This is a genomic window from Agrobacterium sp. 719_389 (assembly GCF_900188475.1).
Classification (GTDB): domain Bacteria; phylum Pseudomonadota; class Alphaproteobacteria; order Rhizobiales; family Rhizobiaceae; genus Agrobacterium; species Agrobacterium radiobacter.
Window position 1 is genome coordinate 57,672 of sequence record NZ_FYEM01000010.1, and the last position, 57,199, is coordinate 114,870.

Annotated in this window: 54 protein-coding genes and 1 tRNA gene (2 of these 55 only partly in view); 26 read left to right on the plus strand and 29 right to left on the minus strand. The window is 60.4% G+C overall.

Going from position 1 to position 57,199, the window contains the following annotated elements; genetic code table 11:
* From mmsB to CFB10_RS18420, 7 genes are all read right to left on the minus strand, one after another.
* Positions 1-723, minus strand: the 5' portion of a protein-coding gene (gene mmsB, locus CFB10_RS18390) for a 3-hydroxyisobutyrate dehydrogenase (protein WP_020009977.1). It extends 162 nt beyond the left edge of the window; only the first 723 of its 885 coding nucleotides appear in the window; its start codon is at positions 721-723; the stop codon falls past the left edge of the window.
* A 13-nt stretch (positions 724-736) separates the two neighbouring features.
* Positions 737-2,332 (minus strand): GMC family oxidoreductase, encoded by a 1,596-nt coding sequence (locus CFB10_RS18395; protein WP_020009978.1) that lies wholly within the window; start codon positions 2,330-2,332, stop codon positions 737-739.
* Between the two features lie 75 nt (positions 2,333-2,407).
* A complete protein-coding gene (locus CFB10_RS18400) occupies positions 2,408-3,415 on the minus strand; it encodes a branched-chain amino acid ABC transporter permease (protein WP_026363561.1) in 1,008 nt (335 codons plus the stop codon).
* 1 nt (position 3,416) lies between these two features.
* Positions 3,417-4,304 carry a branched-chain amino acid ABC transporter permease gene (locus CFB10_RS18405; RefSeq protein ID WP_026363562.1) on the minus strand — a complete coding sequence of 296 codons (888 nt, stop codon included), beginning with the start codon at positions 4,302-4,304 and terminating at the stop codon, positions 3,417-3,419.
* 2 nt (positions 4,305-4,306) lie between these two features.
* Positions 4,307-5,008 (minus strand): ABC transporter ATP-binding protein, encoded by a 702-nt coding sequence (locus tag CFB10_RS18410; protein ID WP_020009981.1) that lies wholly within the window; start codon positions 5,006-5,008, stop codon positions 4,307-4,309.
* 1 nt (position 5,009) lies between these two features.
* Positions 5,010-5,795 carry an ABC transporter ATP-binding protein gene (locus tag CFB10_RS18415; protein WP_020009982.1) on the minus strand — a complete coding sequence of 262 codons (786 nt, stop codon included), beginning with the start codon at positions 5,793-5,795 and terminating at the stop codon, positions 5,010-5,012.
* 13 nt (positions 5,796-5,808) lie between these two features.
* Positions 5,809-7,017: an ABC transporter substrate-binding protein gene (locus CFB10_RS18420; protein WP_020009983.1), complete on the minus strand. Its 1,209-nt coding sequence runs from the start codon at positions 7,015-7,017 to the stop codon at positions 5,809-5,811.
* Between the two features lie 232 nt (positions 7,018-7,249).
* Between CFB10_RS18420 and CFB10_RS18425 the strand changes: the two genes are divergently transcribed.
* Entirely contained in the window at positions 7,250-8,167 is a 918-nt protein-coding gene (locus CFB10_RS18425) for a LysR family transcriptional regulator (protein ID WP_020009984.1), read from the plus strand.
* Between the two features lie 136 nt (positions 8,168-8,303).
* The gene (locus CFB10_RS18430; protein WP_003522491.1) at positions 8,304-9,326 is read left to right on the plus strand and encodes an LLM class flavin-dependent oxidoreductase; all 1,023 of its coding nucleotides are present in this window, start codon (positions 8,304-8,306) and stop codon (positions 9,324-9,326) included.
* A gap of 50 nt (positions 9,327-9,376) precedes the next feature.
* Here the strand turns inward: CFB10_RS18430 and CFB10_RS18435 are convergent, their stop codons facing one another.
* Complete coding sequence (locus CFB10_RS18435) at positions 9,377-10,495, minus strand: mandelate racemase/muconate lactonizing enzyme family protein (protein WP_020009985.1); 1,119 nt, start codon at positions 10,493-10,495, stop codon at positions 9,377-9,379.
* Between the two features lie 229 nt (positions 10,496-10,724).
* Between CFB10_RS18435 and CFB10_RS18440 the strand changes: the two genes are divergently transcribed.
* Entirely contained in the window at positions 10,725-11,399 is a 675-nt protein-coding gene (locus CFB10_RS18440) for a GntR family transcriptional regulator (protein ID WP_026363563.1), read from the plus strand.
* A 107-nt stretch (positions 11,400-11,506) separates the two neighbouring features.
* Positions 11,507-12,976, plus strand: coding sequence for a mannitol dehydrogenase family protein (locus CFB10_RS18445; RefSeq protein WP_020009987.1), 1,470 nt, complete (start codon positions 11,507-11,509; stop codon positions 12,974-12,976).
* Between the two features lie 51 nt (positions 12,977-13,027).
* Here the strand turns inward: CFB10_RS18445 and CFB10_RS18450 are convergent, their stop codons facing one another.
* From CFB10_RS18450 to CFB10_RS18490, 8 genes are all read right to left on the minus strand, one after another.
* Entirely contained in the window at positions 13,028-13,873 is an 846-nt protein-coding gene (locus CFB10_RS18450; protein WP_003508678.1) for an ATP-binding cassette domain-containing protein, read from the minus strand.
* Positions 13,870-14,709, minus strand: coding sequence for an ABC transporter ATP-binding protein (locus tag CFB10_RS18455; RefSeq protein WP_020009988.1), 840 nt, complete (start codon positions 14,707-14,709; stop codon positions 13,870-13,872). The genes CFB10_RS18450 and CFB10_RS18455 overlap by 4 nt, the downstream gene beginning before the upstream one ends.
* Before the next feature lie 3 nt (positions 14,710-14,712).
* Positions 14,713-15,627: an ABC transporter permease subunit gene (locus tag CFB10_RS18460; protein WP_003508674.1), complete on the minus strand. Its 915-nt coding sequence runs from the start codon at positions 15,625-15,627 to the stop codon at positions 14,713-14,715.
* Positions 15,624-16,631: an ABC transporter permease subunit gene (locus CFB10_RS18465; RefSeq protein ID WP_003508673.1), complete on the minus strand. Its 1,008-nt coding sequence runs from the start codon at positions 16,629-16,631 to the stop codon at positions 15,624-15,626. The genes CFB10_RS18460 and CFB10_RS18465 overlap by 4 nt, the downstream gene beginning before the upstream one ends.
* A gap of 61 nt (positions 16,632-16,692) precedes the next feature.
* Complete coding sequence (locus tag CFB10_RS18470) at positions 16,693-18,297, minus strand: ABC transporter substrate-binding protein (RefSeq protein ID WP_026363564.1); 1,605 nt, start codon at positions 18,295-18,297, stop codon at positions 16,693-16,695.
* Positions 18,298-18,413: 116 nt separating this feature from the next.
* On the minus strand, positions 18,414-19,601 hold the full coding sequence (locus CFB10_RS18475; protein ID WP_020009990.1) for a Xaa-Pro peptidase family protein: 1,188 nt from the start codon (positions 19,599-19,601) through the stop codon (positions 18,414-18,416).
* 553 nt (positions 19,602-20,154) lie between these two features.
* On the minus strand, positions 20,155-20,904 hold the full coding sequence (locus CFB10_RS18485; RefSeq protein WP_020009991.1) for an SDR family oxidoreductase: 750 nt from the start codon (positions 20,902-20,904) through the stop codon (positions 20,155-20,157).
* Complete coding sequence (locus CFB10_RS18490; protein ID WP_020009992.1) at positions 20,901-21,515, minus strand: nucleoside 2-deoxyribosyltransferase; 615 nt, start codon at positions 21,513-21,515, stop codon at positions 20,901-20,903. Before CFB10_RS18490 ends, CFB10_RS18485 begins: the two co-directional genes overlap by 4 nt.
* Before the next feature lie 163 nt (positions 21,516-21,678).
* Between CFB10_RS18490 and CFB10_RS18495 the strand changes: the two genes are divergently transcribed.
* The 4 genes from CFB10_RS18495 (at position 21,679) to CFB10_RS18510 (ending at position 25,783) form a co-directional block, all read left to right on the plus strand.
* Positions 21,679-22,305, plus strand: a complete 627-nt coding sequence (locus tag CFB10_RS18495) for a ribonuclease D (RefSeq protein WP_020009993.1) — start codon at positions 21,679-21,681, stop codon at positions 22,303-22,305.
* A gap of 83 nt (positions 22,306-22,388) precedes the next feature.
* Positions 22,389-23,618 carry a hypothetical protein gene (locus CFB10_RS18500; protein WP_020009994.1) on the plus strand — a complete coding sequence of 410 codons (1,230 nt, stop codon included), beginning with the start codon at positions 22,389-22,391 and terminating at the stop codon, positions 23,616-23,618.
* Positions 23,619-23,666: 48 nt separating this feature from the next.
* Positions 23,667-23,975: a hypothetical protein gene (locus tag CFB10_RS18505; protein WP_020009995.1), complete on the plus strand. Its 309-nt coding sequence runs from the start codon at positions 23,667-23,669 to the stop codon at positions 23,973-23,975.
* Between the two features lie 260 nt (positions 23,976-24,235).
* The gene (locus CFB10_RS18510; RefSeq protein ID WP_020009996.1) at positions 24,236-25,783 is read left to right on the plus strand and encodes a hypothetical protein; all 1,548 of its coding nucleotides are present in this window, start codon (positions 24,236-24,238) and stop codon (positions 25,781-25,783) included.
* 239 nt (positions 25,784-26,022) lie between these two features.
* Here CFB10_RS18510 and rpsA read toward each other — a convergent pair whose 3' ends face one another.
* On the minus strand, positions 26,023-27,723 hold the full coding sequence (gene rpsA, locus CFB10_RS18515; protein WP_020009998.1) for a 30S ribosomal protein S1: 1,701 nt from the start codon (positions 27,721-27,723) through the stop codon (positions 26,023-26,025).
* A 150-nt stretch (positions 27,724-27,873) separates the two neighbouring features.
* Positions 27,874-28,554 carry a (d)CMP kinase gene (cmk, locus tag CFB10_RS18520; protein WP_020009999.1) on the minus strand — a complete coding sequence of 227 codons (681 nt, stop codon included), beginning with the start codon at positions 28,552-28,554 and terminating at the stop codon, positions 27,874-27,876.
* Positions 28,555-28,753: 199 nt separating this feature from the next.
* Here cmk and CFB10_RS18525 point away from each other — a divergent pair, with 199 nt between their 5' ends.
* Together CFB10_RS18525 and CFB10_RS18530 are read left to right on the plus strand one after the other, a co-directional pair.
* Positions 28,754-29,140: a TIGR02300 family protein gene (locus CFB10_RS18525; RefSeq protein WP_003508651.1), complete on the plus strand. Its 387-nt coding sequence runs from the start codon at positions 28,754-28,756 to the stop codon at positions 29,138-29,140.
* A gap of 152 nt (positions 29,141-29,292) precedes the next feature.
* A tRNA-Ala gene (locus CFB10_RS18530) sits at positions 29,293-29,368 on the plus strand.
* A 73-nt stretch (positions 29,369-29,441) separates the two neighbouring features.
* On the opposite strand, the gene CFB10_RS18535 is transcribed toward CFB10_RS18530, so the two are convergent.
* Together CFB10_RS18535 and CFB10_RS18540 are read right to left on the minus strand one after the other, a co-directional pair.
* Positions 29,442-29,942 (minus strand): hypothetical protein, encoded by a 501-nt coding sequence (locus CFB10_RS18535; protein ID WP_020010000.1) that lies wholly within the window; start codon positions 29,940-29,942, stop codon positions 29,442-29,444.
* 60 nt (positions 29,943-30,002) lie between these two features.
* A complete protein-coding gene (locus tag CFB10_RS18540) occupies positions 30,003-30,377 on the minus strand; it encodes a PAS domain-containing protein (RefSeq protein ID WP_020010001.1) in 375 nt (124 codons plus the stop codon).
* Positions 30,378-30,584: 207 nt separating this feature from the next.
* Here CFB10_RS18540 and CFB10_RS18545 point away from each other — a divergent pair, with 207 nt between their 5' ends.
* From CFB10_RS18545 to CFB10_RS18575, 7 genes are all read left to right on the plus strand, one after another.
* Positions 30,585-31,487: a membrane protein gene (locus tag CFB10_RS18545; RefSeq protein WP_020010002.1), complete on the plus strand. Its 903-nt coding sequence runs from the start codon at positions 30,585-30,587 to the stop codon at positions 31,485-31,487.
* Positions 31,488-31,556: 69 nt separating this feature from the next.
* Complete coding sequence (gene nadA, locus CFB10_RS18550) at positions 31,557-32,528, plus strand: quinolinate synthase NadA (protein WP_020010003.1); 972 nt, start codon at positions 31,557-31,559, stop codon at positions 32,526-32,528.
* Positions 32,525-34,096, plus strand: a complete 1,572-nt coding sequence (locus CFB10_RS18555) for an L-aspartate oxidase (protein WP_020010004.1) — start codon at positions 32,525-32,527, stop codon at positions 34,094-34,096. Before nadA ends, CFB10_RS18555 begins: the two co-directional genes overlap by 4 nt.
* Position 34,097: 1 nt before the next feature.
* Entirely contained in the window at positions 34,098-34,955 is an 858-nt protein-coding gene (gene nadC, locus CFB10_RS18560; RefSeq protein WP_026363565.1) for a carboxylating nicotinate-nucleotide diphosphorylase, read from the plus strand.
* Positions 34,956-35,099: 144 nt separating this feature from the next.
* Positions 35,100-35,351 (plus strand): GlsB/YeaQ/YmgE family stress response membrane protein, encoded by a 252-nt coding sequence (locus CFB10_RS18565; RefSeq protein WP_003508605.1) that lies wholly within the window; start codon positions 35,100-35,102, stop codon positions 35,349-35,351.
* A gap of 12 nt (positions 35,352-35,363) precedes the next feature.
* Positions 35,364-35,780: a DUF3597 domain-containing protein gene (locus CFB10_RS18570; RefSeq protein WP_020010006.1), complete on the plus strand. Its 417-nt coding sequence runs from the start codon at positions 35,364-35,366 to the stop codon at positions 35,778-35,780.
* 22 nt (positions 35,781-35,802) lie between these two features.
* Positions 35,803-35,991, plus strand: a complete 189-nt coding sequence (locus CFB10_RS18575; protein WP_020010007.1) for a hypothetical protein — start codon at positions 35,803-35,805, stop codon at positions 35,989-35,991.
* Positions 35,992-36,079: 88 nt separating this feature from the next.
* On the opposite strand, the gene cydX is transcribed toward CFB10_RS18575, so the two are convergent.
* The 7 genes from cydX to CFB10_RS18610 all read right to left on the minus strand — a co-directional run bounded on the left by cydX (position 36,080) and on the right by CFB10_RS18610 (position 44,497).
* Entirely contained in the window at positions 36,080-36,202 is a 123-nt protein-coding gene (cydX, locus tag CFB10_RS18580; protein ID WP_003508602.1) for a cytochrome bd-I oxidase subunit CydX, read from the minus strand.
* Between the two features lie 25 nt (positions 36,203-36,227).
* Positions 36,228-37,385 (minus strand): cytochrome d ubiquinol oxidase subunit II, encoded by a 1,158-nt coding sequence (cydB, locus tag CFB10_RS18585; protein WP_020010008.1) that lies wholly within the window; start codon positions 37,383-37,385, stop codon positions 36,228-36,230.
* A gap of 6 nt (positions 37,386-37,391) precedes the next feature.
* Complete coding sequence (locus CFB10_RS18590; RefSeq protein WP_020010009.1) at positions 37,392-38,969, minus strand: cytochrome ubiquinol oxidase subunit I; 1,578 nt, start codon at positions 38,967-38,969, stop codon at positions 37,392-37,394.
* A 67-nt stretch (positions 38,970-39,036) separates the two neighbouring features.
* Entirely contained in the window at positions 39,037-40,728 is a 1,692-nt protein-coding gene (cydC, locus tag CFB10_RS18595) for a thiol reductant ABC exporter subunit CydC (protein ID WP_020010010.1), read from the minus strand.
* Positions 40,725-42,512 carry a thiol reductant ABC exporter subunit CydD gene (cydD, locus tag CFB10_RS18600; protein ID WP_026363567.1) on the minus strand — a complete coding sequence of 596 codons (1,788 nt, stop codon included), beginning with the start codon at positions 42,510-42,512 and terminating at the stop codon, positions 40,725-40,727. The genes cydC and cydD overlap by 4 nt, the downstream gene beginning before the upstream one ends.
* Before the next feature lie 17 nt (positions 42,513-42,529).
* The gene (locus CFB10_RS18605) at positions 42,530-43,108 is read right to left on the minus strand and encodes a GbsR/MarR family transcriptional regulator (protein WP_020010012.1); all 579 of its coding nucleotides are present in this window, start codon (positions 43,106-43,108) and stop codon (positions 42,530-42,532) included.
* 357 nt (positions 43,109-43,465) lie between these two features.
* On the minus strand, positions 43,466-44,497 hold the full coding sequence (locus CFB10_RS18610) for an L-idonate 5-dehydrogenase (RefSeq protein WP_020010014.1): 1,032 nt from the start codon (positions 44,495-44,497) through the stop codon (positions 43,466-43,468).
* A 219-nt stretch (positions 44,498-44,716) separates the two neighbouring features.
* Here CFB10_RS18610 and CFB10_RS18615 point away from each other — a divergent pair, with 219 nt between their 5' ends.
* From CFB10_RS18615 to CFB10_RS18625, 3 genes are all read left to right on the plus strand, one after another.
* A complete protein-coding gene (locus CFB10_RS18615) occupies positions 44,717-45,472 on the plus strand; it encodes an SDR family oxidoreductase (protein WP_003508589.1) in 756 nt (251 codons plus the stop codon).
* 88 nt (positions 45,473-45,560) lie between these two features.
* Positions 45,561-46,454, plus strand: a complete 894-nt coding sequence (locus CFB10_RS18620; protein WP_020010016.1) for an NAD(P)-dependent oxidoreductase — start codon at positions 45,561-45,563, stop codon at positions 46,452-46,454.
* Positions 46,455-46,604: 150 nt separating this feature from the next.
* On the plus strand, positions 46,605-47,588 hold the full coding sequence (locus CFB10_RS18625) for an aldose 1-epimerase (protein ID WP_026363568.1): 984 nt from the start codon (positions 46,605-46,607) through the stop codon (positions 47,586-47,588).
* 18 nt (positions 47,589-47,606) lie between these two features.
* Here the strand turns inward: CFB10_RS18625 and CFB10_RS18630 are convergent, their stop codons facing one another.
* Positions 47,607-48,068 (minus strand): Lrp/AsnC family transcriptional regulator, encoded by a 462-nt coding sequence (locus CFB10_RS18630; protein ID WP_020010018.1) that lies wholly within the window; start codon positions 48,066-48,068, stop codon positions 47,607-47,609.
* A gap of 167 nt (positions 48,069-48,235) precedes the next feature.
* Here CFB10_RS18630 and CFB10_RS18635 point away from each other — a divergent pair, with 167 nt between their 5' ends.
* Both CFB10_RS18635 and CFB10_RS18640 read left to right on the plus strand, forming a co-directional pair.
* Positions 48,236-48,949 carry an aspartate/glutamate racemase family protein gene (locus CFB10_RS18635; protein WP_020010019.1) on the plus strand — a complete coding sequence of 238 codons (714 nt, stop codon included), beginning with the start codon at positions 48,236-48,238 and terminating at the stop codon, positions 48,947-48,949.
* Positions 48,950-49,720 carry a class II glutamine amidotransferase gene (locus CFB10_RS18640; RefSeq protein ID WP_020010020.1) on the plus strand — a complete coding sequence of 257 codons (771 nt, stop codon included), beginning with the start codon at positions 48,950-48,952 and terminating at the stop codon, positions 49,718-49,720.
* A 111-nt stretch (positions 49,721-49,831) separates the two neighbouring features.
* Here the strand turns inward: CFB10_RS18640 and CFB10_RS18645 are convergent, their stop codons facing one another.
* Positions 49,832-50,176 (minus strand): hypothetical protein, encoded by a 345-nt coding sequence (locus CFB10_RS18645; protein ID WP_244559876.1) that lies wholly within the window; start codon positions 50,174-50,176, stop codon positions 49,832-49,834.
* Between the two features lie 36 nt (positions 50,177-50,212).
* On the opposite strand from CFB10_RS18645, the gene CFB10_RS18650 reads away from it, so the two are divergent.
* The 4 genes in view from CFB10_RS18650 to glgA are tightly spaced (at most 21 nt apart) and all read left to right on the plus strand, a layout consistent with a single transcriptional unit that may run on beyond the window.
* A complete protein-coding gene (locus tag CFB10_RS18650; protein ID WP_081629497.1) occupies positions 50,213-52,675 on the plus strand; it encodes a glycogen/starch/alpha-glucan phosphorylase in 2,463 nt (820 codons plus the stop codon).
* Positions 52,675-54,882 carry a 1,4-alpha-glucan branching protein GlgB gene (gene glgB / locus CFB10_RS18655; RefSeq protein WP_020010022.1) on the plus strand — a complete coding sequence of 736 codons (2,208 nt, stop codon included), beginning with the start codon at positions 52,675-52,677 and terminating at the stop codon, positions 54,880-54,882. The genes CFB10_RS18650 and glgB overlap by 1 nt, the downstream gene beginning before the upstream one ends.
* 21 nt (positions 54,883-54,903) lie before the next feature.
* The gene (glgC, locus tag CFB10_RS18660; RefSeq protein WP_003508574.1) at positions 54,904-56,166 is read left to right on the plus strand and encodes a glucose-1-phosphate adenylyltransferase; all 1,263 of its coding nucleotides are present in this window, start codon (positions 54,904-54,906) and stop codon (positions 56,164-56,166) included.
* 5 nt (positions 56,167-56,171) lie between these two features.
* Positions 56,172-57,199, plus strand: partial view of a glycogen synthase GlgA gene (gene glgA / locus CFB10_RS18665; protein WP_020010024.1) — the 5' portion only. The gene runs 415 nt beyond the window's last position; 1,028 of the gene's 1,443 nt are visible here — the first part of the coding sequence; it begins with the start codon at positions 56,172-56,174; the stop codon falls past the right edge of the window.

A 57,199-nucleotide genomic window follows, 5' to 3' on the forward strand; every position in this document is an offset into this window, starting at 1 on the left:
CATCAGGGCCGCCGCAAATCCGGGCTGGTAATCCTTGTTGGCGGGCGATGTCGGCACCGGGCCCGGCACCGGGCAATAGGTGGTGAGCGACCAGCATTGCCCGGAAGAGGTGGAGGCGACATCGAACAGCGCCTGATGCGAAAGCCCGAGTTTTTCGCCGAGCACGAAGGCTTCCGAAACGGCGATCATGGAAATGCCGAGGATCATGTTGTTGCAGATCTTGGCCGCCTGGCCGTTGCCGCCCTTGCCGCAATGCACGATCTTCTTGCCCATCGCCTCCAGCACCGGCTTTGCCGCAGAGAAAGCCTCCGCCTCGCCGCCGCACATGAAGGTCAGGGTGCCTGCCGCAGCCCCGCCCGTTCCGCCGGAAACGGGCGCATCCACCGAGGGGCAACCGGCGGAAGCAGCCAGTTCATGCGCCTTCAGCGCGCTTTCCATGTCCACCGTCGAGCAATCGATGAGAAGCGTTCCAGCAGGGATTTTCCGAACCAGATCGCCATAGACCGAAACGACATGTTCGCCCTTCGGCAGCATGGTGATGATCACGTCAGCCGCTTCGATGGCTTCGGCGGAATCCGCCGCTACGGGAACGCCCGCCTCTCTCGCCGCCGCGCGGCAGGCTTCGGAAAGATCGTGACCCCTGACGGCATATCCGGCCTTGACGAGATTGGCGGCCATGGGCAGGCCCATATGTCCCAGCCCGATAAAAGCGACGGTCTTCATCGGAGCGCTCCTTTCAGCGATTATCCGCAAGGATCATGTCGGCGGCCTTTTCGGCAATCATGATCGTCGGGGAATTGGTATTTCCGGATGTGATGCGCGGCATCACCGATGCGTCGGCGACACGCAGCCCGGCGAGCCGGCGGAATTTCAGCCGCGCATCGACCACGCTTTCCATATCCGACCCCATGCGCAGCGTGCCGACGGGGTGGAAGATGGTAGTGCCGATATCGCCCGCCGCCTTTGCAAGATCATTGTCGTTTTCGAAGGAGGGACCCGGCTTGTATTCCTGCGGCTTGAAGCGCGCGAAGGCCGGCTGGGCGACGATGCGGCGCGTCAGCCGCATGGCGTCGATGGCCACCTGGCGGTCGCCTTCGGTGGAAAGATAGTTCGGGCGGATTTCAGGCTGCATGGCGAAATCCGGTCCTTTCACATGCACTGAGCCGCGGCTTTCCGGCCGCAAATTGCAGACGCTTGCGGTAATGGCCGGAAAAGTGTGAACCGGATCGCCGAACTTGTCGAGCGAAACCGGCTGGACGTGATATTCCAGATCGGCGGTTTCCTTCTCGGGTGAAGAACGGGTGAAGACACCGAGCTGGCTCGGCGCCATCGACATCGGCCCGGAGCGCGTCAGCGCATATTCGAGACCGATCCTCGCCTTGCCGAACAGGGTGGAGGCCCTTTCATTCAGCGTCAGGACGCCGGAGACCTTATAGACCATGCGCAGCTGCAGATGGTCCTGCAGGTTCTCGCCCACGCCCTGAACCTCCGCTATTGTGTCGATACCGGCCGCCTGCAGCACATCGCCACGGCCGACGCCGGAAAGCTCCAGAATATGCGGCGAGCCGATGGCACCGGCAGACAGCACCGTCTCGCGCCGCGCCCGCATCTTTTTCAAGACGCCGTCATGATGGAATTCGACACCCGTAACGCGGCCTTCCTCGATGATGAGGCGCTTGACATGGGCCTTGGTCAGAACCGTCAGGTTCTTGCGGCCAAGCGCCGGTTTCAGGAAGGCTTTCGCCGTGTTCCAGCGCCAGCCGGCCCGCTGGTTGACGTCGAAATAACCGGCGCCTTCATTGTCGCCCCGGTTGAAATCATCGGTCGCGGGAATGCCGGCTTCGCCCGCCGCCTTCTGGAAAGCGTCCAGTACATCCCAGCGCACGCGGGCTTTTTCCACGCGCCATTCGCCGCCGGCGGAATGCATCTCGTTCTTGCCGCGATAAAAGTCTTCCGACTTCAGGAAATAGGGCAGGATATCGTTCCACCCCCAGCCCTCGCAGCCGAGCTGCCGCCACATATCGTAATCGCGCGCCTGGCCGCGCATATAGATCATGCCGTTGATGGAGGAGCAGCCGCCAAGCACCTTGCCGCGCGGATAGATCAGCGAGCGGCCGTTGAGCCCCGGCTCTTCCGCCGTCTTGAAACACCAGTCGGTGCGCGGATTGTTGATGCAATAGAGATAACCGACCGGAATGTGGATCCAGTGGTAATTGTCGTTGCCGCCCGCTTCGAGAAGCAGCACGCGGTTGTTCGGATCTTTCGAAAGGCGGTTGGCGAGAACGCATCCTGCACTCCCCGCTCCGATGACGATATAGTCATATTCGCCCATGCTCTTCTCCATACGCCGCCCTAGCCGCACCGTCCCGGACGCGGAGGAGGCCTTTTCCAGTGTTTTCAAAAATGTCTAGCTGCGGTGCTGAAAGCCGAGTTTTCTCCCGAACCGCGACGCGTAAAATTCGCCGATCAGACCGCGCCGGAACACCAAAACGCAGGCCATGAACACGAGGCCGGTGATGATGGTGACCGGGAAATCCGATGTCGCGAGATAATTCTGTAGCGTGACAACGAGACCCGCACCGAAGATCGGGCCAATCATGGTGCCGATGCCGCCGAGCAGCGTCATCAGGATCACTTCACCGGACATCTGCCAGGTCACATCCGTCAGCGTCGCAAACTGGAAGACCAGCGCCTTCAGGCCGCCCGCAAGCCCCGCCAGCGTCGCCGACATGACGAAAGCACCGAGCTTGTAGCGCTGCACGCTGTAGCCCAGCGAAATGGCGCGCTGTTCGTTTTCGCGGATGGATTTCAGGATCATGCCGAAGGGCGAGTTGACGAAACGCCAGATGACAAGAAGCGCGAGCACAAAGGCGGCCAGCACCGTATAATAGATGTTGAGCGGCGCATTGAGATCGAGAAGGCCGAAGAGATGGCCGCGCGGCACACCCTGCAAACCATCCTCACCATGGGTGAAGGGCGCCTGAAGGCAGAAGAAATAAAACATCTGCGACAGCGCCAGCGTGATCATGGCGAAGTAGATGCCCTGGCGGCGGATGGCGAAGAAGCCGATGACGAGGCCGAGAAGGGCCGCCCCCGCCATGCCGATGACAAGGCCGATCTCCGGCGTCACGCCCCATTCCTTCACCGAATAGGCGGTGAAATAGGCTGCACCGCCGAAAAACGCAGCGTGGCCGAAGGACAGCAGCCCCGTATAACCGATAAGCAGGTTGAAGGCGCAGGCAAACAGCGCAAAGCACAGGAGCTTCATCAGAAAGATCGGATAAACGAACATCGGCGCGGCGATGAGGACGGCGAGCCCCGCCAGAATAAGCACGGTCTTGATTGTTCCGGCGGTCGCCGAAACTTCCGTCTGCGGCATCGTGCCCGCAGTGGGGCTATGGGTGGCTTTGGACATATCAGGCGTCCTTTCCGAAAAGTCCGGCGGGGCGGATGAGCAGCACAAAGGCCATGATGACGAAGATGACTATGTTTGAGGCTTCCGGGTAGAACACCTTGGTGAGACCCTCTGCAACGCCCAGCATGTAACCCGTGACGATGGCGCCCATGATCGACCCCATGCCGCCGACCACGACCACCGCGAAGACGACGATGATGAGGTTCGTGCCCATCAACGGCGAGACCTGATAGATGGGCGCGGCGAGAACCCCGGTGAACCCGGCAAGGCCCGCACCCAGCGCGTAGGTCAGCGTCAGGAGAACAGGCACATTGATGCCGAAAGCCTGCACCAATGTCGGGTTTTCGGTGGCAGCGCGCAGATAGGAGCCGAGACGCGTCTTTTCGATCAAAGCCCAGGTGGCAATGCAGACGATGAGAGAAATGACGACGACGAAAGCGCGGTAATTCGGCAGGAACATGAAGCCGAGATTGGTGCCGCCGGCAAGCTCGCGCGGTACAGAATAGGGCTGGCCCGCCGCGCCATAAAGCCAGCGGAACGTGCCTTCCACCACCAGCGCCAGGCCGAAGGTGAAAAGCAGCCCGTAAAGCGGATCGAGATCATAAAGCCGCGACAGCAGAAAGCGTTCGATGATCGCGCCGAAAAGCGCGACGACAAGCGGCGTGACGATGAGCGCCACCCAGAAAGTGATGCCGAAATACTGAAGGCCGAGAAAGGCGACAAAAGCGCCGAGCATATATTGCGCGCCATGGGCAAAATTGATGACGCGCAGCAGGCCGAAAATGACGGCAAGACCGAGCGACAGCAGCGCATAAAAGGACCCGTTGATGAGGCCCACCAGCAATTGCCCGAGCAGTGCCTGAATTGGAACGCCGAAGATCATTGTCATGGTTAAACCCCCAGCACCTTGTTGAGCTCGCCCATGCGGCCGGAAAGCTCGCCGACCGGAAAATTGCTGACCATCTGACCGTGATCCATCAGGTAGAAACGGTCAGCGATGCGGCTCGCAAAACGGAAATTCTGTTCGACCAGAACCACGGTCATGCCGCGGCTCTTCAATTTCTGCAGCACCTCGCCGATGCGCTGCACGATGACGGGGGCAAGCCCTTCGGTCGGTTCGTCAAGAAGCAGCACCTTTACCCCGGTGCGCAGGATGCGCGCCATGGCCAGCATCTGCTGCTCGCCGCCCGAAAGCTTGGTGCCGGGGCTGGTGCGCCGTTCGTAAAGATTGGGAAACAGCTCGTAGATTTCATCGAGCGTCATGCCGCCGGATGCGACGACGGGCGGCAGTTTCAGATTTTCCTCGACGCTCAGCGTCGCGAAGATGCCGCGCTCTTCCGGCACAAAACCGAGGCCGTATTTCGCCGTGCGATGCAGCGGCACCGGCATCAGATCCTTGCCGCCGAGCTTGATGACGCCCTTGCGGTTGCGGATGATGCCCATGATGGTGCGCAGCGTCGTGGTCTTGCCGACACCGTTGCGGCCGAGAATGGTGATGGTTTCACCTTCGCCGACCGTCAGGTCGACGCCGTGTAGCGCCTGGCTTTCGCCGTACCAGGATTTCAGGTTGGAGACTTCGAGCATTGCCGCCATATCAAGCCTCCTCCGTGCCCATGTAAGCCGTGCGCACGCGCGGATCGGCGGAAACGGCGGCATAATCGCCTTCCGCCAGAATTTCACCCCGCTGCAGCACCGTGACCTGGTGGCAGATATCGGCCACGACCTTGAGATTGTGTTCGACCATCAGCACCGCGCGGGTTTTGGCCACCTCGCGGATGAGTTCGGCCACATGCGAGACATCTTCCCCGCCCATGCCGGCCATCGGCTCATCAAGCAGCAGCACCTTCGGATCGAGCGCCAGCGTGGTGGCGATTTCGAGAACCCGCTTGCGGCCGTAAGAAAGATCGGCCGCAAGCGCATGTTTTTCCCGCGTCAGGCCAACCGTTGCGATCAGCTCCTCGGCGCGCGCATTGAGCCTGTCGAGCGATGACAGGGGTAACCAGAATTGCGTTGAAAGGCTGTTGGGCCTTTGCAACGCCACCCGCACGTTTTCCAGAACCGTCAGGTGCGGAAACACCGCCGATATCTGAAACGACCTGACGAGGCCGAGACGCGCCACCTTGTCCGGCGGCGTCCTTGTTATGTCCGTTCCCATGAAGGTGATCGCCCCGCCCGTCGGCTGGAGAAACTTGGTCAACAGGTTGAAGACCGTAGTCTTGCCCGCGCCGTTCGGACCGATCAGCGCATGCACGCGGGCATGATGCACGTCGAGATCGACGTTTTTCACAGCTGCGAATGCACCGAAGGTCTTGGTGAGACCACGCGCCGAAAGAACGACGCGAGGTTCGGCCTGCCCGGCAGGGGCGGGAGCGATCGTCATGAAACTTTCCCCTTTATTGCGTCACCAGCGGGCAACCGCTTTTTGCGGGGTCCATGAAGGCTTCCTTGCCGGGAATGGTGGCAAGCACCTTGTAATAATCCCACGGCTGCTTGCTCTCGTCCGGCTTCTTCACTTCCATGAGATACATGTCGTGGATCATGCGGCCATTGGCGGCCACATGGCCATCCTTCGAGAAGACGTCGTTGACGGGCATTTCCTTCATGGCCTTGGCGACGGCATCGGCATCGTCGGTGCCGGCCTTTTCGATGGCCTTCAGATAATGCAGCACGGCGGAATAGGTGCCGGCATGCACCATGTTCGGCATGGCGCCGGTGCGCTCCTTGAAGCGTTCGCCGAACTTGCGCGATTCATCATCGCGGTCCCAATAGAACCCTTCCGTCAGCGTCAGGCCCTGAGCCGCTTCAAGACCGAGACCGTGGACTTCGGCAAGCGTGAAGAGAAGGGCCGCAAGCCGCTGGCCGCCGGCGACGATGCCGAATTCGGCCGCCTGCTTGATGGCGTTGGAGGTATCGAGACCGGCATTGGCAAGACCGATGACCTTCGCGCCCGAGGACTGCGCCTGCAGCAGGAAGGAGGAATAATCCGTCGTGGCAAGCGGATGGCGCACGGAGCCCAGCACCTTGCCGCCATTGGCCTTGACGAAATTCGCGGTATTTTCTTCCAGCGAATAACCGAAGGCATAGTCGGCGGTCAGGAAGAACCAGCTGTCGCCGCCCTGTTTCACCAGCGCGCCGCCGGTGCCGACCGCCAGCGAATAGGTGTCATAGGCCCAGTGGAAACCATAGGGGCTGCACTGCTTGCCGGTCAGCTCGGTCGTTGCCGCGCCGGTGTTGATGGTGATCTTCTTCTTGTCCTTGGAGAGCGCCTGCACGGCCAGACCCACCGACGACGAGGTCAGTTCCATGATCGAATCGACCTGTTCGGTATCGTACCATTGGCGGGCGATATTGGAGGCGACATCCGCCTTGTTCTGGTGGTCGGCGGTCACCACTTCCACCGGCGCATCGAGCACCTTGCCGCCAAAATCCTCAACCGCCATCTTCGCGGCTTCATAAGAGTATTTGCCGCCGAAATTGGCGTAGACGCCCGACTGGTCGTTCAGGATGCCGATCTTGACCTTGCCGTCCGAAATCTCGGCGGCATAAGCGGCGGTGCCCGCGGCCAGTGCCATGGCCGTGGATAAAAGGATACTCTTGCGCATGACTTCTCCTCCCAGAGATGATTGCGAGCCTCAGATGGGTCTGTGCAATGGTGAACGAAACCGCGTCGGGGCTTCCATGCCATTGCACCTGAATGGTCACACCGCCCTCCTCAAAGCGATGCATCCTGAGCCTAGACTTCTCGAATTCGGCCGTTGACACAAGAGCTGGGCATCATCAAATTGCGAACAGGAACTGTTCATTTTTGAACAGAACTCTTGCTGGGAGACAAATATGGCCACCCCTTTCACCTGGGACGACCTGCAATATTTTCTGGCCGTGGCCCGCACCGGACAGCTCTCCTCGGCGGCGAGAAGCCTGCGCACCAGCCACGCCACCGTCTCCCGCCACATCGACCGGCTGGAATTCTCGCTTAAAACCAAGCTGTTCGAGAGAAACCCGCGTGGTTACGAGCTAACCACGGTCGGGCGGCGGCTGGTCGATACCGTCGAGCGCATCGAGGCGGAAGCGGAAAGGCTGCAATCGGATATTTCTGAAAGCGGCAGCCTGCTGCGCGGCGTGGTGCGGCTTAGTGCGCCCGAGGGTTTTTCCAATTTTTTCTTCGTGGAAAGGCTGAAAGACTTCGCCATCACCCATCCTCACATCATGATAGAGATGGTGACGATCCAGCAGATCATGGCGTTGTCCAGGAAGGAGGCGGATGTGGCCGTCACGCTCGATCCGCCGAAAGCCGGTCCCTACATCAACGAACAGATCATCGATTACACGCTGCACATCTATGCGTCGCGCTCCTATCTCGCCGGGCGGCCAAAAATCACCAAGCGGGAGGACCTGCTCGATCATTTCTTCATCGGTTACGTACAGGACCTGATCTTCTCGCCGGGCCTCGATTATATGCGCGACGTGCTGCCCGGTTTGCGTCCGGGGTTTCAGTCATCGAGCATTTTCGCGCAGCTGACGGCCACGCTGAGCGGCAGGGGCCTGTGTATCCTGCCGAACTTCATCGCCGCACGTTTCCCGGATCTGCAGATGGTGCTTGCCGGTGAGGTGGAACTGCGGCGCGGCTACTGGCTGACCAGCCACCACGATCTCGCCAATGTGCCGCGGGTGCGCTCCCTGATGGATTTCATCCTCACGACGGCGCGCGCACATGAAAATCTCTTCGTACTGGATCGCAGAACAATCGCCTGACGCGGTCATCGTTCACATTTCGGCGACACCGTGTTTACGGGTGGCCGGTTGGAGGATGTGCGTCCCTGCCTATATGACTGACAACAACGAAGCCGGTTTGTGAAGACCGGCATCCTCCGACATCTGGAAGGTCATCATGAAAAAGATCGGATTCCTCTCCTTCGGCCACTGGACGCCCTCGCCCCAGTCGCAGACCCGCTCGGCTGCGGACACGCTGCTGCAATCGATAGACCTCGCCGTCGCGGCGGAAGAGCTGGGAGCCGACGGCGCCTATTTCCGCGTGCATCATTTCGCCCGCCAGCTTGCCTCGCCCTTCCCGCTTCTGGCCGCCGTCGGCGCCCGCACGAAAAAGATCGAGATCGGCACCGGCGTCATCGACATGCGTTATGAAAACCCGTTCTACATGGCTGAGGATGCCGGTTCGGCCGACCTCATCGCCGGCGGACGCCTGCAGCTCGGCATCAGCCGCGGCTCGCCGGAACAGGTGATCGATGGCTGGCGTTATTTCGGTTACCGCCCGGCCGAAGGCCAGAGCGAAGAAGACATGGCGCGTCAGCACACCGAAGTCTTCCTCGAACTTCTGAAGGGCGAAGGTTTCGCCGAGCCGAACCCGCGTCCGATGTTCCCCAACCCGCCCGGCTTGCTGCGGCTGGAACCGCATTCCGAAGGGCTGCGCGAGCGCATCTGGTGGGGTTCGAGTTCCAATGCAACGGCGGTGTGGGCGGCAAAGCTCGGCATGAACCTGCAAAGCTCCACCCTGAAGACGGACGAAACGGGCGAGCCTTTCCATGTTCAGCAGGCGCAGCAGATCCGCACCTTCCGGGAAGCCTGGAAGGAAGCAGGCCACACCCGTGAGCCGCGTGTATCGGTCAGCCGCAGCATCTTCGCTCTCGTCAACGATCGCGACCGGTCCTATTTCGGTTACGGCAACGAAGGCGATGACAAGATCGGTTATATCGACGACAAGACACGCGCGATATTCGGGCGCAGCTATGCCGCCGAGCCGGAAAAACTGATCGAACAGCTGAAGGCCGACGAAGCCATCGCCGAGGCCGACACGCTGCTCCTGACCGTACCGAACCAGCTGGGCGTCGATTACAACGCCCATGTGATCGAGACGATCCTCAAGCAGGTAGCGCCAGCGCTCGGCTGGCGCTAACGGCGGTTTCTAAATTGAGCAAAGGCGGCGCATTCTCTGCGCCGCCTTTTTCATTTCACCGCCTTGCCATAACGGGTAAAGCTTTCAGCCAGAGGCGTCGTACTGGCGCCGGGGTGTTCCGGACGTTTGTAAACGCCGTCACGGACATGGATCGGTTCTTCGAAATGATCCTTGATCCACGGAATATATTCGAGAATGGTCGATGCCGGGTGCCAATAGCTCAGATGCACATGCACCTGGCTCATTTCACCGGCATGCGGCACCACCGGCAGTCGATGGGCGAGCGCGAGATCGGCGACCTGGATATATTCGGTTATGCCGCCAAGCCGGGTCACATCCGGCTGGACATAGGCCACCGCGCCCGCATCGATGAATGAGCGGAACGCATCCACCGTGTAAAGCTGCTCCCCGAGCGCAATCGGAATCGACGTATTGCGCGCCAGCCGCGCATGGCTCGTCACATCGTCATACCACAGCGGCTCCTCGAACCAGTAGATATCCAGATCCTTCGCCGCCGCGCAGAAGCGCTGGCAGGTCGGCAAATCCCATTTACCGTTACCATCAATGGCGATGCGGATGGACGAACCGACACGCTTGCGGACGGCGGCAAGGCGGGTGATATCGATAGTCGGATCGTCATGCCCGACCTTGATCTTAAGGCGGGTGAAGCCGTCTTCCTCCACCGCCCTCGTGCTGCCCGAGAGCAAGTCCTCCAGCGTGAAGGAAAGCCAGCCTATATCGGTATTGTAAGCTTCCACCGCCGCCGTGCGAGCGCCGCCGAGATATTGCCAGAGCGGAACGCCCGCCTTTTTTGCCTTCAGGTCCCAGAGCGCCACATCGATTGCGGCCAGCGCCAGATGCGTGATGCCGGCGCGGCCGACCCATTGCAAAGAGGGGTAACGGGCCAGTTTTGTCCACAGCCGTGAATGGTCCGACGCATCCTCCCCCACCAGCAAGGGCGCATAACAATCGCTGATGCAGGATGTGATCAGCCTGTCGGACGGCAGATGCGCATGGGTGCCGGTGAACCCATAACCCTCAAGGCCGTCACTCGTGGTGATTTTTGCGCCGACGACGCCCCAATGGGTGATGCTGTGGGTGGAATCGGAAATGGACTCCGACGTCAGCGGCAGGTGCAGGATAAAGGGTTCGACGGTGGTAATTTTCATGATCGGTCATTCCTCGATGCTTGATTGCTTCCGGGGAGGAACAGACGCCACCGCCCCGCGACTTCAGATCGCGCGATGGCTTTCGGGAATTTGCAGGCCACCCTCCTCCAGCAGCCCGCTTCCAATAACGGATAGAGCTAAAGCAAAAACGGCTTTTGTAAAATAAAAAATTTTTTATTTTTAATATTTGGCCATTGCCACTCCCGCGAAGCTGCGCGATGATGCCGCCATGAACACGCTGGTCAAAGTCACGCTCGCCGAACAGGCGCATCAGGAACTGCGGGCACGCATCGTCAGCGGCAGATTACGCGGCGGCGAACGCTTGCTGCCCAATGAGCTTGCCGCCGATCTCGGCATCAGCCCCACGCCGGTGAAGGAAGCCTGCCTGAAACTCGAGGCTGACGGGCTGGTGATCAATTCCTCCCGGCGCGGCATGGTGGTGCGCGATTTCACGGTGGAGGATGTGGAAGAACTTTACGCCGCCAGAATGCTGCTCGAAAAAGGCGCAGTGGAAGTGGCTTTCGATGCCGGGCAGCTGGATGGAGCGCTGCATGCGAAACTTCTGGAAAGCCTGGTGAAACATCGCGAATTCGCCAAGGGCTCGACGCTGGACGAATTGTCGAAAGCGCTTTTTTACGATCGCAGCTTCCATACAACTCTTGTTTCGGCGGCGCGCATTCCCGTCATTTCCGGCTCGCATGAGCGCATTCTCGACCAGACTCACACGGTTTTCGTCTCGATCCTCGGCGATTACGCCCGCTCGGTCGAAGAGCACCAGAATATCGCCGACGCCATTGCCGCCGGCGGCAAGGCCCAGATCATCGATGCCCTGTGGCGGCATCTCGAGCGCAGCCGGCAGAACACGCTGCGCCAGGTCCGGCTGCTCAAAGAGGCCGGCGCCTGATCCATTCAAAGGACAAGGGGAGGAACTGACATGCGCGAAAACCCAAGCGTCGCAATTCCATCGGCGCGAGCCGCGGCCACCTCGTTTCGCACGGGGATTTCGCGTCGATGACAAACCGGCTTTCCACTGCAACCCTGCCCCACCTACAGCAAACAGTTGCAACACCCGCCTATGAGCGTGAGAAGATCACGCCCGGCATCGTGCATCTCGGCGTCGGCGCCTTTCACCGGGCGCATCAGGCGGTTTTCATCGATGATTGCCTCAACCGCGGTGAGACACAATGGGGCATCGTCGCCGCATCGCTGCGCAGTCCGGACACACGCGACGCCATCGAACCGCAGGACAATCTCTACACCTTTTGCCTGCGAGACGGCCAAAGCGAGCGCCTGCGCATCATCGGCTCCATTCTGGAAACCATCGTCGCCCCGGAAGAGCCCGAACGGCTGGTGGAGCGGATGGCCGATCCGCGCGTTCTCATCCTCACCCTGACCGTGACGGAGAAGGGTTACCTGACCAATCTCGCCTCCCGCAGCCTGCTGCGCGAACACCCTGATATCGTCCATGATCTCGAAAACCCGGACAGGCCGCGTTCCATTTTCGGCTTCATTCTGGCGGCGACGCGGCGCAGGCGCAAAGAGGGTTCTCGGCCGCTGACGCTGCTGTCCTGCGACAACCTGCCCGCCAACGGCCATGTGCTGCAAAAGCTGCTGCTGGAATTTGCGGAACTGGCCGATCCGGAGCTGGCCTCCTTCATCAAAGCCAATATTGCCTGCCCCTGCTCGATGGTGGACCGGATCGTTCCCGCCACCACGGATGAGGACCGGGATGCGATTTCGGCCGCGCTCGGCCTGCGTGATGCGTGGCCGGTCGTTGCCGAACCCTATTTCCGTTTCGTCATCGAAGACCGCTTTCCACATGGAAGGCCGGCGCTCGAGAAATCGGGCGTGGAATTTGTCGGCAATGTCGAACCGTATGAGCATATGAAGCTCAGAATGCTGAACGGTTCCCACAGCGCCATAGCCGCCATCGGCCAGATTGCCGGCCTTGCGACGGTGGCCGATGCCTGGGGTGAAAAGACCGTGCGCGATTTCATCGACGCCTATTGGCGCGAGGTCGGCCGGACGCTGGACCCTGTCGTTGATGGCGCGGAATTCGCAGCCGGCCTGCGGGAACGTTTCGCCAATCCCTCTCTGCAGCACAAGACCATGCAGATCGCCTCCGACGCTTCGCAGAAGGTGCCGCTGCGTATTCTTGCGCCCTTACGCGAATTGCTGGAGGAAAACGCCGGAAGCGGCGCTGTCATTTTTGCCGTGGCCCTCTGGATCAGGTCCTGCGCGGACAGGAACGAAAAGGGAGAGCCGATCACGATTCTCGATCCGGCCTTCAGGGAGTGGGATGCGCCGGATCAGCTGGCAATGGAGCCGGACGACGTTGTCGACCGCTTTCTCGCGTTCAAACGCACGTTCGGCGATGATCTGCCCGGCAATGAAACCTTCGTCTCGAACCTGAAAGCCGCCTATCGCAACGTCAGGGAACTTGGCGCACTCGCCGCCGTCGGCATATTTTTGAAGTCCTGAAAGACGAACAGGCCGGAAATCCGGCCTGTTCTCAACTTTGGCGTCTCGCGCTTAAGCCGTCGCGGCCTGCCGTGCCGCCTTGCGGCGCTCCACGCGGGCGCGGATGGCGTCGGCATCCGTGATCGGTGTCGCGGCAAAAAGCTGGCGCGTATAGGGGTGCTTCGGGTTGGCGAAAAGTTCCTCGCGCGTGCCCTGCTCCACTGCCTCGCCCTTGGAAATGACCAGCACGTCATCGGCGATGTAGCGCACCACGGAAAGATCGTGGCTGACAAAAACATAGGTCAGTTCGAATTCTTCCTGCAGATCTCGGAGCAGGTTCAGCACCTGCGCCTGCACCGAAAGATCGAGCGCGGAGACCGGTTCATCCAGCACCAGCAGCGCCGGGTTCAGCATCAGTGCGCGCGCGATGGCGATACGCTGGCGCTGGCCGCCCGAGAACATGTGCGGATAGCGGTTGAAATGCTCAGGACCGAGGCCAACCTTCACCAGCATGGCTTCGGCGCGCTCGCGGCGCTCGGAAGCCGGCATTTTCGTGTTGATGAGCAGCGGCTCCATCAGCACATCACCCACCTTCTGGCGCGGGTTGAGGCTGCCATAGGGGTTCTGGAACACCATCTGCACCTTGGAGCGCATTACCGTATCGGGGCGGCGCTTGGCGATATCGACCGGCTTGCCTTCGATCTTGAGTTCACCGCCGGATGCCGGGTCGATCAGCGCGATGATGCGGGCAAGCGTCGACTTGCCCGAACCGGACTCACCGACGATGGCGAGCGTCTTGCCACGCTCGACGGCAAAATCGATGCCTTTGAGGGCCTGAACCGTCTTGGCGCCGCCAAAGATGCCGCCGGGAACGTGATAATGGCGGGTAATGCCCTTGCCTTCGACAACGATACTCATTGAACGCCCTCCTTGCCGAAGAAATCGGAAACCGTGGGCAGACGGTCGCCGGTGGCATTTTCCGGCAGGGCCGAAAGCAGTGCCTTGGTATAGGGATGCTGCGGTGCCTCAAACAGGCTTAAGACATCCGCCTCCTCCATCTTGCGGCCCTTATATTGCACGACCACGCGGTCGGCGGTTTCCGCCACGACGCCCATGTCATGGGTGATGAGGATCAACGCCATGCCGTATTCCGCCTGCAGATTCATCAGGAGATCGAGGATCTGCTTCTGGATCGTCACGTCGAGCGCGGTGGTCGGCTCGTCGGCGATCAGCAGGCGCGGCTTGGAGGCGATCGCAATCGCTATCATCACGCGCTGGCACTGGCCACCCGACATCTGGTGCGGATAAGCCTTGAGCTTGGTTTCCGGCTCGGGAATACCCACGGCACGAAACAGTTCCAGAGCCCGGGCGCGCGCGGCAGCGCCGCTCATGCCGAGATTGAGGCGCAGAACCTCCTCGATCTGGAAACCGACCGTAAATGACGGGTTGAGCGAGGCGACCGGTTCCTGGAAGATCATGGTGATCTCGCGGCCGATCAGCTTGCGGCGCTCCTGCGGCGACATGGCGAGCAGGTTGATGCCGTCAAAGGTCATCTCATCGGCGGTGATCGTCGCCGTATCGGGCAGAAGCCCCATGACGGCGAGCATCGAAACCGACTTGCCGGAACCGGATTCGCCGACGATCGCCAGCACTTCGTGCTTGTCGACGGAGACATCGATGCCGTCGACGGCCGTGAAGGCGCCGGTGGCGGTGGCGAATTTGACGGTGAGGTTCTTGATTTTCAGCAGGCTCATTGCTCAGCTCCGCTTCAGTTTGGGATCGAGCGCATCGCGCAGGCCGTCACCCATGAGGTTGATGGCGAGCACCGAGATCAGGATCGTCAGGCCCGGAAGGGTGACAACCCACCAGGCGCGCAGGATGAATTCACGCGCTTCCGCCAGCATCGTGCCCCATTCGGAAGCGGGCGGCTGTGCACCCATGCCGAGGAAGCCGAGGGCTGCGGCATCGAGAACCGCAGACGAGAAGGAGAGCGTTGCCTGAACGATCAGCGGCGCAAGGCAGTTCGGCAGGATGGTCTTGAACATCAGCCGTAAATTGCCGGCGCCGGCCACGCGGGCGGCGGTGACATATTCGCGCCGGAGTTCGCTCATGACGGCAGCACGCGTCAGACGGGCGAAATGCGGCTGGTAGACGATGGCAATGGCAATCATCGCATTGGTGAGCCCCGGCCCGAGGACCGCGACCAGGACCAGCGCCAGAAGCAGTGACGGAAACGCCAGAATGACGTCCATGACGCGCATGATGACGGTATCGACCCAGCCGCCGAAAAAGCCGGCGACGAGACCGATAACGATGCCGCCGACAAGGGCGATGGAGACGACAACGACGCCGATGAACAGCGAATATTGTGCGCCATAGATCAGGCGGGACAGCATGTCGCGCCCGACCGCATCGGTGCCGAAGAAGAAGCCGGCACGACCGCCTTCCTGCCAGACCGGCGGAACGAGCAGCGCATCGCGATATTGCTGGGTCGGATCATGCGGCGCGATCAGCGGCGCGAAGACCGCGATGAGGACGAGGAGAATGAAGACGGCAAGGCCGATGACGGCGCCGCGGTTCTGACGGAAGTAGAACCAGAAATCGGCGATCATCCGGCGGCGGATGGCGGCGTCCGAAAGGCGGACGCCGGGGGTGGTGATCACATCGGTCATTTGTGACGGATCCTCGGATTGATGAGGCCATAGGTCAGATCGACAAGCAGGTTGACGACCATTACCAGACCCGCGATCAGAAGCAGGCCGCTCTGCACGACCGGATAGTCGCGGCGCGAGATGGAATCGATCATCCACTTGCCGATGCCCGGCCAGGAAAAGATGGTTTCGGTCAGGATGGCGCCAGCCATCAGCACGCCGATCTGGAGGCCGATGGTGGTGATGACCGGGATCATGGCGTTGCGAAGCGCATGGACGCCGACAACGCGGGCGGGCGACATGCCCTTGGCGCGTGCGGTCCGCACATAGTCCTCGCCCATGACTTCCAGCATGGCCGAGCGCGTCTGGCGGGCAATCACCGCCAGCGGAATGGTGGCAAGCACGACCGACGGCAGGATGAGATGCGAAAAGGCCGACAGGAAGGCGCCCTTCTGCCCCGAAATCAGGCTGTCGATCAGCATGAAACCGGTAACGGAGGGGAAGAAATACATCAGCGAAATGCGGCCTGACACCGGCGTCCATTGCAGGATGCCGGAGAACATGATGATCAGCAGCAGGCCCCACCAGAAGATCGGCATGGAGAAGCCGACGAGCGCGGTCGTCATGGAAATCTGGTCGAACCAGGAACCACGACGGATGGCGGCAATGACGCCGACCGGCACGCCGATCAATGTTGCGATGATGATGGCGACGAGACCAAGCTCGACCGTCGCGGGGAAGAGCGACAGGAACTCGGTGAGAACCGGCTTCTTGGTGACCAGCGAATTGCCGAGATCGCCCTGAAGCAGCCGTCCGAGGAAATGAAGATATTGCTGCCAGACGGGCTGGCTGAAGCCGAGCTGTTCGGCAAGCTGCGCATGCCGCTCAGGCGAAATGCCACGCTCGCCCGCCATCAACAGCACGGGATCGCCCGGCAGGACGCGCACGAAGGCGAAGGCGACGAAGGTAATCCCGAGAAATGTCGGAACGAGGTAAAGGAGTTTGCCGAGAATGAACCGGATCATGGTTTTTTCCTGAAAAGACGCGCGGAAGAACAGGGTCCTTCCGCGCGTCCGTTGTTTGGGATTATTCCGCGATGTCGACGTTTTCGAAGGTGAAGTCACCAAGCGGGCTCATGGTGAAGCCGGAAACCTTGGCGGACATCGGAACGAACTGCGTGGAGTGCGCAAGCGTCGCCCACGGAGCCTGTTCCTTGAAGATCACCTGCGCCTGCTCATAAAGCTTGGTGCGTTCGGCAACGTCAGTGGTCTGCTTTGCCTTGGACAGCAGCTCGGAGAACTCCTTGTTGCACCACTGGGCACGGTTTGCACCGCCTTCGCCGGTTGCAGCGCAGGAGAGCAGAACGCCCATGAAGTTGTCAGGGTCACCGTTGTCGCCGGTCCAGCCGAGGATGACGGAACCGTCGCGGTTCACTTCAGTCGACTTCTTGAGGTATTCACCCCACTCGAAGGAGACGATCTCGGCCTTGACGCCAACCTTCGCGAAATCCGACTGGATCAGCTCGGCGGTGCGGCGGGCGTTCGGCATGTAGGGACGCTGAACCGGCATCGCCCAGATCTTCATCGTCAGATCCTTGACGCCAGCGGCCTCGAGAGCCTTCTTGGCTGCTTCCGGATCGTAAGGATCGTCCTTGATGCTGTCGTTGTAGGACCACATTGTCGGCGGGATCGGGTTCTTGGCAACAGTGCCGGCACCCTGGAAGACGGCGTCGATGATCGCCTGCTTGTTCATCGCCATGTTCAGCGCCTTGCGCACTTCCGGCTTGTCGAAAGGTGCAACGGTGGTGTTGTAGGCGAAGTAGGCAACGTTCAGACCCGGCTGCTCGTCGAGCTTGAGGTTCTTGTCGGCGCGGATGGTGGCCAGATCAGCCGGAGCCGGATAAGGCATCAGGTGGCATTCGCCGGCTTTGAGCTTCTGCAGACGAACGGCGGCGTCAGGCGTGATCGCGAAGATCAGATCGTCGATCTTCGGCGCGTCACCCCAGTAGTCGGCGTTCTTCTGGTAGCGGATGACCGCGTCCTTCTGATAGGCGACGAACTTGAACGGACCGGTGCCGATCGGCAGGTTGTTGAAGTCTTCCTTGGTGCCGGCCTTATCAAGCGTATCGGCATATTCCTTCGACACGATCGAAGCGAAAGGCATGGCGATGTTGGCGAGGAACGGCGCTTCCGGGCGCGTCAGCACGAACTTGACGGTGTAATCGTCAACCTTGACGATTTCCTTGATCAGCGACGGCATTTCCATGGAGTTGTAATATTCGTAGGTGATGCCTGCGATATACTGGTTCCACGGGTTCTTCGCGTCGCCCTGGCGGTTGTAGCTGAAGATCACGTCATCGGCGTTGAAATCGCGGCTCGGCGTGAACTTGTCGTTGGAGTGAAACTTCACACCCTTGCGCAGGTGGAACGTGTATTCGAGGCCATCGCTCGAAACATCCCATTTTTCAGCGAGACCGGGCTCGACTTCGGTCGTGCCCTTCTTGAACTCGGTCAGACGGTTGTAGACCGGATGCGCGGAAGCGTCGAAGGTGCCGCCTGCTGTGTAGGGCGACGGATCGAAGCCTTCCGGCGATGCCTCGGAGCAATAAACGAAGGTCTTCGCCATGGCTGGCATGGCGGAAGCCATCGCAAGCGCAGAGGCTATAAGCAAACTGCGGGTCAGCGTTTTCATCTGGTGGTCCTTTCCCTCTTTTTCTGAGTTCCTGCGGCCCCCTTGGGGCCTACCTCTTCTGGTCAGCGGCGACGCGGAGACCCGTGTCGCCGTTCGGTCTTTTGCCTCCCGACCAATTACCCGGCGACCGGCTGAAACAGCCGGTCGAGGTTCGTCTCCGGTGGGCAGAACCAGCGTGGCCCCGCCTCCGTCATATAAGCGATATCCTCGAGACGGACGCCGCATTCGCCATAAACGCACAGCATCGGCTCGATGGAAAAACACATGCCCGGCTCAAGCGCCGTGCTATTTCCTGCAACGATATAGGGTTCTTCGTGAATATCCAGCCCAAGCCCGTGACCGGTGCGGTGCGGCAGGCCGGGAACCTGATAGTCCGGCCCAAAACCAGCCGCTATCAGGGTGTCGCGCGCCGCCTTGTCCACATCCGAGCAGGCAGCACCGAGGCTCGCAGCCGCAAAGGCCGCAGCCTGGGCATCGCGCTCGGCGTTCCAGAGAAAACGCTGCCGTTCCGTCGGCTTGCCGAAGACATAGGTGCGGGTGATATCGGAACGATAGCCATGAAGAATGCCGCCGAGATCGACCAGCACCATGTCACCCTCGTTCAGCGTCTGCGCATAGGGTACGCCATGCGGATAGGCCGTCGCCTCACCGAACTGCACCGCCACGAAAAGCGGCTTCAGGCCCAGCGCAATATGGGCGGCGTTGACGAAATCGGCCACTTCGGTGGTGGAAACACCCGCGCGAAGCCCTTCGAACACGGCTTTCTGCACACCGTAGCTGGCGTCCATCGCGGTCTGGATGAGAGCGATTTCGGCCGCGGATTTGACCTGCCGCTGGGCAACGATCATCGGCTGGGCGGAAATGATCCGTCCTTCGAGACGCTGCATCAGGGCCGATGTGAAAACAAAGGGTGTTGCGGGATCGATGGCGACAAAATGACCGGGACAGGAAAGTGCGCCAATGCGTCCTGCCATCAGGTCGAAGGGACTTTCATCCTCTTCCCAGACGGCGACCTCACCCGGAATGCGGATGAGCGTCTGAAGCTTAGGCTCCTCGAAGGTCGGGCTGACATAGACCGGCGCACCCTCGGCAGGAACGAGAGCGCCATGGATGCGCTCGGAAAGGCCAAGCGACAGACCGGTATAATAGGTCAGCGACGATGATGCATCGAGCCAGACCGCCTTCACATTTTGCTGGATCATCCGCGCTTGCAGGCCACGTAGCCGCAATCTGAACTCGTCTTCAGCGATCGATGAAACCGCGATCGGCTGAAACCGCTTCAGCGCCTCTTGAAAGTCTGCCATTCTCTCCCCGCCGCTTTCGGGCCGCAGACACAAGCGTGCCGGCAACCTCCCAAGCGTTCTTTTGCTCATGCTTAAACACAGGGCGGGGGCTAGGCAATGGCCCGGCGGGGCGCGCCACCACAAAACTGTGCAAATTCATCTAGACATAACGAAAATGTGATCGACACGCGCCCGATTTAAGCCCTCATTGCCTTGACGCAAAAAATCAAAATCCCCCGGAAATCCAAGGGGGAGTTTGCGGCCAGCCTTCAACACGGAGCGGGCACGCCAAAGGACGACGGCGAGAGGCGGTAAAGGAAAAGACGCCCAGAAAAGGAAAAAGCCTGCCGCGGGAGGAGGTGCGGCAGGCTTCAAACTTGATCGGTGATTGGGAGGAGGAGTACCACCGATCCACATCGAGCGACACTGGGAGGAGGAGTGCGTCGCTTCGATGATTTGAATATAGCGGTATCCGTGATTTTTAACAGAGCAAGTCTCGCAATGCAGCATTGCATTTCTGCATAGCTCCAGAATTCCTGCCCGGTTTTTCAGCACTCCCCCAAACCGTGAGAAATCAGCTTTCCCGATAGACCTGGAAACCGGCAAAGGACTGGTTGACCGGCATGAGTTCGAGGCTGTTGATGTTGATATGCTTGGGCTGCGAGGCGACCCAGTGGATGGTGTTGGCAATATCGTCCGCCGTGATCGGATTGACGCCCTTGTAGAGATTATCCGAGGCTTCCTGATTGCCGCCGGTGCGCACCAGCGTGAACTCCGTTTCGCACATTCCGGGCTCGATGGATGTTACCCTGACACCCTTGCCATGCAGGTCGGAGCGCAGACCAAGCGAGAATTGCCGCAGGAACGCTTTGGTGCCGCCATACACATTGCCGCCCATATAGGGATAGTGCGCAGCAACAGACGAAAGGTTGATAACAATACCCTTGCGCTCGATCAGCGTCGGCAGCAGATGGTGGGTGACGTTCAGGAGACCGGTGATGTTGGTGTCCACCATGGTCTGCCAGTCTTTCAACGGCACCTGCGGCGCGGGCGCCGTGCCGAGTGCAAGGCCGGCATTGTTGACGAGAATGTCGATGTCCCTGAATCCATCAGGCAAGCCGGCCAGCGCCTTTTTTGTCGCCTCCTCGTCGGTGATATCGAAAGCGACGCCATGAAAGGCGGAACCGAGTTCAGCCGAAAGCGCCTCCAGCCGTTCCGCCCGCCGGCCCGTGCCGATGACCTTCCAGCCTTCCTTGACGAAGCGCTGCGCCGTGGCCTGTCCGAAACCGGATGTCGCGCCGGTGATGAGGATGGTTCCGCTCATGATGATGCCTCCACTATATCAGTTCGTTCGGGGTCAATCGGTGTCAATAATTTTTCAGCCGCCGCCGTGAGGCAGCGTCTATAGGCGTCCAGATCCGTATACAGAGCGTCTTCCGGCGCATCGCCGACGATGATGATACCGCCGCGCCGCAAAATCCCGCCATGCAGCATCAGATTGTCGACCATGTCGAAATTCTCGATCGACAGCCCGTCAGGTCCGCGATAGCGGCCCGTTTCACCCAGGGTGGCAACGCCGCCATAATGCGCCTTGATACGGGCAAAGTGATTGGCCGCGACATTGGTATAGGCGAAAACCGGCTTGCCAAGCGCGCACATGAAGCCCAACTCGTAGCTCGTTCCCGTATCGGCGGCGATGCCGCGGAACGGCGTGAGATTAGCAATGATCGCATCGGCTTCCAGCATCATCTGTTCATCGACGGCATTGATGTTGCAGCCGTGGCCGATCCGGGTGTCCGCCGGCGGAATCTGCAGATCGCCCGGCGAAAGCGGTATGAAACCGGCTTCCCGCGCCAGCGAGGCCTTGAGGTCGAGCATTTCACGCGCATTCGGGAGGAAGACTTCCGGGCCGGCGAGATAGATTTTCTTTGTCATCGGGAATTCATGCGATCTGTCAGGAAAGGATGTTCCGAACCTAACCCGGGCTGTTTCGCAAAGGCAAGCCGAAGGCGGACGGAAACGACCCATAAAACGGTATCGTCCAGACGCTCTTTCCGTTATAGCCGGTGCCATAAACAGGAAATTTCCGGAGCAAGACATGGCCGCCACCATCCGCTATCACGAAGGCGATATTTCTGCCGAAGATGCAGCCCGCTACACCGGTGCGATCGCCATCGACACGGAAACGCTGGGGCTGGTGCCGCGCCGCGACCGTCTCTGCGTCGTCCAGCTTTCGCCGGGCGACGGCACGGCTGACGTCATCCGCATCGCCGCCGGCCAGACGCAGGCACCGAACCTCGTCCGCATGCTGGCCGATCCCGCCCACCAGAAAATTTTTCACTATGGCCGCTTCGATATCGCCGTTCTGTTCCATACCTTCGGCGTGACGACCACACCGGTCTTCTGCACAAAGATCGCCTCACGGCTGACCCGTACCTACACGGACCGGCATGGCCTTAAGGACAATCTGAAGGAAATGCTGGAAGTCGACATCTCCAAGGCGCAGCAATCCTCCGACTGGGCGGCCCAGCCCCTGTCGTCCGCCCAGCTCGAATATGCAGCCTCCGACGTGCTCTATCTGCACGCACTGCGTGACAAGCTGACAGCCCGCCTCATCCGCGACGGCCGCCTCGACCATGCCGACGCCTGTTTCGCCTTTCTGCCGACCCGCGCGAAACTCGATCTCCTCGGCTGGGAAGAAACGGATATTTTCGCCCATAGCTGAGCCTTCAGCCGCTTCGTTTAAGCACTGATTTACCAGAATTGCCTATTCTCGGCCGCAACTTTGGGCGGCCGGGGACTTTGAAGATGATCACTCCGCTACAGCAGACGGCGGGCATTGCAGTCAGCGACCTCATGCGCTCGATGGTGGAAGCCATCGAGGACCGCCAGCGCGAAGAGCAGGAAAAGGCGAACGGCGCCCAAAAGGACGATGCGGTAAAGACCAACCCGCAGCCGGACGAAAGCCATCGCACCGCCAATGAAAAGATAAGCGCCTATCTGTTCGGCATCATGAAACCGGATGCCGACGCTTTCGCCTCACTTGTTTCCCGCTTTTCTTCCGCCCTCGGCATCACACAGGAAGCCGACGAGTCGAGCTTCTCCTTCGCCAAAAGACTTCAGGATGCGCTGACGCTGACGGACAGTTTCGAAAAAACCGATGCGCAGGGAAAAGCCACGAAAATTTCCCTGACATCCTTCGGTGTTTCGGAGGGACAGGTCATCGAGGTGCTGAATAACGGCGCCACCACCAAGACCGATCCCATGGCCGCCCTCGCCGCCCGCATCGCCAAGGGCGCCGGCCTGACGGGCAAGGAAGATAATTTCGGCGATGAGATGTCGAAAGCCATCATGGCGATGCGCGCGACTTTGCCAAAAAATGTCAGTGAACTGGAAGAGACCACCGGCCTCAAGCAACTCGGCATCTCCGCCAGACAGATGATCGCCGCCATCGCCAACCCCTATGGCGACGAGGCGCGCGCCGTGAAAGGTGCGCTGGACACGCAGGCGCAGGGCACACGCTTCATGACGCGGGAAACCCTGAAAGTCATTCAGCGTCTCGAAGATGTCGCCGATCCCAAAACCAAGGAAGAATTGCAGGCCGAACGCGGTAAGGAGCGCATTGGCGAAATCAACGATGCCGAAGTGAAGGCTGAGCGGGAAGAGGATATCCAGGCCCTCGATGCGCAGGGCAAGCTTGAAGACGTTCAGGAACTCCAGGACGTCGTGAAGGAGCATATCGATGCTTCCGGCGAGGAGAAAACGGACGGCGCCGACCCTCAGGTGCCAGCCGACATATCATCGCAAGCCGCCCTGATCTCCGTGCTTGCGGCTGTGCCTGCGGATGAAGCCGAGCCGGCGAAGAACGAAGATGAACCTGCCGAGACTGACGCAGCCACCAATCCGGCCGATGCGGAAGACGACGCCGAAAAACTGCTCGATGCACAGACACTTGTCGACGACACCCGCAATGCCATTCTGCCGGTCTCGATCGACGACAATGGCCTTTATGAACTGCTGAAGAAAAAGGCGGCATGATTGCCGCTTCCGAAAGTCACTTGAGCGAAACATGATGTGAGTTCAGACATGACCGATATTTCCGGCCTATCCGGCAGCGTCGTTTACGACAATGAGCCCAATGCGGCGCAGGCGCTGCTGTCCATGGCCGCCCCGCCGCTTGCCCCCGATGACGCAGCCTTCACCGCCGCCGGCGAAGAGGACCAGCCCATCGTTCCCATTCAAATGCAACCGCAGCGAAACCTTCCCAAGGCAAGCTGGCTGGATGCGATGCCGCCGGAGGCTTTTGAAGCCGCAACCAGCGACCCCGACCATATTTCCTCTGTAAATTCCGACGATAACGGCCTTTACCGCATGTTCATCGGTGTCTCGCCCTGATTGTGCCCGCATAGGCAATTTTTTGGTTAGCCAAATCTTAATACCTGCAAGCCAAGATTGAACCAGATGATTCTGTATGCGCCGCAACCGGCATTTGCGGCCAGAGGCGTATACGGCGCTCCCGCATGAGCGGGCGAGATGACACCTGTCCATCACCGGCGCGGCGATTTTCAACATTTAAGCCAGATGCGGATCAGAGAGCCAATGGGGATTGGCCCTTTCGCAGCCAGCGGCGGTCACCGATAGAAACGGAGCGCAGCATGTTACCGCCTGTACCGAAAATTGCGGCAACCGATGCCGCCTATGGAACCACGATCCAGCTGATGCCGCGCGGGCAGGTGAAAGAGACCACACCGCCGCAACCGAGCAATCCCGCCCCTGAAAATAGCGGCAGCCTTTTTGCCCGGGCGGCGATCGCGTCTCTCACCAGCGAATTTCAGCTCTCCCGCGGCACCGCCGTTCTGGCAGAAGCGCTCGGCAAGCTGATGAACCTGCCGCGGCGGGATGGCGAGGCTATCCAGACCTATGTGACGCGGCTGACGGAGGCGCTCCGCACCTTGCCGGCGCCACAACGTCTGGCGCTGGAACAGCAGGTCGGCAAAGCCCTGCAGGGCCTGACACTTTCGATGCTCGCCGAAATCCTGAAACAGCCGACGGGGCCGGATGCTGCCCGCCTCGCGCTGCTGATCGAGCTTTCCCGTTACAAGGGAGCGGATCTGGCGGCAAAGGCGGTGGTCTCCTCCTATCAGCAGAACAATTCCTCCAATCCCACCCCTGCGCAACCGGCCCCGCCGAAACAGCAGAATGCGCCGAGCCAGAATGCCGAAGGTCGCCCCTCTCCGGCCGCAACTGCACAGGCGGCAAATTCCGCGACCGCGAGCCGGCTTCTGCCTCTGCTCATCGGCCCGCTCGCCCTCAGCGGCGCAGCGGTGAAAGCCACCGTGGCGGCGCTAACCGCGCAGCCGGACCCTCGGCCCACGCTTTCCGCCCCGCCTGCCGACACACATGATACGCCGAGCAATGCAGCAAAGCCGGATGCAAGAGCCGAAAACACGGCACGTCCACTTCCGCCACAGACCGGCAACCTGACAAGGGAAGTGCAGGTCGAAACCCGCCCGGCAACCCCGCCTCGCGCCGAAACCGGTGAAACACGCCCTGCCCTTGCGCATCGGGACATGATGAAGACGGAGCAGAGAGAATCCCGCACGAGCTTTACCTCGCCATCCGGTTTGCTCGCGGACGACGCCGAGACCATGAACACCCTGCTGCTTGCCGCCACAGCCGGCAAACTCCCTGCCAAGGCAGCCGGCACACAGCAGCCTCTGCCCGCGCCGCAAAGTGGCGCGCAGCAGCCCTCCGACGATCAGGCCGCTGAAAAATCCGCCCTCGCAACGGCGGCCGCCCGCCCCTCTGGCGAAGAAACGGAAACGGCGACCCATCGTCCCGAAACCCAGCAGCCGCGGGCCACGCTGGACCCGGAAGCAAGAATGGCGATGCTGGAGCAATCGGCCTCGCAATCATTGATCGCCGCCGCCCTGGTAAAAGACGGCACGCCGCTGCCGCTCGTCGCCTATCCGCCGGCGGACGAAGACTATGAATCGGAAACGCCACCGCGGGGAGGCGGTCCCTTTTCCGAGGATGAGGCGGAAGGTGAGGCCGAGGCCGGCGCTGAAAATTCCGATGGTCAGGATGATACGGAAGAACGCATTGCTGCCAATGACGGGATCGACACGCAGGAAAGCCCGACAGCGGTGGCTTCCGACGACAGCGCGGAAAATTATTATCTGAAGATGAGCGGCATGCTCTGAATTCGGCGTGGTCAGATTGGAATGTAAGTCGCGCCAATCACGCCGACGTCATCCTCGGGCCTGTCCCGAGGATCTGCGACCGATTGATTTTATTCGACGTGATTAGATCCTCGGCACAGGGCCGAGGATGACGTCGAGAGAAGCCTTATCCTTCGCGCTCAAGCGGGCAAGGCCCGTTGAACCCAACAAAAAACCCGCCGGAAATTCCGGCGGGTTCTTCATTTCAAAGGTCTTGGCGATTATTCGCCGCGGTTCTTCAGAGCCGCGCCGAGGATGTCGCCGAGCGAAGCGCCAGAGTCGGACGAACCGAACTGTGCGACGGCTTCCTTCTCTTCAGCGATTTCCAGAGCCTTGATCGAAAGCATGACCTTGCGGTCCTTCTTCGAGAAGTTGACGACGCGGGCGTCGACAACCTGGCCAACCGAGAAGCGCTCGGGGCGCTGCTCGTCACGGTCACGGGAAAGATCAGCGCGACGGATGAACGAGGTGAGGTCTTCGTGGTTGACGAGCTTCACTTCGATGCCGCCATCGTTGACGCCGATGACTTCAGCGGAAACGACTGCGTTCTTGCGCAGGTCGCCGGAAGAAGCGGCTTCACCGACAGCATCCTTGCCGAGCTGCTTGATGCCGAGCGAGATGCGTTCCTTCTCGACGTCAACGTCAAGAACGACGGCCTTGACCACGTCACCCTTGTTGAACTCTTCGATGACCTGTTCGCCCGGACGGTTCCAGTCGAGATCCGACAGGTGAACCATGCCGTCAACATCGCCTTCGAGGCCAATGAACAGGCCGAATTCGGTCTTGTTCTTGACTTCGCCTTCAACTTCAGTGCCGGCCGGATGGCTGTAGGCAAATGCCTGCCACGGGTTTTCCAGCGTCTGCTTGAGGCCAAGCGAGATACGGCGCTTGGACGGATCGACTTCGAGAACGACAACGTCAACTTCCTGGCTCGTGGACAGGATCTTGCCGGGATGTACGTTCTTCTTGGTCCAGGACATTTCGGAAATGTGGATCAGGCCTTCGATGCCCGGCTCCAGCTCGACGAATGCACCGTAGTCGGTGATGTTCGTGACCGTACCGGAGATCTTCTTGCCAACCGGGTACTTGGCGGAGATGCCATCCCACGGATCCGACTCGAGCTGCTTCATGCCGAGCGAGATACGGTGGGTTTCCTGGTTGATGCGGATGATCTGAACCTTGACCTGCTGGCCAATGTTGAGGATTTCCGAAGGATGGTTGACGCGGCGCCATGCCATGTCGGTGACGTGCAGCAGGCCGTCGATGCCGCCGAGGTCAACGAACGCACCGTAATCGGTGATGTTCTTGACGACGCCGTCAACAACCTGGCCTTCTTCGAGGTTCTGAACGATTTCAGAACGCTGCTCGGCGCGGGACTCTTCGAGAACCGTGCGGCGCGAAACAACGATGTTGCCGCGACGCTTGTCCATCTTGAGGATTTCGAAGGGCTGCGGGTTGTGCATCAGCGGGGTAACGTCGCGGATCGGACGGATGTCGACCTGCGAACGCGGAAGGAAGGCAACGGCGCCGTCCAGATCGACGGTGAAACCACCCTTGACCTGGTTGAAGATAACGCCTTCGACGCGTTCGCCAGCTTCGAACTTGGCTTCGAGCTTGACCCAGCTTTCTTCGCGGCGAGCCTTCTCGCGCGACAGAACGGCTTCGCCGAGTGCGTTTTCGATGCGCTCGACGTAAACTTCGACTTCGTCGCCGACCTTCAGCGTGCCGTCCTTGGACTTCGCGCCGAATTCCTTCAACGGTACGCGGCCTTCAACCTTGAGGCCGACGTCGACGATGGCAACGTCCTTCTCGATTGCCGTTACGATACCCTTGGCAACATAGCCTTCGGCAAGATCGTTAGAGGCAAAGGATTCTTCGAGAAGCGCTGCGAAATCTTCGCGCGTGGGGGTAGATACTGACATGAAATCTCCTGATTGCATCCGCGCTATGGCGAATACAAAAGCGCCGGTGGGCTAGTGTTGTTGATACCCGACCCCATGCCCGCCTTTTCAAAAGGCTTTCCGGCGCAAGGACATGACTTCGGGCAATTCCGGACTAAACGCGGACCGAATTCAAGCGGTTCCGCGAGAAACCTGTTTCTCCAGGGCGGCGTCGATGATCGTCCGCGCGGCCTGAAACGCCGCCTCTATACTCATTTCCGACGTATCTAGCAAGTGCGCGTCTTCAGCCGGCTTCAACGGGCTGTCGGCGCGGCCCATGTCGCGCTCGTCGCGTTTTTTCACCTCGGTGAAGATGGCATCATAATCGCCGCTGCCGCCATTGGCCAGAATCTCGTCGTAACGGCGTCGCGCCCGCACGTCGGCAGAGGCCGTGACGTAAAGCTTCACCGGCGCCTGCGGGCACACCACGGTTCCGATGTCGCGTCCGTCAAGCACCGTGCCCGGCTCCTTCAAGGCAAAACGCTGCTGCGCCTTGACGAGCGCGCGTCTCACCGGCGTCATCACCGCTATTTTGGACGCCGCCTCACCAATATCGTGCCGGGAAAGAACGGCGCGATCGAGCCCCGCAAGATCGACTTCCAGCGCCATCTTCTCGGCCACGGCCTCGTCATCGAGCGGCAGGCGGGCATCCAGAAGCGCCTTGGCGGTCGCCCTGTAGGTCAGCCCGGTATCGAGATGGTGGAAACCATAGGTCTCGGCGATCCTGCGTGATAGGGTTCCTTTGCCCGCCGCGGCCGGCCCGTCTATGGCGATCGTGAAGGTCATGAAGCTTTCCGCCTGTGCATCCGTCATTGATATAATAAAGTGTGTCATGCCTCCCTATTTATATCAGCATCCCCGCATAGGGGTTGCGCCGAGGCAGGCGGCACCCGAAGTTTGTCTTTGACACGAAAGAGCGCAACGATTAAGGGGACCGGCTATAAATTTTACCGTCTATGCCGGTTTTACGGCGTACACACCGAAACTCATCCGACAATTTGAGGCTTAGACAGTGGCAAAAGCGGAACTTGGTACCAAGCGCACAGACCCCGATACCGGCAAGAAGTTCTACGATCTGAACCGCGACCCGGTCGTTTCTCCCTACACCGGCAAGTCCTGGCCGCTGTCCTTCTTCGAGGAAAGCACCGCCCAGGCCAAGATGGAGCAGGCTGAAGAAGAGGAAGTGGCGGAAGTCGATACCGAAAACACGGAAGTCGAACTCGTCTCGCTGGAAGATGCCGATGGCGACAACAGCGGCGACGAAATCCCTGATCTGGGTGACGACGATGACGTCGAAATCGACGACGATGACGACACCTTCCTCGAAACCGACGACGAAGATGACGACGACGACATGTCCGGCATCATCGGCGTATCGGGCGACGACGAAGAAGCTTGATTTTACTCGATAATTCGGCCCGACGACAAAAAAATGACGCCGGGCCGTTTTTTATGCTTGCACTCGTCGGAAAGCCGCAGTAGTAAGCCGCCACCGAACGGAACAACAACCGCTTCGGTTCCCGGAACCGGAAGAAATGCCGGAACCCTTATGGGGCTATAGCTCAGCTGGGAGAGCGCTTGCATGGCATGCAAGAGGTCAGCGGTTCGATCCCGCTTAGCTCCACCAAATCTTTCCAGACAATAAGTCCTGCTTTCGGCCAACCGGTCTTTTCCTATTTTAAGCCGTTTGACGTCCTCACCTATTGCAGCAGCGCCCGCACATCCTGCCCGTTGATACGGCACTCCAGGGAACCCGGCCCGCTCACCTCTTCCGCCACCCGACATTCGAGATATCTGCCGCGCAGCCGGTTCTCCAGCGCCTTGAAGGCGTTGAGGCCGCAGGCGTAACGGCGGCCGTCCGGGCCGGTGCAGACGCGGTTGCGTTCGACCTCCTCCACGCCGGCGAGGCGGAATTCCTGGCCCTTGAAGGTGAAGCGGCTGCTGGAAATCACACGCAGGCGCTGGTCCGCATGCATTTTCAGCGGATAGAGATCTGGCGGCGTCGGAATGCGCTCGTAATTTTGGCTAAGGGGATCGACCCGTACCGGCGAGGTGGTCCACAGCAGTTCCGTATTGGCGGCAAGTCCTGTCGGTGCGGACGTCGCCTCGCCATTAACGAGCGAGGCGATGCGGATGCCGGCTATGCCGAGGCCTATGGCAAGGACGATCTGAAACAGCAAAATTGCGATCTGCCTGACCATGTCACCGCAACATCAAAACAATGAACGACATAAATTAGATCGGCTGTCTTTAGCCGCATATCACATCAATAAAACCTTGCACGCATTGACATCCCGCACGGTGCCCATGGCCATGATCGGAAGCTGGTCGTTATCCAGGATCACCCGTCCGGTTGTCCGCAACCAGCGAAAACCGCCGGATTTGAGCTGAATGCGATATTCCTGATCATAGAACACGCCATTTGTCAGCGAATTGTAAACCGCCTTGGCGACGCGTGCGCGCGAGCCGCTTTCGATCTGCGCAATGAAATCTTCGACCGGAATGCCGCAGGCGGCTTTTTCCGGGGAGAATTCGCGCAGGCGGGCCGCCACGGCATCGAGATAAATCAGGTTTTGCCCGATGTTCCAGGTATAATAACCCACAAGTGTCTCTTCGAGCGATATGTTCTCCAACATCGGCCTTCTACCGTCTGAAATGCTTGTGCGGGTCTGTAACACACCAGACGATAGACGGCTAACCACAAGAATTCATCCTTTTGTCTGATGAGACGCGGTTTTGTAGGCGGCGGATTATCGACAGCCCTTTTCGGCCGCCATGTTGGCGAACCAACCTTCCTGTGCCAAAGAAGGTTGATCCTAGAGCCAACGACCAGAGGAGCCGCCGTGACCATCGGGCTTGCCCATGCCGAACTCATCGCCGTCGTCACCGCCATCACCACGGATGAGCCGCGGGTCATGACCGTTCGCGAAGGCGCAGCACTTCCGTCGGGGCCGTTCGAATTCGGGCACAGAACGCTCCAGAGCGGGTTGCGGGAATGGATCCACGAACAGACCCACCACCCCGTCGGTTATCTCGAACAACTCTACACCTTCGCCGATCGCGACCGCAACAACGACATTCTAGGCGGAAGAACCATCTCCATCGGTTATCTCGGGCTGGTTCGCGAGCAGGAAGCATCAGGCGGCAAACGCGCCCTGTGGCACGGCTGGTACGAATATTTCCCATGGGAAGACCATCGCCAGGGCCGCCCTGAGGTTTTGGACACCATTATCGACAATCTGCGCGCATGGGCGGATTCCGATCCCACCTGCAAAAGCCAGCGCCATTTGCGGGCGGATTTCACCTTCGGTCTCGATGGCGGCGGCTGGAACGAGAAACTGACCCTGCAGCGTTACGAGCTGCTGTATGAAGCCGGGCTGGTCGAGGAAGCGCAGGGCGATCCGCGGGTCAATTTCGGCAGGCCCATGTTCGCCGATCACCGCCGCATTCTCGCCACCGGCATTGCGCGATTGAGGGCCAAGATCAAATACCGGCCGGTGGTTTTCGAACTGATGCCCGATGCCTTCACGCTCCTGCAGCTGCAGCGCGCCATCGAGGCGCTGGCCGGACTGACGCTGCACAAGCAGAATTTCCGCCGGCTTATCGAGCAGCAGCAGCTGGTGGAAGAAACCGGTGACATGGCGACCGAAACCGGCGGCCGCCCGGCAAAGCTTTTCCGCTTCCGCCAGACCGTTCTCGATGAGCGCGCCCTCTCGGGTACAAAACTGCCCCTCTCCCGCAATTGACATATGCTCACAACGAGAATATCTCTTTGTCCTAGATATACTCAAACAGAGTATAAATGGGAGAGTGCCGTGAACGAACAGATATCCGCCGCAAGCCTCTATGATCGCGTCGCCCGGGTGATTCCCAAGGCCGAATGGATGAGCTTTCAGGACGATGTGGATGCGATCCTCGAGTTGAAGCGCAAACGCAACGCGGTCATCCTCGCCCATAATTACCAGACACCGGAAATCTTCCATGGCGTCGCCGACATCGTCGGCGACAGCCTTGCCCTTGCCCGCAAGGCGATGGAGGTGGAGGCGGATGTGATCGTTCTCGCCGGCGTGCATTTCATGGCCGAGACGGCAAAGTTGCTCAATCCGCAAAAAACCGTGCTCATTCCGGATATGAGCGCGGGCTGCTCGCTGGCGGATTCCATCACGCCCGAGGACATCGCCCTTCTGCGCAAGGCCTATCCCGGCGTTCCGGTTGTCACCTATGTGAACACGTCCGCCGCGGTGAAGGCGGCCTCCGACATCTGCTGCACGTCAGGCAATGCCCGTCAGGTGGTGGAATCGCTCGGCGTGCCGCGCGTGCTGATGCTGCCGGATGAATATCTGGCGAAGAACGTGGCGAAGGAAACCAATGTCGAGCTGATCGCCTGGCGCGGCCATTGCGAGGTGCATGAGCTTTTCACCGCCGATGACATCAGAGAACTCAGGGAGAGCCATCCCGGCGTCACCGTGCTGGCGCATCCGGAATGTCCGCCCGATGTCGTGGAGGCCGCAGATTTTTCCGGCTCCACCGCCGTCATGTCTGACTATGTCGGGCGCGAGCGCCCCGCCCGCGTGGTGCTTCTGACGGAATGCTCGATGAGCGACAATGTCGCCGTGCATCACCCGGATGTCGAATTCATACGTCCCTGCAATCTCTGCCCGCATATGAAGCGCATCACGCTTGGCAACATCCGCACAGCCCTTGAGGAAAACCGCCATGAAGTGACGGTCGATCCGGCCATCGCCGTCGCCGCCCGCCGCGCCGTGGAAAGGATGCTGGAAATATGAGCGAGCGCCTCTCGTCGCATGCGGGCTGGACGGTCATTGTCGGCAGCGGCATTGCCGGCCTGATGGCGGCGCTGACGCTTGCGCCGCAGCCCGTGCTGCTTATCACACGCGGCGTTCTCGGCGGCGAGACGTCCAGCGCCTGGGCGCAGGGCGGCATCGCCGCTAGCCTCGGGCCGGACGATAGCACCGCACTCCACCTTGCTGATACGCTCGCCGCCGGCGACGGCCTCTGCGACACTGAAATGGCCGCAGAGATCGTCTCCGCCGCCCCCGCCGTCATCGAGGCGCTGGAGCGGGCCGGGGTGCGCTTTGACCGTGATGCCGAGGGCAGGCTCGTCTTCGGGCTGGAGGCCGCCCACGGCAGAAGGCGCATCCTGCACGCCGAAGGCGACGGTTCGGGCGCGGCGATCGTCGGGGCTCTCGCCGCCGCCGTTCTACGCACGCCCTCTGTCACCGTTCTGGAAGGCACGGAAGTGCGCCGCCTGCTGACGGAAGACGGCGTTATCGCTGGTCTAGCCTGCATCGGCCCCAAAGGCTGCTTCACTTTGCCGGCCACACAGGTCGTTCTCGCCACCGGCGGCCTCGGCGGGCTTTATGAGGCGACGACCAATCCATCCGGCAATTTCGGGCAGGGCATCATGCTCGCCGCCCGCGCCGGCGCCACCCTCTCCGACATGGAATTCGTCCAGTTTCACCCAACGGCGCTTTCCTCGCCCCGGCGGCCGCTGGCGCTGGTGAGCGAAGCGGTGCGGGGCGAAGGCGCGCTTCTACTTAATGAGAACGGCGAACGTTTCATGGCTGATGTTCCGGGTGCGGAACTCGCCTCGCGCGATATTGTCGCCCGCGCCATCGACCGCGAAATGCTGCGCGGCGGCAGGGTCTTTCTCGATGCCCGAAAGGCGCTGGGCTCGGGCTTTTCCGCCCGTTTCCCGTCGATCGACCTGCTCTGCCGCGAGGCAGGGATAGACCCCGCCCGCGAACTCGTGCCGGTCCGCCCGGCGGTGCATTACCATATGGGCGGCGTCGCCACCGATGGCAGAGGCCGAAGCTCGTTGCCGGGCCTTTGGGTTGCCGGCGAAACCGCCTGCACGGGGCTGCATGGCGCGAACCGGCTTGCCAGCAATTCCCTGCTGGAAGCGGCCGCCATGGGCATGCGCGCAGCGGAAGACATCGCCGGCAGGCGCACTTATGCTGGAAAACAGCGAGCTGATATCGCAGCACTCCCCACACCTGACTTCCCGGCAGTCGATCTCTCTCCCGTCCGGCCCATCGTTTCCCGCTATCTCGGCATCGTAAGACATGCGGAAGGATTGGCCGGTGCGATCCGTGACCTCCTGCCATTGGCGGAGCGGAACGGCGCGGCATCCGATCCCGCCCTTGTTGCCCTTGCCATCGCCGTCTTCGCGGCGCTGCGCACGGAATCGCGCGGTGCGCATTTCCGCGACGATTTTCCTGAAAAGGGCGCAGCGGCGACAAGGCGCAGGCTGAGCCTCAGCGACATCCTCGCCATCGCCCACGAATTTTCCTCTTCCAGCCATTCTTCGACCAGCCTTGCGCGGAGCGCCTGACATGACCCTTTCTCCCCTGCCACGCCTCATCATCGAACCGCTCGTGCGCAACGCCCTTCTGGAAGACCTCGGGCTGGCGGGCGATATCACTTCCGCCGCTGTCATTCCCGCCGATCATCGCTCGGTCGTCGTCATGGCCGCACGCGAGGCGGGCGTCATCGCCGGTCTCGATGCGGCGGAACTTGCTTTCCAGCTGGTAGACCCGGCCATCGTAATGAAACGGCATGTGCAGGATGGGACAACCGTAGCGCCCGGCGATATCATTGCAACGATCGAAGGCCCCTCGCGCGGCCTTCTGACGGCGGAACGCACGGCGCTGAATTTCCTTGGCCACCTGTCGGGCATAGCCTCCGTCACCGCAAAAATCGTTGCCGCCATTGCCGGCAGCAAAGCCTCGGTCGCCTGCACCCGCAAGACCACGCCGGGGCTGAGAGCACTGGAAAAATATGCCGTGCGCGCCGGCGGCGGCATGAACCACCGTTTTGCGCTTTGTGATGCCGTTCTCATCAAGGACAACCATATCGCCGTGGCCGGCGGCCCGCACGAGGCCATCCGCCGCGCCCGGCAGGGCGTGGGGCATCTCGTCAAGATCGAGGTGGAAGTCGATACGCTTGCGCAGCTGCGTGACGTCATGGACGAGGGCGTCGATGCGGTTCTCCTCGACAATATGACACCCGAACAGCTGCGCGAGGCCGTTGGGATCGTCGCCGGTCGCGCCATGACCGAAGCGTCCGGCCGCATCAACCCGCAAACGGCCGCGGCCATCGCCGCAACCGGCATCGACCTCATTTCCGTCGGCTGGCTGACCCATAGCGCACCGGTTCTCGATATCGGGCTGGATTTTGAGAGCCAGGGTTGAGTTTGCGATAGCGTGCACGCCGCACGGAACAAAAGTTCCGCGCCATCGTTAGTATCCCGCCTGTGGTCAATTCAAGGCGGGGGGACGTGCGCAAAAAATGCGGGTCCAGTGCCTTCTGACCTCTTTAGAAAGGAAAGGCCTGTTATGGAAGACGCACAAGTTGGCTGGATTGCAGCAATCATCATCGGCGGCGTAGCCGGATGGCTCGCGGAACAGTTCATGAAAAGCAATATGGGTGTTTTCATGAACATTATTCTCGGCATTATCGGCGCCATCGTCGCCAATTTCCTTCTGGGGCTCGTGGGCATTTCGCTCGGAGGCTGGATTGGTTATCTCATCGCCGGTTTCATCGGCGCCTGCATTCTCATCGCCATCGGGCGGGCGTTTCGCCGATAAGGGGAGGACACCATGAGCTTTTTCGACAAGATCAAGAACGCGATTTTCGGCAAGGCCGAGGCCGCACCTCAAACTTCGGCTCCGGCCGGAACACCGCCGACCACTGCAAGCCCAACCGCAGCAAGCCCGGCATCACCAGCCCCGACAGCGGCGGCTCCGGCGCCGACCGGCAATGTCGATGTCGCTTCCATTCTGGATGCGGCTGTCAAGAAGAACGGCCAGAGGCTCGACTGGAAACACTCCATCGTCGATCTTCTCAAGGCCCTCGACCTCGACAGCAGCCTGACGGCCAGAAAGGAACTGGCCGGTGAGCTCGGCTATACCGGCGACACCTCGGATTCGGCAACGATGAACATCTGGCTGCACAAGGCCGTCATCAAGAAACTGTCCGAAAACGGCGGCAAGGTTCCGGCCGACCTTCTGGATTAAACCGATAAACGGGAGAGCCGCGATGGACGACTATTCCAGCCTTCGAGAGCAGATCGGCCAGGACCTCGACACCCTGCACAGGACCGAGAATCCGAAGTCGATCTTCGAGATCGCCGACGACTATCTTCTGGGAAATCCAAATCTCAACAGAGCCATCGTCGAAGACATCATCAAGGAAGAAGCGGACAAGCGCGGCATCGCCATCCACTGAAGCCGCGCCTTGCAGGCACGGCTGCTGTAGCAAAAGGGGCGGCATTCGGTCTGGATGCCGCCCCTTTTATGCCGCGTACCTCAAAGCTTTATTTATCGAGCTTCGCTTCGGCCTTTTTCGCGTTTTCCTCCATCAGCTCATACCACATGGCGTTCATGACGGCGAAGATAGCGGCGAGAGGCAGGCCGAGCAGCCAGGCGAAATACCACATGTTCGATCTCCTTCTTTCTTGAATATCAGTAGGCGTGACCGCTATCGTCGCGGATCGCCTTTTCGTCCACCTTGCCCCACAGCACGCGATAGACCCATGACGTATAGGCGACGATGATCGGGATGAAGATGAGGGCGACGACCAGCATGATGAACAGCGTCATATGGCTGGACGACGCATCCCAGACCGTCAGGCTCGATTTCGGATCGACCGAAGACGGCAGGATGAAGGGAAACATCGTCAGCCCGACCGTTGAGATGATGCCGAAAATGGCGAGCGAGCTAGAAAGCAGCGCCAGCACCTCCTTGCGAGCCCTGAGCAAGATGAGGGCCACGAGCGGGAAGACGAGACCGAGCGCCGGCGCCAGCATCATCCAGGCATGGGCGGCATAGTTGGAAAACCAGACACCGCCCGCAACCTCGACTGTCTTCGACAGCGGATTGGACGGACCGTCGGTCACGATCTCCGACGTGAAGCGATATCCATCGATACCGAGCCATAGAAAGACACCGCCAAGCGCAAACAGAACTGACGTTGCAAGGGACGCGATGCTGCCGAAGCCGCGGGCGCGGGCCGCCACCGGACCATCCGTCTTCAACACCAGCCATGCCGCACCATGCATGACGAGCATGGCGACGGATACGAGCCCGCAGAGGATGGCGTAGGGGTTCAGAAGCTCGAACAGCGTCGTGCCGTCATAGAAAATTCTGAGGTCGTCATTGAGGTGGAAGGGAACGCCCTGCAGCACGTTGCCGATCGCCACGCCGAAAATCAGCGCGGGAACGAAGCCGCCGATAAAAAGCGCCCAGTCCCAGCCGGTGCGCCAGGCGGTGCTTTCACGCTTGGAACGATATTTGAAACCGACAGGGCGCAGGATCAGCGCAAACAGGGTGGCGAACATCGCCAGATAAAAACCTGAAAACGACACCGCATAAAGCGGCGGCCAGGCGGCGAAGATCGCGCCGCCGCCAAGGATCAGCCAGACCTGATTGCCTTCCCAGACCGGGCCGATGGAATTGATGACGACACGCCGCTCGATATCCGTTTTCGCAACGAAGGGCAGCAGCGCGCCGGTGCCGAGATCGAAACCGCCGGTAACGGCAAAACCGATCAGCACCACGCCGAGCAGCAGCCACCAGATGACGCGGAGGATTTCGTAGTCGATGAGTTGGTGCAATATCATGATCGTTTACTCCGCAGCGACGAGTTTTTCGGGAACGAGCGGCGCTTCCGGCTCATCGTCCGGATCAGGCCCCTTGCGGATCGCCTTCAGCATCAGCCCCATCTCGATGATGAACAGCACCGTGTAGATGGCGATGAAGCACAGGAGCGTGATGAGGACCGTGGAGGCGCTGAGGCTGGAGACGGCGGCGGCCGTCGGCAGAACGCCCTCGATGATCCATGGCTGGCGGCCGAATTCGGCCACGACCCAGCCCATTTCCGCCGCAATCCACGGCAGAGGAATGGCGAAGACCGCCACTTTCAGCAGCAACGGATAATGATCCAGCCGGCGGCGGGCCGAAAGATAAAAGAACGTCGCCGTCAGAAGGATGAAGAACATGCCAAGGCCGACCATGATGCGGAACGCCCAGAACAGCGTTGGCACATGGGGGATGGTATCGGCAGCCGCCTTGGCGATCTGCTCTTCGCTCGCCTGACGCGGATCATCGACATATCGTTTCAGCAGCAGGGCGTAACCAAGCTCATGGCCGAGTTCCGCAAAGGTGCCGCGCACCTCTTCGGGCAGTTGCGCACCTTTTCCGGTGGCGCGTATCTGCATCAGCGCATCATAAGCCTTGATACCGTCACGGATGCGGGTCTTCGCTTGCTCCACCAGATCGTTGATGCCCGGAATTTGCGTATCGAGCGAGCGGGTGCCGATAAGACCCATCACCCACGGGATTTTCACCGCGAAATGCGTCTCGCGTGCTTCCTGATCGGGAAAACCGATGGCCGTGAAGGGCGCCGGCGCCGGCTCCGTTTCCCACATGGCCTCGATGGAGGCGAGCTTCATCTTCTGGTGTTCGGTCGAGAGATAACCGCTTTCGTCCCCCAGCACGACGACCGACAGCGCGGAGGCAAGACCGAAGGAGGCGGCAACCGTCATCGAGCGCTTGGCGAGATCGACATGACGGCCCTTCAGCACATACCAGGCCGAAACGCCGAGCACGAAGATGGAGGCCGTCACGTAACCCGCAGAAACCGTGTGAACGAACTTCGCCTGCGCCACCGGGTTGAACAGGACCTCGAAGAAGTCGGTCACTTCCATGCGCATGGTCTGGGGATTGAAGGCGGAGCCCGTGGGGTTCTGCATCCAGCCATTGGCGATCAATATCCACAGCGCCGAAAAATTCGAGCCAAGGGCCACGCACCATGTCGCGACGAGATGGCCGAGTTTGGACAGCTTGTCCCAGCCGAAAAAGAACAGCCCGACGAAGGTGGCTTCCAGGAAGAAGGCCATCATGCCTTCGATCGCCAGCGGCGCACCGAAGATATCGCCGACATAATGGCTGTAATAACTCCAGTTCATGCCGAACTGGAATTCCATGACGATGCCGGTGGAAACGCCGAGCACGAAATTGATGCCGAACAACGTGCCCCAGAATTTCGTCATCTGCCGCCAGATCGTGCGGCCGGTCATGACATAGACCGTTTCCATGATGGCGATCACCACCGACAGCCCGATCGTCAGGGGAACGAACAGAAAGTGATATAAAGCCGTCACTGCAAATTGCAGGCGCGACAGCGCCACTATGTCGAGTTCCATAGTCTTACCCACCTTTTCCGGAAGGCCGGCCTTCCATTTCAGAGACGACGCCGGCTCTCAAAAAATCTCAGTCCGGGCGCAGTGTCTTCAGCACTACGCCGTATTCCGGGGTGCCGCTTTGACATTCATCAAATTGACGCCCCTCTTTCAGCACGATGATGCGCTCGGCAAATTCCGCCTCGCGGCGATTATGGGTGATCATCACGACAGTCTTGCCCTCCGCTCTCGCAAACAGCCGGGTGAGCACGTCGCGGGCAGTCTCGCCGTCCAGTCCCTCCGTCACCTCGTCAAGAAGCCAGAGCGGCCGGTCGGCAAGCAGGAAACGGGCGAGCGCCAGCCGGCGCGACTGGCCGCCGGAAAGACCCTGCCCCGCCTCACCAAGCCTTGTCTCCAGCCCTGCGGCCAGGGATTTGACGTGTTCGGCAAGGCCTGCCGCCGTCAGCGCATCCCACAATTCATCCGCGGTTGCGGCGGGTTTCGCCAGCCGCAGATTGTCGGCAATGCTGTCGCGGAAAAGCTGGCTGCGCTGCGTCATAAGAGTGGACGGCAGGGCGCTGACCGTGCCCGCAGCCGGCTGCAATTCACCCGCCAGAAGCTGGATAAGGCTCGTCTTGCCCGCGCCGCTCGGGCCGATGATCGCAACCCTCTCCCCGGCAGCGATTGCAAGGTTGATATTCGTCAGGACAGGATTGTCGTTCCCCTCCCGCTCCAGATGCACATCTTCGAGTTTTGCCGCCATCCCGCTGACCGGCAAGACGGGACAGCGACCCTCAACCGTCGCCGAGAGGCGCGGCGCGATGCGCCGTGCAGAGAACAGCGTACGCCCAAGTTCCATCGCCCCACGGCGCAGCGCCGTGAAAGGCTCCAGCGCAGCAAAACAGACGAGCAGCCCCAGCGCCGCAGCCGGCGCGCTCACCGCCCCCTGTTCCGCAAGCCAGGCCATGCCGAGAAGGGCTGCGCTCAAAAGAACGGCCGCTGAAACTCCGAAGGAAAAACCGGCATTGGTCTCGATACGGTTCAGGCTATCGTCACAGGCAGAGAGGTAGTCATCCGCCCGTTTCACCGCCGCCACCTGCGCGGAAAGGCGGCCGGTGGTCAGGAGCTCCGTCTGTCCGCTCACGAGATCGGTCGTGCGGGCCCGAAGTGCTTCAAGCCCGATTGCCCGGCGGCGCGAGAATTTTTCCGCCCGCAGGGCGGCGCGCGCCGAAATTCCAAGCCCTGCCACGATCAGGAAAGAGGCCGCCAGAATGCCGGCCATCGGATGAAGAAAAGCAAGCCCGAAGCCTGTCGCAATCGCGGCGAGGATCGCCACGGCGGCGGGAACCAGCACGCGCAGATAAAGCGAATCCAGCGCGTCTATATCCGCCGTCAGCCGGTTCAGCAGGCGGGCGGGCCTTGCCTCCAGGGATTTCGCGGCCTGCGGCGCGGCAAAACCGCGAAACAGCTTTTCCCGAAGTGCCGCAAGCACGGAAAGCGTCGCTTCATGGGTCGTCATGCGCTCGCCGTAACGGGCGGCGGTGCGCGCCAGCGCCAGAAGACGGATGGCGGCCGAAGGGGCAAAGACATCGAAAGCATAGGCCGTTGCGGGCAGAAGACCGGCAATCGCCGTTGCGGTGATGAACCAGCCGGAAACGCCGAGAAGACCGATACCCGCCAGCACCGTCGTTACCGCCAGAACCGCGCCCGCCAGCAGCATGCCGCGCCGCGCCGACCAGAACAGGGCGATAACGGGTCTCAATATCGCAAAACGCGCGATCATGGCTGCCCCCTCGAATGGATCGCCGTCATATCCACGATCCTGTCCATGCGCGCCGCAAGCACCGGATCATGGGTCGCGACGATCAAAGTCCTGCCATTTGCCAGTTGCAGCAGGTTATCCGTGACGAGAGCAGCTGTTTCCCGGTCGAGATGGGCCGTCGGCTCATCGGCCAGAACTAACTGCGTGGCGGGGTCTGCGAAAGCACGCGCAATGGCAATCCGCACCGCCTCCCCACCCGAAACTCCATATCCGCCATCACCGATCTGCAGATGCCGGCGTGCATGCCTCAATTCATCGAGCCCTGTGCGGCGCAGCGTCTCTTCCACCATGCCGTCACTGACACCGGAACGACCGAAACGAATATTTGCCTTCAGCGAAGCGGCAAAAAAGAACGGCCTCTGGCTGACCCAACCGATCGTCCTGCGCAGCCCATCGGCCGTCGCATGATCGAGCTTTACGCCGCCGATCCTGATCGAACCCTCTCCAGCCTCGGCCAGCCCGGCAATCAAGGAGAGTACAGTGGATTTGCCACAACCGGAAGGCCCAAGAATCGCAACTCGCTCACCCTGTTGAACCGTCAGGTTGAGATTTTGGATGACCGGTGGGGTGTTCGGATAAGCAAAGGAGAGATTGTCCATCTCCACCAGGCCGGACTTCAGGGATGGAACAGACGCCACATCCGCGCCCTCGCCCGCGATGGCCGCACCGCCAGCTGTCAGTTTGCCGAGCGCTTCAAGCGCCGCTTCGCCGGCCGCGCGGTCGTGCCAGACGGCGGAGAGTTCCCGCAGCGGTTCGAAAAAGGCCGGCGCCAGAAGCAGGATGAAGAGACCTTCGGCCAGCGTCAGCTTGTGGCCCCAGGCGCCGAAATCCAGAAATCCGAGCAGATGAAAACCGATATAGACGGCGGTCATGGCAACGCCGAGCGCTGCGAAAAGCTCCAGCACCGCCGAGGAAAGAAAGGCGATCCTGAGCACCGCCATCGTCCGCTTCTTGAGGTTCTGCGCATCGACGCTCAGGCGCTCCGCCGTCAGATTGACGGCTTTAAGCGTGCGGATCGTTTCCAGCCCGCGCAGGCGATCGAGCAGGAAGGCATTCATATTGCCCGTCTCGGCAAGCTGCTTTTCACTGGCGGCCTTCGCCTGCCAGCCGATGAGCGCCATGAAAAGCGGGATGGTTGGCATGGCGAGCAGCAGCACCAGCGCCGCGATCCAGGTGAATGGCAGGATCGCCAGCACGAAAACAAGGGGAATGATGGTGGCCTTCATCCGCGCCGGCTGGAAACGGGAAAGATAGGGCACCAGCGCTTCCGCCGCCTCGGCCAAAACACCCGCCGCCTCACCCGAGGCGGTGCGTGACAGATCGAGCGGGGAAACCTTCGCCACAGCCTGCAGCGCTTCCAGCCGCCGCTGCGACAGCGCCGCACGGGCGGCACGAAACGACAGCCGCGCCGCCATCTTTTCCAGCCACGCCTTGACGAGGCCGAGGATGAGAACCGCAGCGGCGGCTGGCACGATCGCCATCATCGGCGCGCCACCGGCAATTCTTCCGACGGAAAAAGCAAGCAGACCCGCCTGCGGCAGCCACAGCAAAGCCGCCAGCACATGCAGCAGGGCAACGGATCTCCCCACCACCGGCGCGCCTGTCATTTTTGCCCGCCCGTCAGCTCTGTCGCGAGAAGTTTTGCGGTTGGCTTTGCGCCGACCCATCGCATCGCGCGAGACTACAGCCGGCGCGGGACAGACTGCCCCCTCACCATCGGCCCCCTGGCGGATTTCCACTGACATGCTCACGGCCGATCTCCTCACCCGTCCTTCTTCGCGCCACGGGGTCTGGCAAGGGAGACGATCCTGTCCTTGGCCTCCAGGAGCTTCGTGACCTTGGAACCAAGCGCCAGAAGCGAGGCCAGCCTTTCCGTCTCCAGCCGCTTCACATCGTCATACCAGCCGGTAAGCTGCTCGATCAGCGTCTTCATCTCGTCGATGCGCTTCTGCGCATGCCGCTCATCTTCGTTTTCCGGCGTCTCCATCAGAATTTCACGCAGCACGCTGAGCGTGGGATCGATCTCGCGCTTCTTGCGCTCCTCGGCAAGGGTGCGGAGAATCTGCCAGACATCATCAGGCGTCGTGAAAAAATCGCGCCGGTCGCCGGGAAAATGCTTGAGAATTGCAAGGTTCCACGCCTGCAGCTCCTTCAGGCTCATCGACACGTTGGAACGGGAAATGCCAAGCGCTTCCACAATATCGTCCGCACACAGCGGCTGCGGCGAAATATAAAGCAAAGCATAGACTTGGCCGACCGTGCGGTTGATGCCCCAGCGGCTGCCCATCTCACCGAAATGCAGCACAAAGGACTGAACGAGCGGGGAGAGATTGGTTGGCATTTCTTTGTTTCCTGAATTTTCAGTAATTTCTGAAATTTCGATAACGCAAAAAAAGACAGGCGGCAAATCACCTTTTTGACCTGCGTCAAAATGTGCAGATGAGCAGAGACGACATCGGTGAAGATGCTCGCGGGTGCGCCCGGGGCAAAATATGCGGCAGTCGTGTTGGGGCTTTATGACAGGCTGGGCGTTTGCTCGGGTTCGTCACCCTGAGCCGGAATACGCACCCCAAAGCAACCGATGATATCGATAACATCGACACAGGTCGCCACCGGCAAAAATCCGCCATAAAAAAACGGCGGCGGAATGATCCGCCGCCGATGGAAACGCCGGCACATTTGCATGCGGCAAAAGCGCTTACGAAAAAGCGATCTGCACCTTCATGGCGCGGCTGCGATCCGAGGCGAATTCGAAGGCCGAGATGGCGTCGTCGAGATCGACGGTCTGGGTGATGAACGGCTTGACGTCGATCAGGCCCTTGCGCATCAATTCCACACCGGTGGCGAATTCCTCATGGAAGCGGAAAGAGCCTCGCAGATCCAGTTCCTTGGCGGTGATCGCCATCATCGGCAGGCTCATATCGCCGCCAAGACCGAGCTGGACGATGATGCCGCGCGGACGAAGCGCCGTAATACCACCGGCAAGCGCCACGGCGGCACCCGAGCATTCATAGAGAACATCGAAAGTTCCCTTGTTCGCGCCATAAGCGGCAAGCGCGTCGGGCTCATCCCTACTGTTGATGACACGATCCGCACCCGCCTCACGCGCCTTGGCAAGCGTGAAATCGGAAAGATCGGTGGCGACAATCTCGGCCGCGCCGGCACGGCGGGCCGCCAGAATGGAGAGGATGCCGATCGGGCCACACCCCGTGACAAGCACACGTTTTCCCAGCAAATCGCCGGCGCGGCGGGTAGCATGCAGCGTCACCGCCAGCGGCTCGGCCATGGCGGCCTCGCCGGCGCTCAGGCCATCGGCCGGCACGCATTGCAGGGCGTCCGCCACCAGAACCTCACGGAAAGCGCCCTGAATATGCGGAAAAGGCATCGCGCTGCCATAAAAGCGCATGTTGAGGCACTGGTTGTGCAGGCCTTCCTGGCAGAAGCGGCAGGTTCTGCACGGCCGGGACGGCGAAACGGCGACCAGACCGCCGACCTTTAGCCCTTCCACGCCCTCGCCCAGTTCTTCGATGACGGCCGAGACCTCATGGCCGAGCACCATGGGTTCACGAAGCCGCACCGCACCGAAACCTCCGTGATTGTAATAATGCAGATCGCTGCCGCAAATTCCGCCCCGGACCAGACGAAGCCGCACTTCTCCCGCTCCCGGCGCTTCCTCGGGCCGTTCCTCGATGCGCACATCCTTGGCCCCATGGGCAACAATCGCTCTCATAAATATCTCCCGTTCGACATCGCGCCTGAGCAGCACGACAAATAATCCGCATCCCTGTCACCGCCGCCTGCCGTGCATTTGCACGCCGTGCGGCCTCCCTGCCCGCCCGATCCGTACCGAAACCGGGCGTTTAAGCCTTGACATCCACGTCTGAAAGGGATGAATGTTATCGATAACATAAACCTGTATGAATGCAATGTCGAGAGACTGGAGGAAACAGTGGGCCTTAATTTGTTCGATCTTTCCGGCCGCCGCGCCCTGATCACGGGTTCATCCCAGGGCATCGGCTTCGCGCTGGCGCAAGGGCTGGCGGAAGCCGGAGCGGAAGTGGTGCTGAACGGGCGCGATGAAGCGAAACTGAAAGCCGCCGCCGCCGGCATCAAGGGTGCGAAAACGCTCGCCTTCGACGCCACCGATCATGGCGCGGTGCGCGAAGCCATCGACCGTTTCGAAGCGGAGGTCGGCGCGATCGATATTCTCGTCAACAATGCCGGCATGCAGCACCGCACCCCGCTCGAGGATTTTCCGGCGGATGCCTTCGAGCGCCTGCTGCAGACCAACATCGCCTCGGTGTTCCACGCCGGACAGGCTGCGGCGCGCCATATGATCAGCCGCGGCCGCGGCAAGATCATCAACATCGCCAGCGTTCAGACCGCCCTTGCCCGCCCCGGCATCGCGCCCTACACCGCTACCAAGGGCGCCGTCGGCAACCTGACGAAAGGCATGGCGACGGACTGGGCCAAATACGGCCTGCAATGCAACGCGATTGCGCCCGGCTATTTCGACACGCCGCTCAATGCGGCTCTGGTTGCCGATCCCACCTTTTCGGCATGGCTTGAAAAGCGCACGCCAGCCGGCCGCTGGGGCAAGGTCGAAGAGCTTGTCGGCGCCTGCATCTTCCTGTCGTCCGATGCCTCGTCCTTCGTGAACGGACATATTCTCTACGTCGACGGCGGCATCACCGCTTCGCTTTAAAGACGCTAGAACCGGATGGCCGGCTGCCGCCGCCATCCGGTTTTGAACCGATGACACCACGACACTTTGGGAGGAGGCCGTGAACACCATGACCGAGAAGAACAAAGTCGCCCTGATCGGCGCTGGCGCCATGGGGGGCGCGATCGGCACACGGCTCATCGAGACCGGCAATCAGCTGACGGTTTTCGATCTGGATGTGGAAAAGGTGGCGGCGCTGACGAGCCTCGGCGCGCAGAGCGCGGGCACGGCGGCGGAAGCGGCTTCGGTTTCCGATGTGGTGATCCTCAGCCTCAATTCTCCGAAAATCGTTCGTATTGCCGTCTTTGGCAAGAATGGCGTCGCGGCGGGGGCGAAGCCCGGCACGCTGATCATCGACATGTCCTCCATCGATCCGGAAGCGACCAAGGAACTGGCGGCAGATGCCGCGGAAAAAGGCCTGCGCTGGGTGGACAGCCCGCTTTCGGGCGGTGCGCCGAAGGCGCTCATCGGGCAATTGACACTGATGGCCGGCGGCAGCGAAAAGGATGTCGCCGATGCGCATCGCGTGCTGCGGCATGTGGCCAGCAATTTTACCCACATGGGGCCCTGCGGCGCAGGGCAGACGACGAAACTCATCAACCAGGTTCTGTGCGGGCTGAATTTCCTTGCGGTGGCGGAAGCAACACAGCTGGCGCTGGATGCCGGCGTCGATGCCGCCAAGATCCCGCAGGCGCTGAAAGGCGGCCGCGCCGATAGCGCCATCCTGCAGGAATATATGCCGCGTTACGTGGCGAAGGATTATCGCCGCACCGGCCGCATCGACAATATGGTGAAAGACCTCAACGGCGCGCAGGATCTCGCCCGGCGCACCAACACAGCCATGCCGCTGACGGCGGTTTGCGCCGAAGTGCACCGCATGCTGACAGCGGCCGGGCTGGGTGGAGAGGATCAGGCAGCGTTGATGGAGTTTTTCAGCGGCGCGAAACGCACCTTTCCGGACTGAGTTGCCCGACGGGCATGGAATGGCAGGAGCCTGTTGATACGGCCCCCACGGGCCATTGCGAAATTGTCCTTCAGCGAAGATGATCGGGCGAATCGGCACGGCTGTTGCCCCGATCATCGCAGACGCATGCATACAAAGGACAATTTCCCGATGACTACCCCCACAACAGGCACGGGGATTGCCGGTCTGACCGTTTCCGGAAACGGTTTCATTGCCGAAATCGCTTATGAGGGTGCAACGCTTCTGAGCTGGCGGCCGATCTCTGCCGATGGCGCAGAAGGCGAAGATCTTGTCGACGGATATTCGACGCCTGCCGAACTGCAATCGCAAAACGGCGTGAGAAACGGCATTCTCGCGCCCTTCACCAATCGCATCCCGGATGGCCAATTCAGTTTTGGCGGGCAGGCGCACCGCATTGAACCGGTGCTTGCCCATGAAACGCTCGTCTTCCACGGATTTGCCAGAGCCCTGCCCTTCGCCCTCGCGCAATCTTTTGAGGAAAACAGCGCTCACATCCTCGTTCTGCGCACTGAAATATCGCCTGCGGATTTCAAGGGTTATCCCTACCGTCTCGCCATCGAGGTGGAATATCGCTTCGCCGGCCATGAGGTCACCATCGACATACGCGGCGTCAATCTCGACGACCGGCCCCTGCCTTTCGCCGCCGGCTGGCATCCCTATTTCCGCCTGCCCGGCACGACGTCTATCGATGACCTTCTTCTCACGCTGCCCTCACGAACGATGATTGAAACAGACGAAGATCTGATCCCCCTTCGAGACGCACAGGGCGGAATTTTGAAACGGGACGACACCCGCTTTCTTTACGCGCCGCTGTCCGGCCATGTACTCGATGTCTGCTTCACCGATCTCATCGCATCCGAAAACGGGCTTTACGAGACGAGGCTCGAAAACCGGCACGACGGTTCGAGCCTGACGGTATGGCAGGAGCGTGGACACATGCATGTCTTCACCGGCGATACGCTCGCCCGCGACAGGCGGCGCTCCATCGCGCTTGAACCCGTGGAAACACCAACCAACGCCTTCAACCACCGGGAACTCGCGGATGCGATTACCCTGCAACCCGGCGAGACGCGAAGCTTCCGCTTTGGCGTCCGTTTCAAGGCGGCGCGCTGATCAAGTCTTGATGAGCCCTCAGATATGCGTTGTCGGCAGCGAAGACGACAGCTTAACCGTCTCCATGGAGATATAGGCGGACATGTCGTAAAGCTGCACGCGGCGCAGGATCTGTTTGTAGACCGTGTCGTAATATTCGACATTCGGCAGCACGAGTTTCAGAATATAGTCGAAATTGCCCGTCAGCCGGTGAACCTCGACGATTTCAGGTATGGTGCTGACGGCGGCATGGAACTTGTCCAGCCAGTCCTCCGCATGCAGGCCCGTTCTCACCAGCAGAAAAACCGTGGTCGGCAGGTTGATCTTCCGCCGGTCGAGCAGCGCCATCGTGCCCGTCACATAACCTTCCGTTCGCAGCCGTGTGATGCGGCGCGAACAGGCCGATAGCGACAGGGAAACCGCCTCAGCGATATCCGCGAGTGGCGTTTCGGCATTCTCCTGGAGAATCGCAAGGATTCGGCGGTCACGGTCGTCAATCATCCACCAAGAATGCACCGGTTAACGCAATGGCGCAAGAAATTTGCACTATCTCTCCATAGGGCGCATCAGATTTGCGCCCTTGCCGCGCAAACCTCCAAAAAACGCATGCCGTTTTCGTTGCAGCGGTGGCATTCTTATCTTCAATCAAACTTGATAAGGGAACTCTTATGAAACGGATCGGCCTGATCGGCGGCATGAGCTGGGAATCCACCGCAACCTATTACCGCATGATCAATGAGGCCGTGCGCGACAGCCGCGGCGGCCTGGTCTCGGCCGATATCGTCATGCATTCGCTTGATTTTTCCGAAGTGGTCACCCTTCAGAAAGCCGATCGCTGGGATGAGGCAGGCGCCCTTCTGGGTGCTGCCGGTGCGCGCCTTGCCAATGCGGGCGCCGATTGCGTGCTGATCTGCACCAACACCATGCATCTTGTCGCTGAGACCGTCGCGAAAATGTCCGGCGTGGCGCTGATCGATATCATAGACGAAACCGCCGCGGCCCTGAAGGCGGATGGACGCCGCAAGCCGCTTCTGCTCGCCACCCGTTACACGATGGAACATGGTTTTTACACCGAGCGCATGCGCCGCCACGGTGTCGACGTGGTCGTGCCCGATGCGGAAGACCGGGCTGCGATCCACGACATCATCTTCGGCGAACTCTGCCAGGGCGAGATCAAGTCCTGCTCGCGCGAGCGCTATCTCGCGGTCATCGAGAAGGCCCGCGCACTTGGCGTCGATTCCGTCATTCTCGGCTGCACCGAAATTTCGCTGCTGATCGATCCCGATGCCCTGCCGCTGCCGGGTTACGATTCGACCGCCATTCACGCGAAGGCCGCCGTCGGCTTCGCGCTCGGAAACAAGGCTTTCGACAGAGCCGCATGAATGTGCCGCCTCTTTGCCTATTCCGGTAAACCCGTCTGGCTCGACAGCCTGCTGATCGAGCCGGAAGCATCACTGGTCAGCCAGTCCATGGCCGCAAGGGAAGCGAAAACCGTCGTCAATGGCGATGGTTGCGGCCTTGGCTGGTATGGCGAACGCGGAACGCCCGGCGTCTTTCGTGATACCAGGCCCGCCTGGTCGGATGCCAACCTCGCGGCGCTCTGCCACCAGCTTCGCTCGGGCATGTTCATGGCCCATGTCCGCTCCGCCACGTCAGGCGAAGTATCCCGCGCCAATTGCCACCCCTTTGCCCATGGCCAATATCTCTTCATGCATAACGGCCAGATCGGTGGTTACGAGCAGATCAGGCGCGACATCGACTCCCTTATCCCCGATGATATCTATGCATCCCGACGCGGCACCGGCGACAGCGAAGCGATCTTCCTCATCGCCGCCGGCCTTGGCCTTGATGCCGATCCGGTGCGCGCCATTTCCACCGCCCTTCGTCTCTGCCAGGAAAAGATGATTGCAGCGGGCGTTTCCTCCGCCCTGCGCTTCAGCGCCGTGCTGATGGACGGGGATTGTGTGCACGCCTTCCGCTGGTCAAGCGATGACAAGCCGCCGACGCTCTACTGGCGCGGTCTGGAAGAAGGCATCGCATTGAGTTCGGAACCCTTTTCCTTCGATTGCACCCCCTGGTGCGCCGTTCCGCCGAATACCCGCGTGACGATCCGCGCCGGGGAAATGACGACAGAGCCTTTTTTGCTGCCGTAAACATCATCTTCGACGACCGTGTTGTCCGGTTTTCACACCGCCGCCACGCGAGACAAATATGGCTGTGGCGGCGACCCATTTATTTTCATTGAATTTTTGCGGCCGCGAAGGCTAGTGTGTGATCCAGAGCATCGGACCGAAACATGTGCGCGGTTTTCGGTCCGGTGCATCAAGATAATAGAGCGAAACAGATTTCAGGACCGGTGAACCATTTAAAAGTGTTGCAGCCTCTCTCCCTTTTTTGAACGATGCCCGGCATCGCGACCACCACGCAAACCTCTTCAGGAACGGCGGATAAAGGGCCGGCAATGCCTTCGGCGATCCTTGGGACGCAGAAGAAAAAGTCTTATTTTTCATAAACCTAAGCCGTTCAACTTTCCGCAAAAAATGCTGTTGCCACACCTCCATATCGATGCATAAACTGGCATCAGCAAAGGCAACACGGATCGACCTCATCAGACCCTCTCCTCCCACCAAGGTGCTGACCGACCAATGATCAATAATCTAAACGCCGCCGATCTTCCCCGCCCCGCCCCGCGCAGTTCCAACCCGGAAATCATGGCGTCGGAAATCATCGAACGCCTCACCTATCGCATCGGCAAGGACGTCAAGGTCGCCAAGCCGCACGACTGGCTGACCGCAACCATCCTCGTCGTCCGCGACCGCATCATCGACAAATGGATGGCCTCCACCCGCAAGGCCTATCAGAACAATTCCAAGCGCGTTTATTACCTGTCGCTCGAATTCCTGATCGGCCGCCTGATGCGCGACGCCATCTCCAATATCGGCCTGATGCACGAAATCCGCGATGCGCTGTCCTCGCTCGGCGTCGATCTTGACGTCATCGCCGGTCTGGAGCCGGATGCGGCCCTTGGCAATGGCGGCCTTGGCCGTCTCGCCGCCTGTTTCATGGAATCCATGGCGACCGTCGATATTCCCGCCTACGGCTACGGCATCCGTTACGTGCACGGCCTCTTCCGCCAGCAGATGGCGGATGGCTGGCAGGTAGAACTGCCGGAAACCTGGCTGGCGCATGGCAACCCCTGGGAATTCGAACGCCGCGAAAGCTCCTATGAAATCGGCTTCGGCGGATCGGTGGAGACGATCGGCGGTTATGAAGATCCGCAGCGCTTCGTCTGGAAACCGGCCGAACGCGTCATCGCCATGGCTTACGACACGCCGGTCGTCGGCTGGCGCGGTACCCGCGTCAACACGCTTCGCCTGTGGTCGGCGCAGCCGATCGACCCCATTCTTCTGGCCGCCTTCAATGCCGGCGACCACATCGGCGCATTGCGAGAGAGCAACAAGGCGGAAAGCCTGACGCGGGTTCTCTACCCCGCCGATGCGACGCCGGCCGGTCAGGAACTGCGTCTGCGGCAGGAATTCTTCTTTTCCTCCGCATCCCTGCAGGACATTCTGCGCCGTCATCTGCAGCAATACCCGGATTTCACCTCGCTGCCCGACAAGGTTTCGATCCAGCTTAACGACACACATCCGGCCATTTCCATCTGCGAAATGATGCGCCTGCTCTGCGATGTGCATGGTCTGGATTTCGAGGAAGCGTGGAAGATCACACAGGGAACCTTCTCCTACACCAATCACACGCTGCTGCCGGAAGCGCTGGAAAGCTGGCCGGTGCCGCTGCTTGAGCGCCTTTTGCCCCGGCACATGCAGATCGTTTACGCGATCAACGCCAACACGCTGCTCGTCGCCCGCAAGGAAAAGAAGATGGCGGATCAGCAGATCCGCTCCATCTCTCTCATCGATGAAGGCGGCGAGCGCCGTGTGCGCATGGGCAACCTCGCCTTCATCGGCTCGCATTCCATCAACGGCGTTTCCGCCCTTCATACCGAGCTGATGAAGGAAACGGTCTTTGCCGACCTGCACAGCCTCTATCCTGATCGTATCAACAACAAGACCAACGGCATTACGCCGCGCCGCTGGCTGATGCAGTGCAACCCCGGCCTGACCGGATTGATCAGGGAAGCGATCGGCGACGATTTCCTCGATGATGCGGAAAAGCTGACAGCACTAGACCGTTTCGCCGACGATGCCGGTTTCCGCGAGAAATTCGCCGAAGTGAAGCGTCTGAACAAGGTGCGGCTTGCCAATACGGTGGCGCAGCGCATGGGTATCCGCGTCGATCCCTCGGCCATGTTCGACATCCAGATCAAGCGCATCCACGAATATAAGCGCCAGCTTCTGAACCTTGTTGAGACTGTCGCCCTTTACGACCAGATCCGTTCCCACCCGGAACTGGATTGGGTGCCGCGCGTTAAGTTCTTCGCAGGCAAGGCGGCGCCGAGTTATCACAACGCGAAGCTGATCATCAAGCTTGCCAACGATATTGCCCGGGTCATCAACAACGATCCGGCCGTGCGCGGGCTTCTCAAAGTGGTGTTTGTTCCGAACTATAACGTCTCGCTTGCCGAAATCATGGTTCCCGCCGCCGATCTTTCGGAACAGATTTCGACGGCCGGCATGGAAGCCTCCGGCACCGGCAATATGAAATTCGCGCTGAACGGCGCGCTCACCATCGGCACGCTCGATGGAGCCAATGTCGAGATGCTCGAACATGTCGGCGCTGAGAACATCGTCATCTTCGGCATGACGGCGGAGGAAGTGGCCAAAGCTCGCGCCGAGGGCCACAATCCGCGTGCCATCATCGAAGGGTCTGCGGAATTGTCGCAGGCTCTGTCGTCCATCGCGTCGGGTGTGTTTTCACCAGATGATCGTTCGCGGTTTTCCGCCCTCATCGACGGCATATACAACAGCGACTGGTTCATGGTCGCCGCCGATTTCGACGCCTATGCCGACGCACAGCGCAAGGTGGACGCGATCTGGAGCGATCAGGATAGCTGGAACACCAAAGCAGTGCGCAACACGGCGCGTATGGGTTGGTTCTCGTCCGACAGGACGATCCGCCAATATGCCACCGAGATCTGGAGAGCCTGATGAAAAAACCGCTCAATTCGGCCGAAGAGAAAAAGACTGGCGAAATCACGAAGGCTGAAATCGAGGCGATCAAGAGCGGTTTGCATTCCAATCCCTTTGCCCTTCTCGGCGTTCACGAAACGCCGGAAGGGTTTTCCGCCCGCTGTTTCATTCCGGGCGCCGAGGAGGTTTCCGTCCTCACGCTGGATGGAAATTTCGCCGGTGAATTGAAGCGGCTTGATCCTGATGGTTTTTTCGAAGGCCGGATTGATCTTTCAAAGCGCCAGCCGGTGCGATACCGCGCCTGCCGTGACGATGCCGAATGGGCCGTGACCGACCCCTACAGCTTCGGTCCGGTTCTCGGACCCATGGACGATTATTTCGTCCGTGAAGGATCGCATCTCAGGCTCTTCGACAGAATGGGCGCGCATCCGCTGAAACTCGAAGGCGTCGAAGGTTTTCACTTCGCCGTGTGGGCGCCCAATGCGCGGCGTGTTTCCGTCGTCGGCGATTTCAACAATTGGGATGGCCGCCGGCATGTGATGCGCTTCCGCAAGGATACCGGCATCTGGGAAATCTTCGCGCCTGACGTCTATGCCGGCTGCGCCTACAAGTTCGAAGTCCTCGGCGCCAATGGCGAGCTTCTGCCCCTGAAGGCCGACCCTTATGCCCGCCGCGCCGAATTGCGGCCGAAGAACGCTTCCGTCACCGCGCCGGAACTGACGCAGAAATGGGAAGATCAGGCCCACCGGGAACATTGGGCGCAGGTGGACCAGCGCCGCCAGCCGATCAGCATCTATGAGGTGCATGCCGGCTCCTGGCAGCGCCGCGAGGACGGCACCTTCCTCAGCTGGGATGAACTCGCCGCCCAGCTCATTCCCTATTGTACGGATATGGGCTTCACCCATATCGAATTCCTGCCCATCACCGAACATCCCTATGATCCCTCATGGGGTTACCAGACGACCGGGCTTTATGCGCCATCCGCCCGTTTTGGCGATCCCGAGGGCTTCGCCCGTTTCGTCAATGGCGCGCACAAGGTCGGCATCGGCGTGTTGCTCGACTGGGTTCCGGCGCATTTTCCGACCGACGAGCACGGCTTGCGCTGGTTCGATGGCACGGCGCTTTACGAACATGCCGATCCGCGTCAGGGTTTTCACCCCGACTGGAACACGGCGATCTATAATTTCGGCCGTATCGAGGTGATGTCCTACCTCATCAACAATGCGCTCTATTGGGCCGAGAAATTCCATCTCGACGGCCTGCGCGTCGATGCGGTCGCCTCGATGCTCTATCTCGATTATTCCCGCAAGGAAGGCGAGTGGATCCCCAATGAATATGGCGGACGCGAAAATCTCGAATCCGTCCGCTTCCTGCAGAAGATGAATTCGCTCGTCTACGGCACCCATCCCGGCGTCATGACGATCGCGGAGGAATCCACCTCGTGGCCGAAAGTGTCCCAGCCCGTCCACGAGGGCGGTCTCGGTTTCGGCTTCAAATGGAACATGGGCTTCATGCACGACACGCTGAGTTATTTCGCGCGTGAGCCGGTGCATCGCAAGTTCCACCATCAGGAACTGACCTTCGGCCTGCTTTACGCCTTCACCGAGAATTTCGTGCTTCCGCTTTCCCACGACGAGGTGGTGCACGGCAAGGGATCGCTGATCGCCAAGATGTCCGGCGATGACTGGCAGAAATTCGCCAATCTGCGCTCCTATTACGGCTTCATGTGGGGTTATCCCGGCAAGAAGCTGCTGTTCATGGGGCAGGAGTTCGCACAGTGGAGCGAATGGAGCGAAAAGGGCGCGCTTGACTGGAACCTGCGCCAATATCCGATGCATGAGGGCATGCGCCGGCTCGTGCGCGATCTCAACCTCACCTATCGATCCAAAGCCGCACTGCACGCCCGCGACTGCGAACCTGACGGCTTCCGCTGGCTTGTGGTCGATGATCACGAGAATTCCGTCTTCGCCTGGCTGCGCACGGCGCCCGGCGAAAAGCCGGTGGCGGTCATCTGCAACCTCACCCCGGTCTATCGGGAAAATTATTATGTGCCGCTGCCTCTGGCGGGGCGGTGGCGGGAGATTCTCAACACCGATGCCGAAATTTATGGCGGCAGCGGCAAGGGAAATGGCGGACGCGTTCAGGCGGTCGATGCCGGCGGCGATATCGGGGCGATGCTCGTCCTGCCGCCGCTTGCCACGATCATGCTCGAACCGGAAAACTGACAGACAGAGAGGGAGGACACCATGTCGGAAAAAAGAGTTCAGCCTTTGGCGCGTGATGCAATGGCCTATGTCCTCGCAGGCGGCAGAGGAAGCCGCCTGAAGGAGCTGACGGACCGCCGGGCGAAACCCGCCGTCTATTTCGGCGGCAAGGCGCGTATCATCGATTTTGCGCTTTCCAACGCGCTCAATTCCGGCATTCGCCGCATCGGCGTCGCCACGCAATACAAGGCGCACTCCCTCATTCGCCACCTGCAGCGCGGCTGGGACTTCTTCCGCCCTGAACGGAACGAGAGCTTCGACATTCTGCCCGCCTCCCAGCGCGTTTCCGAAACGCAATGGTATGAAGGCACCGCCGACGCGGTTTACCAGAACATCGACATCATCGAGCCCTATGCGCCGGAATATATGGTCATCCTCGCCGGCGACCATATATATAAAATGGACTACGAATACATGCTGCAGCAGCATGTCGATTCCGGCGCTGACGTGACGATCGGGTGCCTTGAGGTGCCGCGCATGGATGCGACCGGTTTCGGTGTCATGCATGTGAATGAAAAAGACGAGATCATCGATTTCATCGAAAAGCCGGCTGATCCGCCAGGCATTCCCGGCAATGAAGGCTTCGCGCTCGCCTCCATGGGCATTTATGTCTTCCACACGAAATTCCTGATGGAAGCGCTGCGCCGCGACGCCGCCGATCCGACCTCCAGCCGCGACTTCGGCAAGGACATCATTCCCTATATCGTAAAGCACGGCAAAGCCGTCGCCCACCGCTTCGCCGATTCCTGCGTGCGCTCGGATTTCGAGCATGGTCCTTACTGGCGCGACGTAGGCACCATCGATGCCTACTGGCAGGCCAATATCGATCTCACCGATGTGGTGCCCGATCTCGACATCTACGACAAGTCCTGGCCGATCTGGACCTATGCGGAAATCACCCCGCCGGCGAAATTCGTCCATGACGATGAGAACCGCCGCGGTTCGGCCGTGTCTTCGGTTGTTTCCGGGGACTGCATCATTTCCGGTGCGGCCCTTACCCGGAGCCTCCTGTTTACCGGCGTGCGCGCCAATTCATACTCCCGCCTTGAGAATGCCGTAGTACTGCCGAGTGTTAAGATCGGGCGTCATGCCCAGCTCAGCAATGTCGTCATCGACCATGGCGTGGTCATTCCGGAAGGACTGATTGTAGGAGAAGACCCAGAACTGGATGCCAAACGTTTCCGCCGCACTGAAAACGGCATCTGCCTTATCACCCAATCGATGATCGACAAGCTGGACCTGTAGAGCCCATGAATGTCCTTTCGGTTTCATCCGAAATCTATCCCCTGATCAAGACCGGAGGGCTCGCCGACGTTGCCGGCGCGCTCCCCATCGCGTTAGAAGCCCTTGGCGTCAGGACGCGGACATTGATACCCGGATACCCGGCGGTGAAAGCCGCCGTGACGGACCCCGTCAAATGTCTGGAATTTGCCGATCTGCTCGGCGAAAAAGCCGATGTGCTCGAAGTGCGGCATGAGGGGCTCGATCTCCTCATTCTCGATGCGCCCGCCTATTACGAGCGCTCCGGCGGCCCCTATCTCGACCAGACCGGCAAGGATTATCCAGACAATTGGAAGCGCTTCGCGGCGCTGTCGCTGGCAGCGGCCCGCATTGCCGCCGGCGCTCTTCCCGGTTGGCGGCCGGATATGGTGCATGCCCATGACTGGCAGGCCGCCATGGCGCCGGTCTATATGCGTTATGCCGAAACGCCTGAGATTCCGAGCCTTCTCACCATCCACAACATCGCCTTTCAGGGCCAGTTCGGCGCCAATATCTTCAGCAAGCTGGCGCTGCCCCCGCATTCCTTCGGCATGGAAGGCATCGAATATTATAATGATGTGAGCTTCCTGAAGGGCGGCCTGCAGACGGCGACGGCGCTCAGCACCGTCAGCCCGTCCTATGCCGAGGAGATCCTCACCCCGCAATTCGGCATGGGCCTGCACGGCGTCATCGGCAGCCGCGCCCATGTGCTGCACGGCATTGTCAACGGCATCGACGCCGATGTCTGGAACCCGGCAACGGACCATCTGATCCACGACAATTATTCGGTCGCCAATCTCAAGAACCGCGCGCTGAACAAGAAAGCGGTCGCCGAACATTTCCGCATCGATGATGATGACAGCCCGCTGTTCTGCGTCATCTCCCGCCTCACCTGGCAGAAGGGCATCGACCTCATGGCGGAAGCCGTGGATGAGGTTGTTTCGCTCGGCGGCCGTCTCGTGGTGCTTGGCGCGGGCGATGTGGCGCTGGAAGGCGCGCTTCTGGCGGCGGCATCCCG

Coding starts and splice junctions, on each gene's coding strand:
- CFB10_RS18395 (WP_020009978.1), bottom strand. CDS start 2,332: ATGGGCGAATATGACTATATCGTCATCGGAGCGGGGAGTGCAGGATGC.
- CFB10_RS18400 (WP_026363561.1), bottom strand. CDS start 3,415: ATGTCCAAAGCCACCCATAGCCCCACTGCGGGCACGATGCCGCAGACG.
- CFB10_RS18405 (WP_026363562.1), bottom strand. CDS start 4,304: ATGACAATGATCTTCGGCGTTCCAATTCAGGCACTGCTCGGGCAATTG.
- CFB10_RS18410 (WP_020009981.1), bottom strand. CDS start 5,008: ATGGCGGCAATGCTCGAAGTCTCCAACCTGAAATCCTGGTACGGCGAA.
- CFB10_RS18415 (WP_020009982.1), bottom strand. CDS start 5,795: ATGACGATCGCTCCCGCCCCTGCCGGGCAGGCCGAACCTCGCGTCGTT.
- CFB10_RS18420 (WP_020009983.1), bottom strand. CDS start 7,017: ATGCGCAAGAGTATCCTTTTATCCACGGCCATGGCACTGGCCGCGGGC.
- CFB10_RS18425 (WP_020009984.1), top strand. CDS start 7,250: ATGGCCACCCCTTTCACCTGGGACGACCTGCAATATTTTCTGGCCGTG.
- CFB10_RS18430 (WP_003522491.1), top strand. CDS start 8,304: ATGAAAAAGATCGGATTCCTCTCCTTCGGCCACTGGACGCCCTCGCCC.
- CFB10_RS18435 (WP_020009985.1), bottom strand. CDS start 10,495: ATGAAAATTACCACCGTCGAACCCTTTATCCTGCACCTGCCGCTGACG.
- CFB10_RS18440 (WP_026363563.1), top strand. CDS start 10,725: ATGAACACGCTGGTCAAAGTCACGCTCGCCGAACAGGCGCATCAGGAA.
- CFB10_RS18445 (WP_020009987.1), top strand. CDS start 11,507: ATGACAAACCGGCTTTCCACTGCAACCCTGCCCCACCTACAGCAAACA.
- CFB10_RS18450 (WP_003508678.1), bottom strand. CDS start 13,873: ATGAGTATCGTTGTCGAAGGCAAGGGCATTACCCGCCATTATCACGTT.
- CFB10_RS18455 (WP_020009988.1), bottom strand. CDS start 14,709: ATGAGCCTGCTGAAAATCAAGAACCTCACCGTCAAATTCGCCACCGCC.
- CFB10_RS18460 (WP_003508674.1), bottom strand. CDS start 15,627: ATGACCGATGTGATCACCACCCCCGGCGTCCGCCTTTCGGACGCCGCC.
- CFB10_RS18465 (WP_003508673.1), bottom strand. CDS start 16,631: ATGATCCGGTTCATTCTCGGCAAACTCCTTTACCTCGTTCCGACATTT.
- CFB10_RS18470 (WP_026363564.1), bottom strand. CDS start 18,297: ATGAAAACGCTGACCCGCAGTTTGCTTATAGCCTCTGCGCTTGCGATG.
- CFB10_RS18475 (WP_020009990.1), bottom strand. CDS start 19,601: ATGGCAGACTTTCAAGAGGCGCTGAAGCGGTTTCAGCCGATCGCGGTT.
- CFB10_RS18485 (WP_020009991.1), bottom strand. CDS start 20,904: ATGAGCGGAACCATCCTCATCACCGGCGCGACATCCGGTTTCGGACAG.
- CFB10_RS18490 (WP_020009992.1), bottom strand. CDS start 21,515: ATGACAAAGAAAATCTATCTCGCCGGCCCGGAAGTCTTCCTCCCGAAT.
- CFB10_RS18495 (WP_020009993.1), top strand. CDS start 21,679: ATGGCCGCCACCATCCGCTATCACGAAGGCGATATTTCTGCCGAAGAT.
- CFB10_RS18500 (WP_020009994.1), top strand. CDS start 22,389: ATGATCACTCCGCTACAGCAGACGGCGGGCATTGCAGTCAGCGACCTC.
- CFB10_RS18505 (WP_020009995.1), top strand. CDS start 23,667: ATGACCGATATTTCCGGCCTATCCGGCAGCGTCGTTTACGACAATGAG.
- CFB10_RS18510 (WP_020009996.1), top strand. CDS start 24,236: ATGTTACCGCCTGTACCGAAAATTGCGGCAACCGATGCCGCCTATGGA.
- rpsA (WP_020009998.1), bottom strand. CDS start 27,723: ATGTCAGTATCTACCCCCACGCGCGAAGATTTCGCAGCGCTTCTCGAA.
- cmk (WP_020009999.1), bottom strand. CDS start 28,554: ATGACGGATGCACAGGCGGAAAGCTTCATGACCTTCACGATCGCCATA.
- CFB10_RS18535 (WP_020010000.1), bottom strand. CDS start 29,942: ATGGTCAGGCAGATCGCAATTTTGCTGTTTCAGATCGTCCTTGCCATA.
- CFB10_RS18540 (WP_020010001.1), bottom strand. CDS start 30,377: ATGTTGGAGAACATATCGCTCGAAGAGACACTTGTGGGTTATTATACC.
- CFB10_RS18555 (WP_020010004.1), top strand. CDS start 32,525: ATGAGCGAGCGCCTCTCGTCGCATGCGGGCTGGACGGTCATTGTCGGC.
- nadC (WP_026363565.1), top strand. CDS start 34,098: ATGACCCTTTCTCCCCTGCCACGCCTCATCATCGAACCGCTCGTGCGC.
- CFB10_RS18565 (WP_003508605.1), top strand. CDS start 35,100: ATGGAAGACGCACAAGTTGGCTGGATTGCAGCAATCATCATCGGCGGC.
- CFB10_RS18570 (WP_020010006.1), top strand. CDS start 35,364: ATGAGCTTTTTCGACAAGATCAAGAACGCGATTTTCGGCAAGGCCGAG.
- CFB10_RS18575 (WP_020010007.1), top strand. CDS start 35,803: ATGGACGACTATTCCAGCCTTCGAGAGCAGATCGGCCAGGACCTCGAC.
- cydX (WP_003508602.1), bottom strand. CDS start 36,202: ATGTGGTATTTCGCCTGGCTGCTCGGCCTGCCTCTCGCCGCTATCTTC.
- cydB (WP_020010008.1), bottom strand. CDS start 37,385: ATGATATTGCACCAACTCATCGACTACGAAATCCTCCGCGTCATCTGG.
- CFB10_RS18590 (WP_020010009.1), bottom strand. CDS start 38,969: ATGGAACTCGACATAGTGGCGCTGTCGCGCCTGCAATTTGCAGTGACG.
- cydC (WP_020010010.1), bottom strand. CDS start 40,728: ATGATCGCGCGTTTTGCGATATTGAGACCCGTTATCGCCCTGTTCTGG.
- cydD (WP_026363567.1), bottom strand. CDS start 42,512: ATGTCAGTGGAAATCCGCCAGGGGGCCGATGGTGAGGGGGCAGTCTGT.
- CFB10_RS18605 (WP_020010012.1), bottom strand. CDS start 43,108: ATGCCAACCAATCTCTCCCCGCTCGTTCAGTCCTTTGTGCTGCATTTC.
- CFB10_RS18610 (WP_020010014.1), bottom strand. CDS start 44,497: ATGAGAGCGATTGTTGCCCATGGGGCCAAGGATGTGCGCATCGAGGAA.
- CFB10_RS18620 (WP_020010016.1), top strand. CDS start 45,561: ATGACCGAGAAGAACAAAGTCGCCCTGATCGGCGCTGGCGCCATGGGG.
- CFB10_RS18625 (WP_026363568.1), top strand. CDS start 46,605: ATGACTACCCCCACAACAGGCACGGGGATTGCCGGTCTGACCGTTTCC.
- CFB10_RS18630 (WP_020010018.1), bottom strand. CDS start 48,068: ATGATTGACGACCGTGACCGCCGAATCCTTGCGATTCTCCAGGAGAAT.
- CFB10_RS18635 (WP_020010019.1), top strand. CDS start 48,236: ATGAAACGGATCGGCCTGATCGGCGGCATGAGCTGGGAATCCACCGCA.
- CFB10_RS18640 (WP_020010020.1), top strand. CDS start 48,950: ATGTGCCGCCTCTTTGCCTATTCCGGTAAACCCGTCTGGCTCGACAGC.
- CFB10_RS18645 (WP_244559876.1), bottom strand. CDS start 50,176: ATGAGGTCGATCCGTGTTGCCTTTGCTGATGCCAGTTTATGCATCGAT.
- CFB10_RS18650 (WP_081629497.1), top strand. CDS start 50,213: ATGATCAATAATCTAAACGCCGCCGATCTTCCCCGCCCCGCCCCGCGC.
- glgB (WP_020010022.1), top strand. CDS start 52,675: ATGAAAAAACCGCTCAATTCGGCCGAAGAGAAAAAGACTGGCGAAATC.
- glgC (WP_003508574.1), top strand. CDS start 54,904: ATGTCGGAAAAAAGAGTTCAGCCTTTGGCGCGTGATGCAATGGCCTAT.